At 72.6% G+C, this 57671-nt stretch carries 45 protein-coding genes (2 of these 45 running past the window's edge); 20 read left to right on the forward strand and 25 right to left on the reverse strand.

Annotation, left to right across the window (positions count from 1 at the left end; genetic code table 11):
• The 5 genes from ACIP9D_RS14320 to ACIP9D_RS14340 form a co-directional block, all read left to right on the forward strand.
• Nucleotides 1-608, forward strand: partial view of an ABC transporter substrate-binding protein gene (locus ACIP9D_RS14320; protein ID WP_350871930.1) — the end only. It extends 736 nt beyond the left edge of the window; only the last 608 of its 1344 coding nucleotides appear in the window; the start codon falls outside the window, past its left edge; it ends in the stop codon at nt 606-608.
• A 66-nt stretch (nt 609-674) separates the two neighbouring features.
• A complete protein-coding gene (locus tag ACIP9D_RS14325; protein ID WP_350871928.1) occupies nt 675-1721 on the forward strand; it encodes a sugar ABC transporter permease in 1047 nt (348 codons plus the stop codon).
• Nucleotide 1722: 1 nt separating this feature from the next.
• The gene (locus ACIP9D_RS14330) at nt 1723-2688 is read left to right on the forward strand and encodes a carbohydrate ABC transporter permease (protein ID WP_350871926.1); all 966 of its coding nucleotides are present in this window, start codon (nt 1723-1725) and stop codon (nt 2686-2688) included.
• Nucleotides 2689-2748: 60 nt separating this feature from the next.
• Nucleotides 2749-3819 carry a LacI family DNA-binding transcriptional regulator gene (locus ACIP9D_RS14335; RefSeq protein WP_350871924.1) on the forward strand — a complete coding sequence of 357 codons (1071 nt, stop codon included), beginning with the start codon at nt 2749-2751 and terminating at the stop codon, nt 3817-3819.
• Nucleotides 3820-3884: 65 nt separating this feature from the next.
• Nucleotides 3885-5558, forward strand: a complete 1674-nt coding sequence (locus ACIP9D_RS14340; protein WP_350872156.1) for a glycoside hydrolase family 13 protein — start codon at nt 3885-3887, stop codon at nt 5556-5558.
• A gap of 41 nt (nt 5559-5599) precedes the next feature.
• Here ACIP9D_RS14340 and ACIP9D_RS14345 read toward each other — a convergent pair whose 3' ends face one another.
• The 8 genes from ACIP9D_RS14345 to xylA form a co-directional block, all read right to left on the reverse strand.
• Entirely contained in the window at nt 5600-7030 is a 1431-nt protein-coding gene (locus ACIP9D_RS14345) for an MFS transporter (protein WP_350871923.1), read from the reverse strand.
• Between the two features lie 90 nt (nt 7031-7120).
• Nucleotides 7121-8314: an ABC transporter permease gene (locus ACIP9D_RS14350; RefSeq protein WP_350871922.1), complete on the reverse strand. Its 1194-nt coding sequence runs from the start codon at nt 8312-8314 to the stop codon at nt 7121-7123.
• Entirely contained in the window at nt 8307-8990 is a 684-nt protein-coding gene (locus tag ACIP9D_RS14355) for an ABC transporter ATP-binding protein (RefSeq protein WP_350871920.1), read from the reverse strand. Before ACIP9D_RS14355 ends, ACIP9D_RS14350 begins: the two co-directional genes overlap by 8 nt.
• Nucleotides 8987-10552 (reverse strand): peptidoglycan-binding domain-containing protein, encoded by a 1566-nt coding sequence (locus ACIP9D_RS14360; protein WP_350871918.1) that lies wholly within the window; start codon nt 10550-10552, stop codon nt 8987-8989. The genes ACIP9D_RS14355 and ACIP9D_RS14360 overlap by 4 nt, the downstream gene beginning before the upstream one ends.
• Complete coding sequence (locus tag ACIP9D_RS14365) at nt 10549-11430, reverse strand: hypothetical protein (RefSeq protein WP_350871916.1); 882 nt, start codon at nt 11428-11430, stop codon at nt 10549-10551. The genes ACIP9D_RS14360 and ACIP9D_RS14365 overlap by 4 nt, the downstream gene beginning before the upstream one ends.
• 66 nt (nt 11431-11496) lie before the next feature.
• Complete coding sequence (locus ACIP9D_RS14370; RefSeq protein ID WP_350871914.1) at nt 11497-11925, reverse strand: hypothetical protein; 429 nt, start codon at nt 11923-11925, stop codon at nt 11497-11499.
• Nucleotides 11926-12168: 243 nt separating this feature from the next.
• The gene (gene xylB / locus ACIP9D_RS14375) at nt 12169-13620 is read right to left on the reverse strand and encodes a xylulokinase (RefSeq protein WP_350871913.1); all 1452 of its coding nucleotides are present in this window, start codon (nt 13618-13620) and stop codon (nt 12169-12171) included.
• A 12-nt stretch (nt 13621-13632) separates the two neighbouring features.
• Nucleotides 13633-14820 (reverse strand): xylose isomerase, encoded by a 1188-nt coding sequence (xylA, locus tag ACIP9D_RS14380; RefSeq protein ID WP_350871911.1) that lies wholly within the window; start codon nt 14818-14820, stop codon nt 13633-13635.
• A gap of 74 nt (nt 14821-14894) precedes the next feature.
• Here xylA and ACIP9D_RS14385 point away from each other — a divergent pair, with 74 nt between their 5' ends.
• The gene (locus ACIP9D_RS14385) at nt 14895-16133 is read left to right on the forward strand and encodes an ROK family protein (protein ID WP_350871909.1); all 1239 of its coding nucleotides are present in this window, start codon (nt 14895-14897) and stop codon (nt 16131-16133) included.
• A 166-nt stretch (nt 16134-16299) separates the two neighbouring features.
• The gene (locus ACIP9D_RS14390; protein WP_350871907.1) at nt 16300-17976 is read left to right on the forward strand and encodes a PP2C family protein-serine/threonine phosphatase; all 1677 of its coding nucleotides are present in this window, start codon (nt 16300-16302) and stop codon (nt 17974-17976) included.
• Here the strand turns inward: ACIP9D_RS14390 and ACIP9D_RS14395 are convergent, their stop codons facing one another.
• Nucleotides 17977-18552 carry a MarR family transcriptional regulator gene (locus tag ACIP9D_RS14395; protein ID WP_350871905.1) on the reverse strand — a complete coding sequence of 192 codons (576 nt, stop codon included), beginning with the start codon at nt 18550-18552 and terminating at the stop codon, nt 17977-17979.
• A gap of 57 nt (nt 18553-18609) precedes the next feature.
• Here ACIP9D_RS14395 and ACIP9D_RS14400 point away from each other — a divergent pair, with 57 nt between their 5' ends.
• Nucleotides 18610-19740 (forward strand): PP2C family protein-serine/threonine phosphatase, encoded by a 1131-nt coding sequence (locus ACIP9D_RS14400; protein WP_350871903.1) that lies wholly within the window; start codon nt 18610-18612, stop codon nt 19738-19740.
• Between the two features lie 12 nt (nt 19741-19752).
• On the opposite strand, the gene ACIP9D_RS14405 is transcribed toward ACIP9D_RS14400, so the two are convergent.
• The 8 genes from ACIP9D_RS14405 to ACIP9D_RS14440 form a co-directional block, all read right to left on the reverse strand.
• Nucleotides 19753-21237, reverse strand: a complete 1485-nt coding sequence (locus ACIP9D_RS14405; protein WP_350871902.1) for a sugar transferase — start codon at nt 21235-21237, stop codon at nt 19753-19755.
• Nucleotides 21238-21453: 216 nt separating this feature from the next.
• Complete coding sequence (locus tag ACIP9D_RS14410; protein ID WP_350871901.1) at nt 21454-23211, reverse strand: substrate-binding domain-containing protein; 1758 nt, start codon at nt 23209-23211, stop codon at nt 21454-21456.
• Between the two features lie 154 nt (nt 23212-23365).
• Entirely contained in the window at nt 23366-24403 is a 1038-nt protein-coding gene (locus ACIP9D_RS14415; RefSeq protein ID WP_350871900.1) for a lactonase family protein, read from the reverse strand.
• 176 nt (nt 24404-24579) lie between these two features.
• Complete coding sequence (locus ACIP9D_RS14420) at nt 24580-25182, reverse strand: ATP/GTP-binding protein (protein WP_350871898.1); 603 nt, start codon at nt 25180-25182, stop codon at nt 24580-24582.
• On the reverse strand, nt 25163-25549 hold the full coding sequence (locus ACIP9D_RS14425; protein WP_350871897.1) for a DUF742 domain-containing protein: 387 nt from the start codon (nt 25547-25549) through the stop codon (nt 25163-25165). Before ACIP9D_RS14425 ends, ACIP9D_RS14420 begins: the two co-directional genes overlap by 20 nt.
• On the reverse strand, nt 25539-25961 hold the full coding sequence (locus ACIP9D_RS14430; RefSeq protein WP_350871895.1) for a roadblock/LC7 domain-containing protein: 423 nt from the start codon (nt 25959-25961) through the stop codon (nt 25539-25541). The genes ACIP9D_RS14425 and ACIP9D_RS14430 overlap by 11 nt, the downstream gene beginning before the upstream one ends.
• A complete protein-coding gene (locus ACIP9D_RS14435) occupies nt 25961-28372 on the reverse strand; it encodes a nitrate- and nitrite sensing domain-containing protein (protein ID WP_350871893.1) in 2412 nt (803 codons plus the stop codon). Before ACIP9D_RS14435 ends, ACIP9D_RS14430 begins: the two co-directional genes overlap by 1 nt.
• Nucleotides 28373-28610: 238 nt before the next feature.
• Complete coding sequence (locus ACIP9D_RS14440; RefSeq protein WP_350871891.1) at nt 28611-30101, reverse strand: catalase; 1491 nt, start codon at nt 30099-30101, stop codon at nt 28611-28613.
• Between the two features lie 255 nt (nt 30102-30356).
• Between ACIP9D_RS14440 and ACIP9D_RS14445 the strand changes: the two genes are divergently transcribed.
• The 5 genes from ACIP9D_RS14445 (at nt 30357) to ACIP9D_RS14465 (ending at nt 34743) form a co-directional block, all read left to right on the forward strand.
• On the forward strand, nt 30357-30956 hold the full coding sequence (locus ACIP9D_RS14445) for a hypothetical protein (RefSeq protein WP_350871889.1): 600 nt from the start codon (nt 30357-30359) through the stop codon (nt 30954-30956).
• Nucleotides 30957-30968: 12 nt separating this feature from the next.
• A complete protein-coding gene (locus ACIP9D_RS14450; RefSeq protein ID WP_400449972.1) occupies nt 30969-32015 on the forward strand; it encodes a hypothetical protein in 1047 nt (348 codons plus the stop codon).
• Nucleotides 32016-32224: 209 nt separating this feature from the next.
• Nucleotides 32225-33883, forward strand: coding sequence for a sodium:solute symporter family protein (locus ACIP9D_RS14455; RefSeq protein ID WP_350871887.1), 1659 nt, complete (start codon nt 32225-32227; stop codon nt 33881-33883).
• A gap of 16 nt (nt 33884-33899) precedes the next feature.
• Nucleotides 33900-34244 carry a hypothetical protein gene (locus ACIP9D_RS14460; protein ID WP_350871885.1) on the forward strand — a complete coding sequence of 115 codons (345 nt, stop codon included), beginning with the start codon at nt 33900-33902 and terminating at the stop codon, nt 34242-34244.
• A gap of 115 nt (nt 34245-34359) precedes the next feature.
• Nucleotides 34360-34743 carry a hypothetical protein gene (locus ACIP9D_RS14465; RefSeq protein WP_350871883.1) on the forward strand — a complete coding sequence of 128 codons (384 nt, stop codon included), beginning with the start codon at nt 34360-34362 and terminating at the stop codon, nt 34741-34743.
• Nucleotides 34744-34853: 110 nt separating this feature from the next.
• Here the strand turns inward: ACIP9D_RS14465 and ACIP9D_RS14470 are convergent, their stop codons facing one another.
• Nucleotides 34854-36596 carry a glycoside hydrolase family 6 protein gene (locus ACIP9D_RS14470; protein WP_350871882.1) on the reverse strand — a complete coding sequence of 581 codons (1743 nt, stop codon included), beginning with the start codon at nt 36594-36596 and terminating at the stop codon, nt 34854-34856.
• A 607-nt stretch (nt 36597-37203) separates the two neighbouring features.
• On the opposite strand from ACIP9D_RS14470, the gene ACIP9D_RS14475 reads away from it, so the two are divergent.
• Nucleotides 37204-38478 carry a hypothetical protein gene (locus ACIP9D_RS14475; protein WP_350871881.1) on the forward strand — a complete coding sequence of 425 codons (1275 nt, stop codon included), beginning with the start codon at nt 37204-37206 and terminating at the stop codon, nt 38476-38478.
• Nucleotides 38462-39160 (forward strand): class F sortase, encoded by a 699-nt coding sequence (locus ACIP9D_RS14480; protein WP_350871879.1) that lies wholly within the window; start codon nt 38462-38464, stop codon nt 39158-39160. Before ACIP9D_RS14475 ends, ACIP9D_RS14480 begins: the two co-directional genes overlap by 17 nt.
• 69 nt (nt 39161-39229) lie before the next feature.
• Here the strand turns inward: ACIP9D_RS14480 and ACIP9D_RS14485 are convergent, their stop codons facing one another.
• Nucleotides 39230-44290 carry an NAD-glutamate dehydrogenase gene (locus tag ACIP9D_RS14485; RefSeq protein ID WP_350871877.1) on the reverse strand — a complete coding sequence of 1687 codons (5061 nt, stop codon included), beginning with the start codon at nt 44288-44290 and terminating at the stop codon, nt 39230-39232.
• A 290-nt stretch (nt 44291-44580) separates the two neighbouring features.
• Between ACIP9D_RS14485 and ACIP9D_RS14490 the strand changes: the two genes are divergently transcribed.
• Nucleotides 44581-46545, forward strand: a complete 1965-nt coding sequence (locus ACIP9D_RS14490) for a penicillin-binding transpeptidase domain-containing protein (protein ID WP_350871875.1) — start codon at nt 44581-44583, stop codon at nt 46543-46545.
• 263 nt (nt 46546-46808) lie between these two features.
• Here ACIP9D_RS14490 and ACIP9D_RS14495 read toward each other — a convergent pair whose 3' ends face one another.
• The 6 genes from ACIP9D_RS14495 to ACIP9D_RS14520 all read right to left on the reverse strand — a co-directional run bounded on the left by ACIP9D_RS14495 (nt 46809) and on the right by ACIP9D_RS14520 (nt 53710).
• Nucleotides 46809-48143 carry an arginase family protein gene (locus ACIP9D_RS14495; RefSeq protein WP_350871873.1) on the reverse strand — a complete coding sequence of 445 codons (1335 nt, stop codon included), beginning with the start codon at nt 48141-48143 and terminating at the stop codon, nt 46809-46811.
• Nucleotides 48144-48227: 84 nt separating this feature from the next.
• Nucleotides 48228-49136, reverse strand: a complete 909-nt coding sequence (locus ACIP9D_RS14500) for a tetratricopeptide repeat protein (RefSeq protein ID WP_350871871.1) — start codon at nt 49134-49136, stop codon at nt 48228-48230.
• A gap of 102 nt (nt 49137-49238) precedes the next feature.
• Complete coding sequence (locus ACIP9D_RS14505) at nt 49239-50927, reverse strand: methylmalonyl-CoA mutase family protein (RefSeq protein WP_350871870.1); 1689 nt, start codon at nt 50925-50927, stop codon at nt 49239-49241.
• A 94-nt stretch (nt 50928-51021) separates the two neighbouring features.
• The gene (locus ACIP9D_RS14510; RefSeq protein ID WP_350871868.1) at nt 51022-51435 is read right to left on the reverse strand and encodes an Asp23/Gls24 family envelope stress response protein; all 414 of its coding nucleotides are present in this window, start codon (nt 51433-51435) and stop codon (nt 51022-51024) included.
• A gap of 83 nt (nt 51436-51518) precedes the next feature.
• Nucleotides 51519-52454 (reverse strand): methylmalonyl Co-A mutase-associated GTPase MeaB, encoded by a 936-nt coding sequence (gene meaB / locus ACIP9D_RS14515; protein ID WP_350872154.1) that lies wholly within the window; start codon nt 52452-52454, stop codon nt 51519-51521.
• A 65-nt stretch (nt 52455-52519) separates the two neighbouring features.
• The gene (locus ACIP9D_RS14520; RefSeq protein ID WP_350871866.1) at nt 52520-53710 is read right to left on the reverse strand and encodes an acetyl-CoA C-acetyltransferase; all 1191 of its coding nucleotides are present in this window, start codon (nt 53708-53710) and stop codon (nt 52520-52522) included.
• 62 nt (nt 53711-53772) lie between these two features.
• On the opposite strand from ACIP9D_RS14520, the gene mce reads away from it, so the two are divergent.
• The 4 genes from mce to ACIP9D_RS14540 all read left to right on the forward strand — a co-directional run.
• On the forward strand, nt 53773-54246 hold the full coding sequence (gene mce / locus ACIP9D_RS14525; RefSeq protein WP_350871864.1) for a methylmalonyl-CoA epimerase: 474 nt from the start codon (nt 53773-53775) through the stop codon (nt 54244-54246).
• Nucleotides 54247-54488: 242 nt separating this feature from the next.
• A complete protein-coding gene (gene ccrA, locus ACIP9D_RS14530; protein WP_350871862.1) occupies nt 54489-55844 on the forward strand; it encodes a crotonyl-CoA carboxylase/reductase in 1356 nt (451 codons plus the stop codon).
• Nucleotides 55845-56206: 362 nt separating this feature from the next.
• The gene (locus ACIP9D_RS14535) at nt 56207-57472 is read left to right on the forward strand and encodes a cell division protein DivIVA (RefSeq protein WP_350871860.1); all 1266 of its coding nucleotides are present in this window, start codon (nt 56207-56209) and stop codon (nt 57470-57472) included.
• A 176-nt stretch (nt 57473-57648) separates the two neighbouring features.
• Nucleotides 57649-57671, forward strand: the 5' portion of a protein-coding gene (locus tag ACIP9D_RS14540; protein ID WP_350871858.1) for a hypothetical protein. The gene runs 2254 nt beyond the window's last position; the window shows 23 of its 2277 coding nt (coding positions 1-23); its start codon is at nt 57649-57651; its stop codon lies beyond the right edge, outside the window.

Consider the following 57671-nt stretch of genomic DNA (forward strand, 5'->3'; position numbering starts at 1 on the left):
TCAACGACCCGCGGGTCGTCGAGGCGGTCGACAAGGCCGGCACCATCCTCAAGAGCGAGAAGTACATGAACGGCGGCTTCGGCGGCGTGAAGAGCATCGGCACCACCGCCTTCGGTGAGGCCGGCCTGCCGATCACCACGAACAAGTGCGCCATGCACCGGCAGGCGTCCTTCTACGCCAACCAGTTCCCCGACGGCACCAAGGTGGCCGAGGACGGCGACGCGTTCGCGTTCTACTTCCCGGCCATCGACTCGGCCAAGGGCAAGCCCGTGCTGGGTGCCGGCGAGTTCGTCGTCGCCTACGCGGACCGTCCCGAGGTCCAGGCGGTGCAGACCTACCTGGCCTCGGCCGAGTACGTGAACAGCCGCGCGAAGCTCGGCAACTGGGTCACGGCGAACAACAAGCTGGACATCGCCAACGTCGCCAGCCCGATCGACAAGCTCTCCGTCCAGATCCTGCAGGACAAGAGCGGTGTCTTCCGCTTCGACGGCTCGGACCTGATGCCGGCCGCGGTCGGCGCGGGCACGTTCTGGAAGGGCATGGTCGAGTGGATCAACGGTAAGGACACCGCGACGGTGCTCCAGGGCATCGAGAACAGCTGGAAGTGATCTGAGCGGTGGGCCGGTCCGCGCACGCGGACCGGCCCACCGGCGGATCCGGACCTGGGAGGGTCGATGGAGTTCGACTTCGCGGAGGAACAGCCGAAGTTCCTCATGCTGATGTACGGGCTGATCGCTTTCGTCGCGGTGGTGGGCGGTCTGCTCCTGCTACTCGACGTGGTGCCGGCCTGGTTCGCCCGGCGGCGGGAGGGGCAGCTCGTCGCCGCCTCCGCGAGCGGGGCCCCGCTGCCCCGCCGGCGCAAGCAGCGGGAGGGCGTCTTCGCGCTCTTCTTCCTGCTGCCGACGCTGCTGCTGCTCACCGTCGGCCTGGTCGTGCCGGCCATCCGTACCACGCTGCTCTCCTTCATGGACGGCGGCAGCACCAACTGGGTGGGCCTGCGCAACTACGGGTGGATGTTCTCCGACAACTCGATCGTCCGGGTCCTGATCAACACCCTGGTCTGGGTGCTCCTGGTTCCCCTGGTGGCGACCGCGTTCGGCCTGATCTACGCCGTGCTGGTGGACAAGGCCCGGTTCGAGGCCGTGGCCAAGTCACTGATCTTCCTGCCGATGGCCATCTCCTTCGTCGGCGCGAGCATCATCTGGAAGTTCGTCTACGCCTACCGGGGCGAGGGCGACCAGATCGGCCTGCTCAACCAGATCGTGGTCAGCCTCGGCGGCGAACCCAAGCAGTGGCTGCTCGAGTCACCCCTGAACACGCTGCTGTTGATCGTCATCATGGTCTGGATCCAGGCCGGCTTCGCGATGGTGGTGCTCTCCGCCGCCATCAAGGCCATCCCCGCGGACATCGTGGAGGCCGCCCGGCTCGACGGGGTCAGCCCGTGGCAGATGTTCTGGCAGATCACCATGCCGAGCATCCGGCCGGCGCTGATCGTGGTGGTGGTGACCCTCTCGATCGCCACGCTCAAGGTCTTCGACATCGTCCGGACCTCGACCAACGGCAACTACGACACCAGCGTGATCGCCAACGAGATGTACAACCAGGCGTTCCGGTACGGCCAGAACGGGCAGGGCTCCGCGCTCGCGGTCTTCCTCTTCATCCTGGTCATCCCGGTCGTGATCTACCAGATCCGCAACCTCCGTCAGCAGCGGGAGGGCTGAGATGACCACCGCCACGCCCACAATTGCCGCCGGCACCCAGCAGACCGACGCACCGAAGACCACCGCCGGGCGGGTCCGCAAGCGGCTGAACAGCCGCACCGCGACCCTCATCTCGATCGTCATCGCGGTGGTGTGGACAATCCCGACCTTCGGTCTCTTCCTCTCCTCGCTGCGGCCCGAGGACGAGATCAAGACCACCGGCTGGTGGACGGCCTTCAGCAACCCGCAGTTCACCCTGGAGAACTACCAGGAGGTCCTGTTCGGGCGCTCGGCATCGTCCGGGCAGCTCGCCAGCTACTTCATCAACTCGCTGGCGATCACCATTCCCTCGGTGCTCTTCCCGCTCGCCTTCGCGGCCCTGGCCGCGTACGCGCTGGCGTGGATCAACTTCCGCGGCCGGGACTGGGTCTACATCGCGATCTTCGCGCTGCAGATCGTGCCCCTGCAGATGGCGCTGGTGCCGCTGCTGAAGTTCTTCTCCACCGGCGTCACCGTCGCCGGCGTCACCCTGATGCCGGCCTGGGACCTGGTCGACGAACAGAAGTTCGCCCAGGTGTGGTTCGCGCACACCTGCTTCGCGCTGCCGTTCGCCGTCTTCCTGCTGCACAACTTCATCTCGCAGCTGCCCGGAGACCTGATGGAGGCGGCCCGGGTGGACGGAGCCAGCCACCCGAAGATCTTCCGCACCATCGTGCTGCCGCTGATCACCCCGGCGCTGGCCGCGTTCGGCATCTTCCAGTTCCTCTGGGTCTGGAACGACCTACTGGTCGCGCTGATCTTCGCCGGCGGCGGCAACGAGACAGCTCCGCTCACCGTCCGGCTGGCCGAGATGGCCGGCACCCGGGGCAACGAGTGGCAACGGCTGACCGCCGGCGCGTTCGTCTCGATCGTCGTACCGCTGATCGTGTTCCTGTCCCTGCAGCGCTTCTTCGTGCGAGGTCTGCTCGCCGGCAGCGTCAAGGGCTGACCCGCGCCGCCGCCGCCCAGCACCAGGCGGCGGCGGACGCGGACGCGGAGCGGGGGAACCGTGACCAGGATTGATGATGTCGCCCGGTTGGCCGGGGTCTCCACGGCCACCGTCTCGCGGGCGCTGCGCGGGCTCCCGACGGTCTCGGCGGCGACCCGGCACCGGGTGCTCGCCGCCGCCGAGCAGTTGGACTACGCCGTCTCGCCGAGCGCCTCGCGGCTCGCCGGAGGCCGGACCGGCACGGTCGCCGTGGTGGTCCCCCGGATCACCCGGTGGTTCTTCAGCACGGTCGTCGAGGCGGTCGAGGACTTCCTTCACCAGTCCGGCTACGACCTGCTGCTGCACAATCTCGGCGGGCGGGAGCAGATCCGGCAGCGGGTGCTGCGCACGGCGAACCTGCACAAGCGGGTGGACGCCATCATCCTGGTGGCCACCCCGTTGCGGGCGGCCGACCTGACCGCCCTCGCCGCGCTGGACCTGCCCGGGGTGACGATCAGCTCGGGCACCGTCGTACCGGGCTGGCCGTGCGTCCGGATCGACGACGTGGCCGCCGCGCGGACCGCCACCCGGCACCTGCTCGACCTCGGCCACCGGCGGATCGCGCACATCTCCGGCGACCCGGACGACGAGCTGGCCTACACCACCCACCTGGACCGGCGGCGCGGCTACCAGGCGGAGCTGCGGGCGGCCGGCATCCGGCCGGATCCGAGTCTCGACATCGAGTCCCAGTTCACCATCGACGGCGGCAACCGGGCCGCCGCGGAGCTGCTGGCCCGGGGCGAACCGCCGACGGCGATCGTGGCGGCCTGCGACGAGATGGCGATGGGCGCGATGACCGCGCTGCGCGACGCCGGACTGCGGGTCCCGCAGGACGTCAGCGTGATCGGCATCGACGACCACGACCTGGCCGGGGTGCTCGGACTGAGCACCATCGCCCAGCCGGCGGCGGAGCAGGGCCGGCTGGCCGCCCGGCTGCTGCTCGACCCGCTCGGCGGCTCCATGGTCGACCCGGTCCCCGGCCGGACGCCCGGGCCGGCCGGCGACCGCCGGCCGGACGCGCCGACACCGCCGGTGATCCTGCCCACTCGGCTGGTCGTGCGCGAATCGACCGCACCACCCCGGGCAAACTGAACGGACTGCCCGTCACCGCCGCCGGGAATCCACCCGCACCCACGCACGACACTCGGGAGAAGACCCTGAACACCAACCTGACGCAGCAGAGTCCGACCGGTGACCCGATCACCGGCTGGTGGACCGAGGCGGTCATCTACCAGATCTACCCACGATCGTTCGCCGACTCGAACGGGGACGGGATCGGGGATCTGCCGGGCATCACCGCCCGGCTCGATCACCTGGTCGAGTTGGGCATCGACGCGGTCTGGCTCTCGCCGTTCTATCCGTCGCCGCAGGCCGACGCCGGCTACGACGTCGCCGACTACCGGGATGTCGACCCGCTCTTCGGCCAGCTGCCGGACGCGGACAAGCTGATCGGCGAGGCCCACTCACGCGGTCTGCGGGTGATCGTCGACCTGGTGCCCAACCACACCTCGTCCGCGCACCGCTGGTTCACCGAGGCGCTCGCCGCCGAGCCGGGCAGCCCGGCGCGGGCCCGGTACATCTTCCGGGACGGAAGTGGCCCGGACGGCGAGCAGCCGCCGAACGACTGGCAGAGCGTGTTCGGCGGGCCGGCCTGGACCCGCACCGTCGACCCGGACGGCCGGCCGGGCCAGTGGTACCTGCACCTCTTTGACACCGGCCAGCCGGACCTGAACTGGGACAACCCCGAGGTGCGCGCGGAGTTCCTGGACGTCCTCCGGTTCTGGCTGGACCGCGGCGTGGACGGCTTCCGGGTGGACGTCGCGCACGGGCTGATCAAGCAGGCCGACCTGGCCGACTGGCAGGAGCCGCAGGAGATTCTCTCCGGCAACGAGGGCGACCGGCCCCGCCCGCCGATGTGGGACCAGGACGGCGTGCACGAGATCTACCGGGAGTGGCGCCGGGTGCTGGACAGCTACCCCGGTGAGCGGGTGCTGGTCGCCGAGGCCTGGGTGGAGCCGGCCGAGCGGCTGGCCCGCTACGTGCGCCCGGACGAGATGCACCAGGCGTTCAACTTCGAGTACCTGCTCGCCGCCTGGTCCGCGCCCGCCCAGTACGCGGTGATCACCCGCTCGCTCGAGGCGACCGACGCGGTCGGCGCCCCGACCACCTGGGTGCTCTCCAACCACGACGTGGTGCGGCACGCGTCCCGGCTCGGCCTGCCGGTCGGCACCCCCCGGCCGAACGGCATCGGCATCGGCGACCCGCAGCCGGACGCGGCGCTCGGCCTGCGCCGGGCCCGGGCAGCCACCCTGCTGATGCTGGGCCTGCCCGGCTCGGCCTACCTCTACCAGGGTGAGGAGCTGGGTCTGCCCGAGCACACCACGATGCCGGACGAGGCTCGCCAGGACCCGACCTGGTTCCGCAGCGGGCACACCCACCGCGGCCGGGACGGCTGTCGGGTGCCGATCCCGTGGGAGGCCGACTCGCCGTCGTACGGCTTCGGGCCGACCGACGCGAGCTGGCTGCCGCAGCCGACGCTCTGGGCCGAGTACGCCCTGGACCGCCAGCGGGAGACGCCGGGGTCGACCTACGAGATGTACCGGACCGCGCTGCGGCTGCGCCGCGAGCACGAGCTGGGCCGGGGCACGCTGCGTTGGCGTGAGTCCGGCGATGAGGTGCTCACCTTCGACAACGGCGGGCTGACCGTGCTGACCAACTTCGGCCCGGCGCCGGTGCCGCTGCCCGCCGGCGCGGAGCTGCTGCACAGCAGCGCCCCGCTGACCGACGACGGCGCGGTCCCCACCGACGTGACGGTCTGGTTCCGCGGCTGACGTGCGACCGGGGCCCCGGGGGCGACTCCCCCGGGGCCCCGTCACTCCTCCAGGCGCTCCGCACGGCTGTGCAGCAGGTCGTGCACGGCGGTGATGTCCCGTGGCGAGGTACGCGAGGCCAGCCAGTACATGATGCCGGTGGGGATGAAGAAGAGCTGGAACGCGGCCAGCCCGACGGCGTAGTTCAGCGGTGGTGGGAACGCCGCCCGCAGCCCGTTGAAGGCCACCGTGACCAGGCCGTTGCCGGCCGCCCGACCGACACCGTTGACCAGGTTGCCGAGGCTGTAGACGGTGCCCCGGTGCTCGGGCGGGTTCACGTCGGCGATCAGCGCGAACCAGTTCGGCGAGTTGGCCGAGGTCAGGGCCAGCGCGACGAGCGCGGTCAGCAGACTGAGCCCGACCGTCGGCTCGGTGAAGACGCTGGACAGCACCGCACGGACCACCGCCCCGGTGCTGCCGCCGTCGGGCACGTCGATGCGGATCGGCACCAGGAAGAGCACCAGGTAGAACGGCACCGCGGCGAGGATGCCGATCGACGCGACCAGACCGCGCCCGCGCGGCGTACGCCGCTGGACCTTGTCGCCGACCAGCCCGCCCACGATGGAGAAGACCCCTCCGAGCTGGAACAGGGTGGCGAAGACACTGCCCACCACCACCGCGGTCGGCTCCGAGTAGCCCTGGTCCTCGGCTCGCTGGCCGAAGAGCACCGGCAGCCAGACCAGCGAGCCGAAGGCGGCCTGCGCGGTCAGCCCCTGCAGGATGAGCCAGACGTTGGTCCGCCGGTCCAGGATCCGGCGCAGATCGGCGCGGCGGATCCGGTAGTCGTAGTCGGCGCCGCCGGCGAGCGCGCCGGCCAGCTCCGGCTCGCTCTGCCCGCGCCGGATGTCGTAGGTGAACAGGTACGCCAGCGTGGCGACCAGGCCGACCACGGTCAGCACCAGGAACGGCCGGCGCCAGTCGGTGCTGCCGAGCAGGCCACCGACCAGGGTCCCGGCCAGGGTGCCGACGCCCTGGGAGAGCCCCCAGAAGCTCATCACCAGCCCGCGGCGGCGGGGCGAGATCAGGTCGGTGACCACCGAGAAGCCGACCGAGCCGACGGCGCCGAGGCCGATCGCCGCGATCAGCTGGGTGGCGAGGAAGGTCAGGTAGCTGCCGGCCAGCGCGCTGCCGCCGGTCCCGGCCGCCCAGATCAGGGTGCCGACCATCAGCAGCGGCTTGCGGTGGCCCCGGTCCCCGACGTACGCCCAACCGACCGCGGCCACCGCGCTGACCAGGAAGCTCACCGCGGTGACCAGCCCGAGCAGCCGCTCCGGCACGGTGAACGCGTCGGCGATCGACCCGTACAGCGGCGGGACCAGCCCGATCGCCACGTTGTCCAGCGAGGCGAGCAGCACGAACACCACCACGCTGTACAGCCGGTGCGCCCGGCTGCCGCCCCCGGCCCGCGCCAACCCACCCCGGGTCAAGGTCATACCGGCAGCAAACCAGAACCGGACGCCGGTGTCCTACTCGGGTGACACTCCGCGGGCGGCCACCGGCGCGGCGACGGGTGAGTCGTGGGGTCAGCCGTCCGCCCGCAGCGCGGCGACCGGCTCGACCCGGGACGCCCGCCAGGCGGGATAGATCCCCGCCAGCAACCCCACGACGGCGCCCAGCAGCGCGCCGCCCGGGGTCAGCCACGGCTCCATGACGGGCGTCCACTGCCGCAGGTAGCCCACCCCGACCACGGCCAGGACGCCCAGCGCCGCGCCCAGGACGCCACCGAAGAGCCCGACCAGCGCCGATTCGAGCATGAACAGCAGAGCGATGGAGCCACGGGTGGCACCCAGACTCCGCCGCAGCCCGATCTCCCCGACCCTTTGCAGCACCGAGACCAGCATGGTGTTGGCGATGCCGACGGCGCCGATGGCGAGCGTGACCGCGGCGAGGGCCAGGAACAGCGCCTGGGTGTCGGCAGCGACCTTCGCCCGGGTGGCCTCCGGCTCCGCAGGGCGCTGCGCCACCAGGGCATCCGGCTGCTGCGGTGCCAGCGCGAGCGGGGCCTGGCCGGCGACCAGCGCCGCCGCCCCGACATCGGTCTCCACCACCACGGAGAGCGGCGCGGCCAGCCCGAACCGGGTACGGGCCGTGCCGTCGGGCAGGATCACCGCGTCGAGCAGGCTGGGTACGCGTTCCACGGTGCCCAGCACGCCGATCACGGTGAACGCACGGTCCCCGACGAAGACGGCGGGCGACTGGCTCACGTCGGCCAGGTGCAGCCGGGCCGCCAGCCGGCCGCCGAGCACCACGACCCCGTCCCGACGGTCACTGTGCCCCTGGTCGTACCAGCGCCCGGCGAGCAGCGACCCGCGTACCGCGCCGAGGAGTTCCGGCGAGGCCGCCACCAGCGGCGGCTGGGTGACGTCGCTGGCCAGCGGGTCCACCACCGCGGTCGCCCGGACGGGTGTGCCCGGCAGATCCAGAGTGCTCATCGTCCCGGCCGCCACCACCCCGTTCAGCCGCTCGACACGTTCCGGGGCGTCCCACGGGATGGCGCTCTGCGCTCGCTCCGGACCGCCGTCGTTGGCCGGCAGCACAGTCACCGAGGTGGCCGCGAGCTCGTCGAAGTGCGACACGATGCGGGCACCGGCGGTGGTGGCGAGACCGAGGGTCGCCACCAGGGCGGCGATGCCCACCACCACACCCAGCGCGGTCAGCAGCGTGCGGTGCACCCGGGCCCGTATGCCGGCCAACGCCTCCCCGATGAGGTCACGCATCGACCGTCACCTCGCGAACGGTCCCGTCGGTGATCTCGACGCGACGCCGGGCCCGCGCCGCGACCTGCCCGTCGTGGGTGACCATGAGCACCGTCTGCCCCTCGTCGTTGAGCCGGACGAAGAGCGACAGCACCTCCTCCGCCGTCGCCGAGTCGAGGTTTCCGGTCGGCTCGTCGGCGAGGAGGAGCTGGGGATGGATGGAGAGCGCGCGGGCCACCGCCACCCGCTGCCGTTCGCCGCCGGACATCGTCGTCGGCATGGCGCCGGCCCGGTCGGCGAGCCCGACCCGGTCCAACGCCTCGGCCGCCCGCGCGACCCGCTGCCGCCGGGGGCAGCCGTGGTACAGCAGCGCGACCGTGACGTTCTCCAGCGCCGACCGGTGGGCCATCAGGTGGAAGCTCTGGAACACGAAACCGATGCGGGAGGAGCGCAGCCGGGTGCGTGCCCGGTCGGAGAGGCCCGACACGTCCTCTCCGTCGAGCCGGTACGACCCCGACGTCGGACGGTCGAGCAGACCGAGGATCTGCAACAGCGTCGACTTGCCCGAGCCGGAGCGACCGGTGATGGCGACCCACTCGCCGGCCCGGATCGTCAGGTCCGTGGGGCGTAGCGCGGTCACCGGCCGGACGGCGGGAAAGACCCGGCTGACGCCACGCAGCTCGACCAGGGGTGTCACGACCGCTCGCCGACGACGACCAGGTCACCCTCGGCGAGCGCCCCGCCCGTGGCCCGCACCTCGGCGAACCCACCCGAGGAGAGGCCCACGGTCACCGGCACGTCGCGCCCGCCCGATCCGTCGGAGACCCGTACCCGGGCCGCGCCGGAGGCGTCGGTGATCAGGGCGGCCAGCGGCACGGCGAGCACCGTGCCGTCGGTGCTGGAGATGGGGATGCGGATCCGCACGTCCCGACCGTGCAGCTCCGCCGGAACGGCGCCGACCGGCCTGATCCGCAGCTCGTACTGCCCGTCGGGGGTGTCGCCCGTGCCCGGCTTGTCCGCGACGTGCGACACCTCGCCGGCGAAGGTGGCGACTCCCTCGCCCTCGTCGAGCTGCGCGCGCTGCCCCACCTTGAGCAGCCCTCGCTCCTCCGCCGAGATGCCGCTGACCACCTCAAGCGCCGCCGCCGTCAGGCTCATCACCGTGCCGCTCGCCTCGCGCCCCAGGGCCGTCTCCACCTTGTCCACCCGCCGGGGCAGCGCCGGAACGAAGGCCACCTCGCCGCGAGGGAGGCGAACCCCCACGGCGGCCTGGAGCCGGCTCAGCGCAGCGCGCGCCTCGGCCTGCCGCCGGACGGCGGCGGTCACCGCGGCCTGCGCGGCGGACACGTCGGCGGAGCCGGTCAGCTCGGCCAGGTCGGCCCGGGCCAGCTCCAGCTCCACCCGAGCCGCTTCCACGTCAGCCGTGAGCCGGCCGATGGTGGCCTCCGGCGCGCCGTCGGCGATCGCCGCGTCCCGCGTCCGGACCGCGGCCTCGACGTCGGCCTCGGCGCTGCGCACCCGGGCCCGGGCCACGGTGAGCTCCGACGCCGGCGGCCCCCGCTCGGCGCTGCGCAGCGCCGCCCGGGCGGTGTCGAGGGCGCCGTCGGCCGCGGCGATCCGATCGCGTGCCGCGGCCACCTGCTGCTCCTGTTCCGCGGACGGCCCGACCGGCTCGTATCCGGCGGCCCGGTAGAGCCGTTCCACGGCGGCCGAGGTCCGGGCGTCGTACCTGTCGTCCGGAAGCCCGGTGAAGTGGCCCAGCCGGGCCAGGGCCCGCTCCAGCTGGCGGACGTCCGGGCCGGTACTGCCGGGCGCCAGCGTGCGGTACATCGGGATGGCCCCGTCCATCAGGATCACCGGCCGGCCGGATATCTGCAGCGCCACGTCCCCCTCGTCGAGGCTGCTGCCCGGCTTCGGCACCCGACCGGTGACCACGAGCTTGCCGAGCCGGCCGTCGCCGAGGTCGGCGTCCACGGTCAGCGCCTGCGGCTCGGCGAACCCGAGCGCGCCACGGACCACGACCGAGGTGGCGATCACCCGGCGCTCCACCGGCACCGTGATCGCGCCCGCCTCAGGCGGCGCGGCGTGCTGGGCGGCCTCCATCGGAGACTGGATGGCTCGGCCCGCCCACCAGCCGACCGCCGCCGCCAGCACCGCCACCGCGACCAGTGTCGACAGCGCACCGGGGCGCCGCGCGGACGCGGAGCGACCCAGCGCCGCCAGCCGGGCCAGCACCGGGTGCCGAGCCGTTCGAGTCACAGCTCACCGGCCAGTGCCTTGTCCAGGTACTCCCGGTAGACCTGCTTGTAGAGGTCGTCGTAGGGCCACTGGCAGGGCTCGGTCTGCCGCGCCTCGGCGATCTCCCGCTCCTGCAGCCGCTTGAGCTCGGCGAGTTCCGTGGCGGTGAAGACGTCCGCGAGGCGCAGCGCCGCGCTGTCCCGTCCGGCCTCCTCGGCCTCGGCGACGGCCCGCTCGAAGCCGTCGCGGAACTTCTCAGCCGCCTTCGCCAGCCGCAGCGACCGGGCGTCCCCGCTGTCGAAGCCCTTCTCCTCCAGGCAGGTGCTCCGCGCCTCGCCGGCCCGGACGACCCGGGCATCGGCGTCGACCGCACCGTAGATCCGGTCACTGCGAGCCGACTGCTCGGGGCTGAGTCGGAGGTTCGCGACGTTCGGCGCCGGCCCGAACCGTCCGTCCGTCTCCTTGCGGCAGCGCTCCAGCCGACCACGCCAGCCGCCGACCTGCTCCGAGGTCATCCCGGCCAGCGCCTTACGGTTCGGGTCGACCCGCCGGGTGCCGGGCGGCAGGTAGTCGATCAGCGTGGTCAGCCCGTACCCGTACTGCCGGACGAACTGCTCGCGGGTGAGCCCCAGCGCGATCCGGCGGTCGACCGCCCACTGGTCGATGAAGGGCTGGTAGTCGTAGCCCTCCGCCTTCATGCACCCGACCAGCGCGCTGTTCACCTGGTCCCAGTAGGCGAGCGTCTCGTCCCGGTTGTCGTCGCCCCGGTCGAGCGCCTCGGCCATCACCTTCTCCACCGGCTTCGCCGGCGCGGTGTCGGCGGCCGGCCCGGCGGAGGAGCAGCCGGCGGCGGCGAGGGCGACCACGAGGCCCACGGAGGCGAGCCTGGACGTTCTCATGTCACATCCCGTCAACTCGCTGGTTGCGGGCCGGTCCGCTCGGCGAACCGGCCCACAAGCATCCGGTCAGTAGGCGCCGTTGTAGTAGTTGGTGCTCAGCGCCCCGGTGGCGGTGAGCTGGCCGCGGAAGTCGGCCCAGACGTTGCCGTTCTGGTCCCAGAAGGTGTAGTTGTAGCCGGCCGAGTCGCAGCTGGTGCCCTGCGTCCCGACGTAGGCAGGGTCGTAGTAGCGGACGGCCAGGCAGGAGCCGTCGGTGTAGGTGTCGCTGATCTTGCCGTAGTAGACGCCGTTGCGGTTGCAGGTCTCCGGCGAGCGCAGTTGCTCCACACCGCGCTTGACTCCGCCGACGTAGACCTGCACCGGCGAGCCGTAGTTGCTCTCGTAGCAGCCGGCCTGGGCGGGCGCGGCAATGGCTTGGACGGCGACGATCCCGCCGGCCGTCAGCGCGAGCGCCGCGACGGATGCCCGCAGTTTGGTTCCCGGTACACGCTGCACATCGACTCCTCCCGTTGGGTGACCGAACGGTAATCAGCCGAACGCGCTGCGCGCTGCCCCGTCCGACCGTCCAACGTGGTGGGACGGCGGGCAGCGTCGCACGCAGTCACCCTCCTCAATGCCAGGCCGCCTGATCCCGCCCGCCGATCCGGACGGCGAGCTGCGCCTACGGACGAGCCCCCGGTCGGGACGACCGGGGGCTCATGACCAAAAGTTATCGTTGCAGATCGATAACGGAACGCTTCAGCGGTCGATCACATGATCCCGGGCCTCGGCGTACCGGGCCCGGACGGCGGGTACCGGCTCGGCGTCGTACTCCTCGGTGCCGGCCGGGCTCCACTCCGGCGCCGCCGCGCCGCCCAGGGCGACCCAGGCGGCCTGGCGAGCCGCCCCGTCGGCGACGTACTCGCCGGGCGGTGGGACCACCACGGGGCAACCGAAGACCTGCGGAGCGATCCGGCGCACCGCGGCCGACCGCGCCCCGCCACCGACCAGGATCACCCGGCGGACCGCCACGCCCTGGGCGATCACGGCGTCCAACCCGTCGGCGAGCGCGCAGAGCATGCCCTCGACGGCCGCCCGGGCGAGATGCGCCGGGGTGGACGTCCGCAGGGTCAGCCCGTGCACCGCGCCGGTGGCCGACGGCCGGTTCGGGGTCCGCTCGCCCTCCAGGTAGGGGACCATCACCAGCCCTTGCGCGCCGGCCGGCGCGGAGAGGGCCAGCTCGGCCAACTCGTCCAGGCTCACCCCGAGCATCGACGCGGCGGCGTTGAGCACCCGGGCCGCGTTGAGCGTGGCGACCAGCGGCAGGAACCGGCCGGTGGCGTCGGCGAAGCCGGCCACGGTGCCGGTCGGGTCGGCGGACGGACCCTCGGCGACGCTGAACACCGTCCCGGAGGTGCCGATCGAGATCACCACGTCGCCGGGGCCGGCGCCGACGCCGAGCGCGGCGGCGGCGTTGTCGCCGGTGCCCGGGCCGAGCAGCGCGCCACCGCCGGTGGCGCCGCCCGGCACGCCGTCGGCGGCCAGGGCGCCGACATGCAGCTCCCCGGCCGGGTCGGCCGGGCCGAGCACGGTCGGCACCCGCAGACGGCGGCCGAAGGCCTGCTCAAGCAGGTCGAATCGGTATTCCCCGGTCGTCGGCGACCAGTAGCCGGTGCCGCTGGCGTCACCTCGGTCGGTGCGGATCCCGGCCAGGTCGACCGCCCCGGCCAGCCGCCAGGTGAGCCAGTCGTGCGGCAGGCAGACCGCGGCCACCCGGTCGGCGTTCTCCGGCTCGTGCCGGGCCAGCCAGCGCAGCTTGGTGGCGGTGAAGCTGGCCACCGGCACGCTGCCCACCGCCTCGGCCCAGAACCGCCGCCCCGCCTCGCCGCCGCCGGCCTCCTCGATCAGGTCCGCGGCGGCACCGGCGGAGCGGGTGTCGTTCCAGAGCAGGGCGGGCCGGACCACGCTGCCGTCCTCGTCCAGCGCGACCATGCCGTGCTGCTGACCGCCGACCGAGACGGCCGCCACGTCGGCCAGGCCGCCGGCGGCGTCGACCGCCGACCGCAGGGCCGTCCACCAGGCTGCCGGATCAACCTCGGTGCCGTCCGGGTGCGGCGCCCGGCCCTCGCGGACCAGGGCGCCGGTCTCCGCGTCCCGGATCACCACCTTGCTGGACTGGGTGGACGAGTCCACCCCCGCGACGAGCGGCATGGTGACCCCGCCTCAGCGCGCGCCGAGCAGGTGCTCGACGGCGAGCTGGTTGAGCCGGACGAAGCCGAAGCCCCGGGCCGCGACCGCGTCCACGTCGAACTCCTCGAAGGCGGACCGGTCGGCCAGCAGCTCGGTGTAGCTCTCCCCGTCGCCGAGCGTCGGCACGGCCAGCTCGCCGACCTTGCTGGCGGCGAGCGCCTCGATCACCTCGGGGTCGGCGCGGAACGCCGCGGCCCGCTCCTTGAGCAGCAGGTAGGTTGCCATGTTCGCCTCGGCCGACGCCCACACGCCCGCGATGTCCTCGGTCCGGGACGGCTTGTAGTCGAAGTGCCGCGGCCCGTCGTACGCCGGCCCGCCCGCCGGGCCGCCGTTCTCCAGCAGGTCGACCAGGGCGAACGCGTTCATCAGGTCGCCGTGGCCGAAGACCAGGTCCTGGTCGTACTTGATGCCGCGCTGGCCGTTGAGGTCGAGGTGGAACAGCTTGCCCTGCCAGAGCGCCTGGGCGATGCCGTGGGCGTAGTTCAGCCCGGCCATCTGCTCGTGGCCCACCTCGGGGTTGAGGCCGACAAGCTCGGGGTGCGCCAGGGTGGAGATGAAGGCCAGCGCGTGCCCGACGGTGGGCAGCAGGATGTCGCCGCGCGGCTCGTTCGGCTTGGGCTCGAGCGCGAAGCGCAGGTCGTAGCCGCGGTCGATGACGTACTGGGTGAGCAGGTCGACGGACTCGCGGTAGCGCTCCAGCGCGGCACGCACGTCCTTGGCCACGTCGTACTCGGAGCCCTCCCGGCCGCCCCACATCACGAAGGTCTTGGCACCCAGCTCGGCGGCCAGGTCGACGTTGCGCAGCACCTTGCGCAGCGCGTAGCGGCGAACCTCGCGGTCGTTGCTGGTGAAGCCGCCGTCCTTGAAGACCGGGTGGGTGAAGAGGTTGGTGGTGACCATCGGCACCACCAGGCCGGTCTCGTCGAGGGCCTTGCGGAACCGGGCGATGTGCTGGTCGCGGGTGGCGGCGTCGACGCCGAACGGGATCAGGTCGTCGTCGTGGAAGGTGACGCCGTACGCGCCGAGCTCGGCGAGCCGGTGCACCGCCTCGACCGGGTCCAGCTCCGGGCGGGTGGCGTCACCGAACGGATCGCGCGCCTGCCAGCCCACGGTCCAGAGCCCGAAGGAGAACTTGTCGGCGGGGGTGGGACGGGGTGCCATGGCAGCCTCCGGGGTGCGGTCAACTATTTGTTCAGCGATTGAATTATTTGCTTGACCTGTGGCAGTGTCAAGGGGTGACGTCTACCTCCGCCCCGGCCGGCGCGGTCCGGCAGGGCAGCCTGCGCGAGCTGAACCTCGCCGTGGTGCTCGGCCGGATCGCGGCCGCCGAACGCCCGCCGTCCCGGGCCGACCTGGCCGCCGAGACCGGTCTCACCCGGGCCACCGTCTCCGCGGTGGTCGAGGACCTGATCACCGGTCGGCTGGTCACCGAGGCCGAACCGGCCCCCCGCGCCGGGGCCGGTCGCCCCGCCCGTGGCCTGGTGCTGGCCGGCGACGGCCCGGCCGGGCTCGGCCTGGAGGTCAACGTCGACTACCTGGCCGTCTGCGTGGTGGACCTGGCCGGCCAGCTCCGGCACCACACCGTGCACCGCGCCGACCTGCGTCCGGTCTCCCCCGCCGACGCGCTCGCCCGCCTGGTCGAGCTGGCCGGCCGGGCGCGCGCCGACGCCGCGGCGCAGGGCCTCACCCTGGCCGGCGCGGCGCTCGCCGTGCCCGGCCTGGTCGACGACGCGGGCGTGGTGCGGCTGGCGCCGAACCTGGGCTGGCGGGACGTGCCCGTACCCGCCGTGCTCGCCGGGCACCCGCCGTTGACCGAGCAGGTCGACGGCGTACCGCCGCTGGTGGTCGACAACGAGGCCAATCTGGCCGCGCTCGGCGAGCTGCACGCCGGCCCCGCCGGGCCCGCCAGCTTCCTGCACATCTCCGGTGAGGTCGGCATCGGCGCCGGGATCGTGCTCGACGGCGCCCTGTTCCGGGGCGCCCGGGGCTGGAGCGGCGAGATCGGGCACATCCCGATCCGTCCCGAGGGGCGGCCGTGCCGATGCGGCGGGCGGGGCTGCCTGGAGCAGTACGCCGGCCAGGAGGCCATCCTGGCCGCCGCCGGCCTGGCCGGGGCCGACCTGCCGGCGGACACCGCCGCGACCCGGCTCGCCGAGCTGGCCGGCGCCGGCGCCGAGCACGCACTGCGCGCGCTGGACGAGGCGGGCGTCGCGCTCGGCGTCGCGGTCGCCAGCGTGGTGAACCTGCTCGACCTGGACACCGTGGTCCTCGGCGGTGGTTACGCCCCGCTCACCCCGTGGCTGCAGTCGCCGGTGCTCGCCGAGATCTCCCGTCGGGTGCTGACCGCGGCCTGGTCGCCGGTCACCGTCCGGCCGGCGACGCTCGGTGCGGACGCCGCCGTGCTGGGCGCCGCCGGTTCGGTGGTCCGCCGGATCATCGCGCGGCCCGCCGGCTGGCTGGCCCGGGTCGGCTGACCCACCCCTCGTTGACCTGCGGTCGATCCGCCGGGCGGACGGGCCGCGCGCCTGCGCGTTCGGGTGCCGTCCTCGGTACGCTTGCTGGCAGGCAACGATCCCCAGCCGAGGAGTGCAGGACCAGCATGCGGACAGGTCGACAGACCGGGGCGCCCGGCGACCCGCGGTGACCGCGACCCGCCAGGACGGCGTCAGCGGTCCGGTCGGCGACGGTGCCGGGAGGGCCTGCCCACCGGCCCCGCGGTCCCCGCGTGCCGCGCCGCCGGCCGACCCGGGGCTGGCCCGGGAGTTGCTGGACGGGCTGGCCGAGGCGGTGCTCACCACCGACGGCGCGGGCGTGGTCACCCTGGTCAACGCGATGGCGGCCGAACTGCTCCCGGAGATCGTGCCGGGTGACGCGCTGGCCGGGTGCCCGGTGCCCGGCCTGGCCCGGGCGGTCCGCGACCGCGCCGCCGAGTTCGACACCGAACACCGTGGCCGCCGGTTGCGCGGCGCCCGGCGAGAGCTGGCGGGTGGCCGGTACGCCTGGTACGTCCGGGACGTCACCGAGGAGCACGCGCGCGACGAGGCCCTGCGGGCCGAGCGGTCCCGCACCGCGTTCCTCGCCCAGGCCGGCAGCCGGCTCGGGCTCTCCCTGGACCGGGATCAGGTCCTGCGGGCCGCCGTCACACTCGCCATCCCCTACTTGGCCGATGCCGCCGTGGCGCTGCACCATCCGCCCCCGCCCGGCGATGCCCGCCCGCACTGGCACCGGCACGCCGACGGTGAGCCGGGCCCGGTCGCCGGCGTGGGCCCGCCGGAGCTGACCGGCGGGCTCCCGGGAGTCGCCGAGGCGCTGGCCGGCGAGCCCGTCGAACCGGATGGGTGGCCGGCGGCCGCGCGCGCCGCGCTGGCCCCGCTGCTGCCCGCCGACTTCGACACCCTCGGCACGGTGCTGGTCAGCCCGATGCCCGGGCCCGCGGGCGCCGCCGGCGCCCTGCTGCTGCTCCGCCGGGCCGGCCGGACGGGCTTCGACCGGCGCGACGTCGAGCTGGGCCGCGAGTTCGCGGCCCGGGCCGGAGCCGCCCTGTCCACCGCCGAGCTCTACGGCGCGCAGGCACATCTGGCCCGGGTACTGCACGACAGCCTGCTCCCGCCGGCGCTGCCGGCCCTCGCGGGGCTCACCCTCGCCGGCGGCTACCGCGCCGCGGGTGACAGCCTGCGCATCGGCGGCGGCTTCTACGACGTCTTCCCCACCGGGCAGGGGGCGATGTTCGCCATCGGCGACGTCAGCGGCAAGGGCGTCGGGGCGGCAGTGCTCACCGGCCGGGTGCGCCAGTCGTTGCAGACCCTGCGCCTGGTCGAACAGCGCCCGCTGGAGCTGATCGGGCTGCTCAACCGGGCGCTGCTGGACGCGCCCGACGCCGCCCGGCGCAGCCAGTTCACCAGCTTGCTGCTCGGCGCCCTGGACCGGCTGCCCACGGGGGGCCTGCACGTCCGGGTGGCCGGCGGCGGGCACCCGGCGCCACTGCTGCGGCGCGCCGACGGGACGGTGACCCCGGTCGCCGTCGGCGGGATGGCGGTCGGCGCGCTGCCCACCACCCGGTTCGTCGCGACGCAGGTGCGGCTCGCCCCGGGTGAGCTGCTGCTGACCTACACCGACGGGGTCACCGGGGCGCGCGGGGGCCCCGACGGCGGGGAGCCGCTCGGGGAGGCGCGGCTGCGGGCGATGCTCGCCGCGGCGGCCGGGCTGTCCCCGGCCGCGCTGGTCGACCGGCTGCTCCGCTCGGTGGACGAGTGGCAGGCCGGGCAGGGCGACGACGACGTGGCGATGCTCGCCGTGCGCCCGGACGAGCCGGCCTGATCAGGCCGTACGGGCCACCGGCGGCTCGTCCGCCGGCCATTCGCGGGGTGCCGGGAGCGAGTGACCCCGGCCGTCGAGCCGCTCCGGCCGGACCGGCACCGGTTCCGCCGGCGCGGACCGCGCCTCCTGCCGGCGGGCCGTCTCGTCGAACTCCCGCATCCCGTGCAGCAGCGCCGTCCGGCCCTCCGGCGTCATCCCGTCGATGATCCGGGCCAGCTGCTCCCGCCGGTCGTCACGCAGTTCGGCGAGGAGCCGTCGAGCCTCCGGGGTGAGGTGCAGCGAGATCTCCCGGCGGTCGAGCCGGCCGGGCTCGCGCTCCAGCATTCCCGCGGCCACCAGCCGGTCGCAGAGCCGGCTGGCCGAGCTGAGCAGCATGTCGAGGCGGCTGGCGAGCCGGCGGAGGTTGATCCCGTCGTGCTGCTCGACCACCATCACCGCCCGCAACTGGGCGCCGGAGACCCGGCTGGTCGTCCGCTCCCGCGCCGCCTCCCACACGGTCAGCAGGGCGCCCGCCGCCACGTCCAACGCGGCGGCCATACTCGTTTCGGGGTCCGGAGGACCATGCAGTTCGGCCATGGTGGCCCGAGACTACTCCGAAGATGGTGTGGTTGAGCTTGCGATCAAGGAGCGGGCATGAGCGAACCGGTCAACCGGGCACGAGGCGCGCTAACTGACTCGCCCGCCGATCTGCTCGTGGAGCGGATCGGCGAGGTCGTCGCCCGGTCGTACCGGGTCACCGAGTGCGAGCTGCTCCAGGTCGACTACCGGCTCGCGCTGCTGATGCCGCTCGGCGAGGGCGAGCCGGTCAGCGGTCCCGGCCATCCGGCGTGGCGCTGCTTCGACCACCAGGAGCCGGTGCTCAGCGAGGACGTCGGCTACTTCCCGGTGAGCATGCGCGGCGAGCGTCGCGGCGTCCTGCGGCTGTCGCCGGTGCCGGAGGAGCCGACCGTGCTCGGTGAGCTGGCCGAGATCGCCACCGCGCTCGCCCACGAGATCACCGCCGTCTCGGCCGGCACCGACGTCTACCGGGCGGCCCAGCGCAGCCAACGGCTGACCCTCGCCGCCGAGATGCAGTGGGAGCTGCTCCCCGGGCGCAGCCGGAGCCGGCCGGCGTTCAGCCTGGCCGGGCAGCTGGAGCCGGCGTACGCGGTGCGCGGCGACAGCTTCGACTGGTCCGACGACGGGCATCGGCTGTGGCTCTCCACCATCAACGGCATGGGCGAGGGGGTGGCCGCGTCGATGCTCACCGCGCTGGTCACCAGCGCCCTGCGCAACGCCCGTCGGGGCGGGCTCTCCCTGGCCGACCAGGCCGCCCTCGCCGACCAGGCGATCTACGACCTGCACCGGGGCAGCCAGTACCTCTCCGTCCTGCTGATGGAGCTGGACCTTGCCGGCGGGGAGATGACCGTCGTCGACGCCGGTTCCCCCCGGCTGATCCGGCTGCGCGACGGCGAGGTCACCGAGCAGCCGCTGGAGGCGCAGTTCCCGCTCGGCATGTTCGAGGCGACCGACTACCGGGAGCAGCGGTTCACCCTGCGCCGCGGGGATCGACTCTTCGTGGTCAGCGACGGGGTCGTCGACGCCACCGGGCACCACAAGCGGTACGGCGAGACGGCACTGGACCGGTTCCTGCGCCGGACGGGGCCGATGGAGCCGCTGGACGCCGTGCGGTCGCTCCTCGGCGACCTGCGCGCGTTCGTGGCCGGCGACCTGGTCGACGACGCCGTGGTGGTCTGCCTGGACTGGACCGGCCCGCAGCCCTGACCGGCGTCGAGGTCAGTAGGCGCCGCGGCTGTTGAGCACCGCGCCGAAGGTCTTCCAGAGGATGGTGAGGTCGGCGGCGAGAGACCAGTTCTCCACGTAGTAGAGGTCGAGCCGGATGCCGTCCTCCCAGCTGAGGTCGGAGCGGCCGCTGACCTGCCAGAGCCCGGTCATGCCCGGCTTCACCAGCAGCCGCCGGGCCACGTCGCCGTCGTAGCGGGCCACCTCGGACGGCAGCGGCGGGCGGGGGCCGACCAGGCTCATCTGGCCGAGCAGGACATTGACCAGCTGCGGCAACTCGTCCAGCGACCACTTGCGCAGCAGCCGGCCGACCCGGGTGACCCGCGGGTCGTCGCGCATCTTGAACATCAGGCCGTCGGTCTCGTTGCGGGCGACCAGCTCGGCCAGCAGCTCGTCCGCGTTGACCACCATGGTGCGGAACTTCCAGACGCCGAACTCGCGCCCACCCTGGCCGACCCGGGTCTGGCGGAAGATCACCGGCCCCCGGCTGCCCAGCCGGATGGCCAACGCGACGGCCGCGAGCAGCGGCAGCAGCAGCGTCAGCGCCACCGTGGCGGCGGCGCGGTCGACGAACCCCTTGACGAGCTTGCGGACGCCCCGGAACTCGGGGGCCTCGACGTGGATCAGCGGCAGCCCGGCGACCGGCCGGGTGTGGATCCGGGGCCCCGCGACGTCGGTCAGCGCGGGCGCCACCACCAGGTCGATGCCGGTCCCCTCGAGCTGCCAGCCGAGCCGGCGCAGCCGGGTGCCGGTCAGCTCGCCGGACGCGGTGACCGCGACGGTGTCCGCGCCGATCGCGGTGGCCGCCTCCGGGATGCCCCGGAACGACCCGACCACCGGCACGTCGCCCAGGCGCTGCGCCACCGGCGCCAGCAGCGCGTCCGGGATGCATGCCCCGACCACCTGGTAGCCGGCGTACGGCTCGCGGCGCAGGGTGTGCACCAGCTCCAGCACGTGTGCGGTGTCGCCGACCACCAGCACCTTGCGCGACCAGCCGCTGCCCTTGGACCGGGCCCGGTGCAGCCGCTTACGCGCGGCGAACCGGGCCACCTCGAGACCGACCGTGCCGAGCGCGAAGGAGATGCCCAGGAAGCCCCGGGAGACGCCCACGTCGGCGATGTAACCGACGATGGCGATCCCGCCGGCGAGGCGCAGGCTCGCCATGCTGACCCGGCGGTACTCGTCGGCGCCGTAACCGATCACCCGGTCGTCGTAGCAGCCGAGCGCCTTGAGCGAGACCAGCCAGGCGAGCACCAGCCCCGGGGCGACCAGCACGTACGGGATCTTCGACCCGCTCGGTTCCTCGTTGCCGAAGCGGGCCAGGTAGCCCACCAGCAGCGCGACGGTCAGGACGGTGGTGTCCAGCACCACGAGGACTCGGACGTAGGCCCGCTCGTCGGCGCGCGCCACGAGGCCAGACGGGGTGCCGTCCAGCTTCGACGGCGTCCTGGCGGGGGTCAGCAGCGTAGCCGAGGTCACCAGCCCTCCCACTTCGCTCAGGACGGCCCAGGTCGACGATCGGACCCGAGGTGGGCCGAGGACGCCGGGGATACGTCGACATCCTGCACCGACAACTATGGTCGCCGATTGCTTCCGACGTATTGCCGTCACTTTTCCCGAGCCCGGCGCTCACGAAAAGGGCCCGCCGTACCGGATCCAGCGGTACGACGGGCCCCTCTTCGACTGTTCGACCAGTCAGCGCGGCGCCGGTGGCCGCAACGCGATGGCCTTGAGGAAGATGCCGCCGATCTCGGTCGGGTTCTTGGTGACGAAGCTGCCACCGCCGGTGACGTTCGTGATCGAGTCCAGCTCCGCCTTGCTGACGCCCTCACCGATACCGATGATGATGACCTGCACCGGCCGTTCCGGGTCGGCGACCCGCTTCAACTCGGAGAGCAGCTTCTGCTGGCTGATGCCGTTGTCGTCCTCGTTCTTGCCGTCGGTGAAGAGGACCACCGAGTTCACCCGGCCGGCCTGCCAGTCCCGCTGCACCTCCTGGTAGGCGGCGAGCATGGTGTCGTAGAGGCCGGTGTTGCCGTCCGAGGGCCGGATGGTGCTGAGCGCCGACTCGAGCTTGTCGCGCTGGCCGGAGAGCGGTGCGATTGGGACGAGTTGCTTGTAGTCCCGGTTGCCGACCAGCTTGGTGGAGAACGTCCAGAGCCCGATCGACCAGGAGTCGTCGAAGAGACTGAGGCCGCGCCGGGCCGCCTCGACGGTGACCTCCTCGCGGGTGCGGTTGTTGGCGGTCGGCACCTCGTCCTTCATCGAGCCGGAGACGTCGATGACGGCGAGCATCCGGCCGGTCTGGGTGGCGATCGACCAGCTGGAGACGACCCGGTCGATCGCGACCGGGTCGAGCCCACCCGCTGCGGCGCCGCCGTTGGCCGGCGCGCTGGACGGGCCGCCGGCCGGGCTCGGCGCACCCTGCGGCGCCTTGAACCCGTCGCCCCAGTTGCCGTCCGGGGCGCGCAGCGACTGGGCGGCGAGCCGGTCCCGGAAGCCGCTCGTGGTGAGCACCTCGTAGAGCACCCGAGCCGCCGAGGCCTTGGCCGGCTCGATTCCGGGCAGCACCGCGTACGGGTAGTCCAGCGGCGCCGGCGCCGGCTCGAGGTAGAGCGCGGCCAGCGCGACCGGCGGCTTCTTGCTGTTGTACGCGATGACGTCCTCTTCGGAGAGCGCCGCCGCGCCCAACCCGTTCGCGATCGCCGTCGGGTCGGCGGCGGTCGGGAACCGGGCCAGCAGGTCGTTGCGCAGCGCCGAGCGCCCGGTCGCCAACGCGCGCAGCGCGCCGATGGTGGACCGCTGGGAGTCGCCACCGGCCGCGCTGGCCGCCGCGGTCAGCGACATCAGGCCGGAGAGGCCGGCCGCGTCACGGGTGGGTTCGACGATCCCGGTACGCAAGGGCTTGCTGCTGTTGACCTGCTTGAGCAGATCGCTCCAGCCCAGCTTCGCGTCCGGCCAGCCGATCCGGTCGGCGATCGGCTCGGGCATCGCGACGACCACCGGGCTGCGCGCGATCGAGGCGCCGTTGGTCGGCGCGAACGCGGTCGCTTCCTTCTTCAGCCGCAGCAGCCAGGTCGAGGAGTCCGGGATCCAGACGTCGGGGGTGACCGCGGTGCCGCTGGCCTGACCCACGCCGGCCAGGATGGCGCCGTGCTTGGCGGCGACCACGGCGGCGACGTCGACCGGGTCCGAGGCCGAGACATTGACCTTGATGCAGGTGCCGCCGACCGCGGCGCCGTCCTCGGCCCACCGCCCCGCGGCGGCGTCCACCGCGGGCGCGAGTTCGGAGGCCACTGCGACGGAGAGCTGGATCTCGCCGGAACAGGAGGGTTGAACGAGCTCCCGATATCCGAACCAGGCTCCCGCCGTCACGGCGACGAGCGCCGTCGCCGAAGCGGCGGCGGCGAGTCCACGGAGCTTTGAACGCATGCGATGGCGGCCTGCTGACACGGTGACCATCTTGCGTATCAAGTCGCGTAACTGCCACAACCGTTCGGGTTAAAGTTACGGAGGAGATACAGTTGATCGCTATTTGGCTACGGCAAGTGACGGCTTGGCCTCATCGCGTGGCGACGAAGATCCATCAGCCGTGTGGCGCGGCGACTCAGGGCAGGACACAGGTCGGGCTCGGCACCGGCACCGGCTCGCCGACCGCCGCGGGCACGCCACTGTCGGGATCGACGCGGAACACCCGGATCATGTCGGCCCGCTCGTCGGCGACGTAGAGGTGCTCGCCGATCAGCGCGAAGTGCCGCGGCCACTCGCCGTCGGTGTCCACTTCGGCCGTCAGCTCCGGCTGCTCCCCGCGCAGGTCGAAGACCGCGATCGTGCCGACCCCCCGATTGGCGACGTAGAGGAAGCGGCCGTCCGGCCGCACCGTGACCTCCGACGGCTGCACGTGCCCCGGCCGCCCGCTCGCGTCGACCCGGCCGCGCTGGTGCAGCGACCCGTCGGCGGTCAGCTCGTACTCGGTGACCGTCGCGTCCAGCTCGCCGACCAGATAGCAGCGCCGGCCGTCGGGATGCCGGGCCAGGTGCCGCGGCCCCGCGCCGGCTGCCGTCCGCACCCGTGGGGCGCGGGGCACCAGCCGGCCGGTCGCCGCGTCCAGGTCGTACCGGTAGACCGAGTCGGTGCCCAGGTCGACCGCGAGCAGCGGCCCGCCGGCCGGGTCCGGGCTGACCATGTGCGCGTGGGCCCGTTCCTGGCGGTCCGGGTCGGGCCCGTGCCCCTCGTGCACCACCAGGTCGCTGCGCTCGCCGGGTACGCCCTGCCGGTCCAGCGGAAAGACCGCCACGCTGCCCCCGGCGTAGTTGGCCGCGACGAGATGACCGCCGGTCGGCACGACGGCGAGGTGGCAGGGCTCGGCACCACCGGTCGGCCGGCTGCCCAGCGGCGTCAGCTCACCGTCGGGTCCGACCCGCCAGGCGCTCACCTCGCCGTCGGGCAGTTCGTTCACCGCGTACAGCACGGGCAGGGTGGGGTGGCGGGCGAGGAACGACGGCGACGCGGTCAGCGCGACGGTGCCCAGCGGGGTCAGCGCGCCGGACGCCGGGTCGCGCCGGGCGGCCAGCACACCGGTCCCCCGCCCACCGCTCTGCGCTGTGTAGCACCCGATGTGGACGACCTCGCTCCGACCGCTCACCACTACCGCCCTCCGCCGACTCCTGCGTCAGATCCAACCAGAGGGTTGCCCACGAACCCGCCCGGTTAGCCCTCCCGGTACGGCTGACTTCGGCCTCGCCCCGGTGCGGCCCGCGCGGCCCGCCCTCGGGGCGAGCCGCGACCCGTGTCGCGCGGGCGAGGCGTGCGGTGGGCCGGTCAGGCCGCCGGCACCGGCTCGCCCCGCTGCCGGGCCACATGCTCGACCAGCGAGATCAGCACCAGCTTGCCGGACTGCCGCTCCCGTGCGTCGCAGAGCACCAGTGGCACGTGCGGGTCGAGGTCCAGCGCCTGGCGTACGGTCTCCAGGTCGAACCGGCGGGCGTCGTCGAAGCAGTTCACCCCCACCACGAACGGGATGCCCCGCTGCTCGAAGTAGTCGATCGAGGGGAAGCAGTCGGCCAGCCGGCGGGTGTCGGCGAGCACCACCGCACCGAGCGCGCCGAAGGCCAACTCGTCCCAGAGGAACCAGAACCGATCCTGCCCCGGGGTGCCGAAGAGGTAGAGCTGGAGGTCGTCGTTGATGGTGATCCGGCCGAAGTCCATCGCCACCGTGGTGGTGGACTTCCCCTCCACCCCGGAGAGATCGTCGGTGCCGACCCCGGCGCCGGTCAGGATCTCCTCGGTCTGCAACGGCCGGACCTCGCTCAACGCGCTCACCAGCGTCGTCTTGCCGGCGCCGAAGCCGCCGGCGACGAGGATCTTCAGAGCCAGCGGAATCCGGGGGCCGGCACCCGTCCGGTCATAGCGCACGGAGTCCACTGACCACCGCCTTGAGGATGTCGTCGTGCGGAAGGTGAGCTGCGGTCGGTGGCTCGTGCACCGCGACCAGCCCACGAGCCAGCAGGTCGCCGAGGAGCACCCGGACCACGCCGACCGCGAGGTCCAGCTCGGCCGCCAGCTCCGCCACCGGAACCGGCCGGTGGGCGAGCTCGACCAGGCGCCGGTGCTCGGGCGGCAGCTGCGGGTCGGCGGCGTCCGTGGGCGACCCGGCCAGCACGAACGCGACCAGGTCGAAGCCGTCGGCGGCGGAGCGGACCCGGCCGCCGGTGAGGGTGTAGGGGCGGACGACCGGGCCGGCGGCGTCGTCCAGCCACTCGTGCTGCGGCCCGGGCGGCTCAGTCCGCATCGACGGCACCCGCCGTCGACCGGGCCGGCGCACTGAGGTTCTCGCCCACCCGGATGACCAGCATCGCCATCTCGTACGCCACCAGGCCGATGTCCGCGTCGGCGTCGCTCACCACGGCCAGGCAGGCGCCCTGCCCGGCGGCCGTGACGAAGAGGTACGCCGACTCCATCTCCACCACCGTCTGCCGCACCGGACCGCCGTCCACGTGCCGGCTCGCGCCCCGGGCCAGGCTGGCGAAGCCGGAGGCCAGGGCGCAGAGGTGCTCGGCGTCGGCGCGGTCCAGCTCGGCGGAGGCACCGAGCAGCAGACCGTCGCCGGAGAGCACCACCGCCTCGCGGGCGGCCGGTACCCGTTGCACCAGGTCGTCGAGCAGCCAGTCGAGATCGGCGCTCTGCTTCGTCGATTGCCGCACTAGGCGTCCCTCTCTGTCTCGGTCGGGGGTTCGGGTGCCGCCGCGGCGTCGGACGGCGGAGGCGGGGCGTCCTCGGGTGGCACCGGGCCGGCCCCGTCGGGCACGGGACCCGGGCGGGCCGCCTCGGCGGCCTGACGCCCCCGGATGGTGCCGGACTGCAACGCCGACATCATCCGGCGCACCTCCTCCGGCGGCCGTGGGGTCGGCGTGTCGCTGGCGGGATGTCGGGGGCGGGCGGCCGGCGGGCGCCGGCGGACCCGACGCGGCAGGCCGTCGATCTCGCCCGCGGTCTCCGGGGTGGGCGGGGCGGGCTCCTCCGCCGGATCGTCCGGGGCCAGCGCACCCGTCGGCCCGGCAGAGCCACCGCGCGGCGGCACCGGCGCGGACCGGCCGATGGCCGGCGGGCCGTCGGCCGCACCGCGGCGCGCCGTGCGGGGCCGGGGCACGGTGCCGCGCCGCGCGCCGCGGGTCAACCGCCGGTCCGGTCGTCCCGGTCCGCGACCGGGGGCGTCCAGGCCGGCCAGCGCCGGCTCCTCGGTGATCAGGTCGGTGGGCAGCAGCACCACCGCGATCACCCCACCCGCCTCGGACCGGCGCAGGCTCACCCGCACCGCGTGCCGGGCCGCCAACCGGGCCACCACGAACAGACCGAGCCGGGCGCTCTCGGCGGGGTCGAACTCGGGCGAGCGGGTCAGCCGGCGGTTGGCGTCGGCCAGCGCCGCGTCCGACATGCCCAGGCCGCGATCGGTGATCTCCAGCGCGTAGCCGTTGGCCACCCGCTCGCCGGAGACGACGACCCGGGTGCCCGGCGGGGAGAACGCGGTGGCGTTCTCGATCAGCTCGGCGAGCAGGTGGATCAGGTCGCCGACCGCGCGCCCGAGCACGCCCGCGGGCTGCGCGGCGGTGATGTCCACCCGGTCGTACGCCTCGACCTCCGAGATCGCCCCGCGCACCAGGTCGACCATCGCGACCGGATTGCGCCACCCCCGGCCGGGCGCGGCACCGGCCAGGATGACCAGGTCCTCGGCGTGCCGGCGGAGCCGCGTGGCCAGGTGGTCCACCTGGAACAGCTCGGCCAGCTCGTCCGGGTCCTCGGTGCCCCGCTCCATCCGGTCCAGCAGGGCGAGCTGCCGGTGCACCAGGCCCTGGCTGCGCCGGGCGATGTTGAGGAAGACCTCGTTGAGTCCCCGTCGCAGGGTGACCTCGTCCACCGCCGCCCGGACCGCGGTCCGCTGCACCTCGGTGAACGCCCGGCCCACCTGGCCGATCTCGTCGTCGCCGTACTCCAGCGCGGGCGCCTCCCGGGCCACGTCGACGTGCTCGCCCCGGCGCAGCCGGGTCACCACGTCGGGCAGCCGGTGCTCGGCCAGCTCCAGAGCGGCGCTGCGTACCCCGGTGAGCCGGCGGGCCAGCGAGCGGCCGACCTTCACCGCGACCAGCACCGACACCACGACGGCGACCAGCCCGAGCACCCCCGCGGCGGCGAGCCGGACGAGGATGCGGACCGCGGTCGGCACCGAGCGGTCGGTCAGCCCGTCGGCCGCGGCCAGCTCGAACTCGCGCAGCTGTTGCTGGACCGCGTCGTAGCTGGCCTGCCAGCCGGCCGGGTCGACCGGTGGCGAGGCCGAGCGGTCGGCGGCGACCAGGCTGTCCTGCATCGACTGGAGCCGGACGAAGGCCTCCCCCTCGGTCAGCCGCTGGTACGCCGCCCGGTCCGCCGCCGGCAGGTCGGCCACCGCGTCCCCGGCGAGGAACCGCTGGTTGCCGATGATCTGCACCAGTTGGGCATGCTCGCCCGCGGCGAACCGGCCGGCGGTCAACGCGCCGGCCAGCAGGGCGTCGGCCTGCCCGAGCAGTTCCCGGGAGCGACCGAGCGCGGTCACCGCCAGGGCCTCCCGGTTGAGGTCCGGCTCGGGCAGCGCCGCCATCCCGGCGAACGTCTGGAACGCCGAGGAGATCATTCCGGTGTAGAGGCCGAAGGCGCCGGCGCGGTCCAGTTTCCGCTGGTCGATGAAGTCGCGACCGGAGGGCAGCGCGTCCAGGCCGGTCACCAGCCGCTCGATCCGGGCCTCCAGCGGCCCGTCGGCGGCCTCCCGCAACGCCTCACCCGCCGCCCGGCGACGCAGCTCGTCGATCGCCTGGTCGGTACGCTGCCGCTGCTCGGCCAGGGCGGGCAGCGGCCCGTCGCCGGCGAGCTGCACGACGGTGAGCCGCCGTTCGCGTTGCAGCTCGGCGACGACCGCCTCGCCGGGACGGCCCAGGTCGTAGAGGAAGGTCCGCGCGGCGAGCAGGTCGAGGGCCGGCCCGAAGGTGAGGGTTGTGGCGAAGATCCAGAGCGCCAGCAGCGCGGTGACCGGCACCACGACCAACGCCGTCAGCTTCGAGCGGATCGGCCAGTCGCGCGTTTTCATCGGACCTCGCCCGGACGTGTGGCAGGAGGGGCTCCGGCGACGGCCGGGCAGCGCTCCCACCGGGGCAGTCTCCCGGCATCGGGCGCCGGGCACCGGCACGGGCGCCTTGGGAAGGATACGTAATCCCGGGCGGATGCACTACCGCCCGTTGCGACTACCACGACGCTCCGGTGTGGACCCCCCGCCAAGCCGGGCGCCCCACCGGTGGTGACCGACGGGACGCCCGAGGCTGGGTCGATCAGGCGTTGACAGGGATGCCGAGCCCGTCGGCGATCCGCCGGCCGTACTGCTCGTCGCACTGGCTGAGGTGCCAGACCATCTTCTCCTGGATGTGCTTGTCACACTGACCCAGCAGGTTGATCAGGTTCTGCACCAGGTCGTTCCGCTCCCACGCGGGCATGGTGCGGAACCGCTCGCCCGCCTGGGCGTAGTTGTTCTGTCGCTCGAGCGGCGCGCGCATGACCTGCCCGGAGACGAACGGGCGGTACTCCCGGTACGACTCGTCGGCCTGCTCCAGGCCGGCCACCGACGACGGCTCGAAGTTGATGTGCGGGTTACCGCCCCGGTTGTCCACCCGGTACGACATCTGGCCACCGTCCTGGTTCGTGTTGACCTGGACGTCCTCGCGCGGCGCGTTGATCGGCAGCTGAAGGTAGTTCGGGCCGACCCGGTAGCGCTGCGTATCCGAGTAGGAGAAGGTCCGCCCGACCAGCATCTTGTCGTCGGAGAAGTCGAGGCCGTCGACCAGCACGCCGGTGCCGAACGCGAGCTGCTCGTTCTCGTTGTGGAAGTTGGTGACGTTGCGGTTGAGCGTCATCACGCCGACCGGGCGGAGCGGGAACGCGTCCTCGGGCCAGGTCTTGGTGTCGTCGAGCGGGTCGAAGTCCAGCTCCGGGTGCTCGTCGTCGCTCATGATCTGCACGTTGAGATCCCACTGCGGGTAATCGCCGCGCTCGATCGCCTCGTAGAGGTCCTTCGAGGCGTGGCCCAGCTCGGTGGCCTGGATCGCCGCGGCCTGCTCCTCGGTCAACGACTCGACGCCCTGCCGCGACTTCCAGTGGTACTTGACCAGGACGCCCACGCCGGCGGCGTCGACCAGCCGGTAGGTGTTCACCCCGAAGCCGTCCTGGGTGCGGTAGTTCGCCGGGATGCCGCGCGGGCTGAACAGCCAGGTCAGCATGTGCATCGACTCGGGCGTGTTCGACATGAAGTCGAAGATCCGGTTCGGCTCCTGGCGGAAGGTGACCGGGTCCGGCTTCAGCGCGTGGATCACGTCCGGGAACTTGATCGCGTCGCGGATGAAGAAGACCGGCAGGTTGTTGCCGACCAGGTCCCAGTTGCCGTCCTCGGTGCGGAACTTCACCGCGAAGCCACGCGGGTCACGGGTGGCCTCGGAGGAGTCCCGCCCGCCGATGACCGTGGAGAACCGGACGGTCACCGGGGTCTTCCCGCCCTTGGTCTGGAAGAGCTTGGCCCGGGTGTACGCCGAGGCCGGCTCGTCACCGATCGTCCCGTACGCCTCGAACTCGCCGTGCGCCACGAAGCCGCGGGCATGCACCACCCGCTCCGGGATGCGCTCCCGGTCGAAGTGGCTGATCTTTTCGAGGAAGTGGTAGTTCTCCAGCGTCGCCGGACCACGCGAGCCGACCGTCCGCTGCTGCTGGTTGTTGTGCACCGGGTGACCCTGACGGGTCGTGAGGACCGGCTTGCTGCCCTGCGGGTCGCGCATCGCTCTCCTCCTGATGGGGTTTCGCCTGCTGAGGCCCGGGTCGTGGTGGGTGTCGACAGATCGCCCCGGGGCGGGCCCGGCCGGCACCGTCCCAGCCAAGCGCGTTTTCTGGAATGAGTCAAGTTTTGGCGGTCGATGATGCGGTCCGCCGAGGCACCCACTCGGACCGCTCCCGGCCGGATCGCGCAGGAAAGTGCCCCGGATCGGGATTGGCGATCAGTGACCCGAGGGAATACCGGTGGCGAAGGAGGAGCCATGTCGCCCACGCAGATAATCGTCATCGTCATCGTCGTACTGGTGATCGCCGCGTTGGCCGCCGCCGGGTGGACGCTGGCCCGGCGCAGGTCGCTGCGCAGCCGGTTCGGTCCGGAGTACGACCGGGTGGTCGCCGAGCAGGACAGCCGCGGCGCCGCCGAGCGCGAGCTGCGGGACCGGGAGCGTCGGCACGCCGAGCTCACGCTCACCCCGCTCGACCCGGAGTCCCGGGCCCGCTACGCCGCCGCCTGGGAGGAACTCCAGGTCCGCTTCATCGACTCCCCGGCCGAAACCGTGGGCGACGCGGACGAACTGGTCACCCGGCTGATCGCGGAGCGGGGTTACCCCACCGGTGACTTCTCGGACCAGATCGCTCATCTCTCCGTCGAGCACGCCCGCACGCTGACCCACTACCGGGACGCACACGAGATCCACCTGCGCAACACCCGCGGCGAGGCGAGCACCGAGGAGTTGCGGCAGGCCGTGGTGCACTACCGGGCCCTCTTCGCGGACCTGCTCGGCGAGGAGCCGGTGGGGCACCAGCCGCCGGAGCAGCGCCACCCGGACACGGACACGCCGCACGACGTCACGAGCCGCTGAGGAGGCCACCGCATGCGCCAGGAGAAGCAGCAGGTGAACGACCACCCCGAGGCCGTCCGATCCCATCCGGTGCCGGTGCCGGGCGCCGACGACCGGAGCGGGCCGGCGGAGGTGCCGGAGGACGCGCTGGACGACCGCGGCACCTTCGACGACCCGGCGGTCGCCGGTGACGCCGACCGGACCGAGTACGCCGAACGCGCCGACGAGTCCGGCCGGCGGCCAGGCCCGGACGACGACGAACGGGTCGTCCGGGCGGCCGAGCGGGACGCCGACGAGGGCGGCTTCCACGACCCCGGCCCGGTGCCGACCACCTTCGGCGCCCCCACCGTGGGCGGGGCGGTCGCCGCGTCCGCCCTGGCCAGCCCCCGCCCCGAGGACGAACCGGATCCCCGGGACGAGCGCACCGCCTGGCCGGGCGACGGCGCCGAGGAGGGCGAGCGGGAAGGGTTGCGCGCCGACCCGACCGCGGAGCTGCACCGGCGCGACGGCGAGCCGGAGGTCGGGTCCCGCGACAGTGCGGACCTCAACGAGTCGCCGGATCGTGCCGCCCCGGCGCCCGGCGTCGGTGACGGCGACGCCGAGCGCCGGGGCGATCTGACCCCGCTGGGCGGCGACCCGGGCGCGGGTGCCGCCGGCGCGGCCGGCTACGGCAGCGCGGCGCCCCGGATGGTCGACCCGGACGCGGTCTCCCCGGACGCCGATCCGGCCGCCGCCGGGGCGAGCACCACCGCGACCGGCGACCTCGCGGCCGCCGGAACCTCCCGCCCGGCCGGTTCGACCGTGGCAGCCGAGCCGGCGACCCTCTTCGACGCGGAGATCGCGCAGGGCTTCCGGGACCGCTGGCGGGACGTCCAACTCCGTTTCGTCGACGACCCGCGGGCGGCAGCCGGCGAGGCCCAGGCGCTGGTCGAGGAGGCCATCCAGGCCCTCTCCTCGGCGTTGGCGGCGCAGCGGACCAGCCTCGGCGGATGGCAGCAGGCTGGCTCCGCGGACACCGAGGAACTGCGGATGGCGGTCCGCGGCTACCGGGACTTCCTGGACCGGGTACTCGGCCGCTGACCGATCACGACGGGCGCCCCGGCCATCTGGCCGGGGCGCCCACGTGTGTCCGCGTCACCCGATCGGGTGACGCCATCCGGGGCGTGCCGAGCCGTCCGCGGCGGAGCCGCGGGCCGACCGGTGCGCACGGTCGGGCGTGGAATTTCGCGTCCGGGGTAATAGGGCGCGCGCGGCACATACAGCGGACGTCCGGGCGAAGGGTGACGGGAATGGACGGCGGCGGACTTCGACTCGAGATGAACGCGCTGGACTACCTCCTGCTGGGGCTCTACTTCGTGACCGTCCTCGGCGTCGGCTTCGCCGCCCGCCGCGCGATCCGCACCAGCGTCGACTTCTTCCTCTCCGGCCGCTCGCTGCCGGCCTGGGTGACCGGGCTGGCGTTCGTGTCGGCCAACCTGGGCGCGCTGGAGATCATCGGCATGGCCGCCAACGGCGCCCAGTACGGCGTGATGACGCTGCACTACTACTGGATCGGCGCCGTGCCGGCGATGGTCTTCCTCGGCATCGTGATGATGCCCTTCTACTACGGCTCGAAGGTCCGCAGCGTCCCCGAGTACCTGCGGCTGCGGTTCAACCGGCCGACGCACCTGCTCAACGCGATCAGCTTCGCGGTCGCCCAGGTGCTGATCGCCGGGGTCAACCTGTACGCGCTGGCGCTGGTGATGCAGGCGCTGCTCGGCTGGCCGCTCTGGGTCGCGATCGTGATCGGCGCGGCGATCGTGCTGGCGTACATCACCATCGGCGGTCTCTCCGGCGCGATCTACAACGAGGTGCTCCAGTTCTTCGTGATCCTGGCCGGCCTGATCCCGGTCACCGTGATCGGCCTGGTCAAGGTCGGCGGCGTCTCCGGGCTGATGGACGCGGTCCGCGAGTCGAAGCTCGGCGAGGCGGGACTGCACGCCTGGCAGGACACGAACACCACCGCCAACCCGCTCGGCGCGCACTGGATCGGCATCGTCTTCGGTCTCGGCTTCGTGCTCTCGTTCGGCTACTGGACGACCAACTTCGCCGAGGTGCAGCGGGCGCTGTCCGCGAAGAACATGAGCGCGGCCCGGCGTACGCCGATCATCGCCGCGTACCCGAAGCTGTTCATCCCCCTGGTCACCGTGATCCCCGGCCTGGTTGCCCTGGTCACCGTGCAGGGCCTCGGCGCGGAGAGCGGCGACCTGCAGTACAACAACGCGATCCCGCTGCTGATGCGCGACCTGCTCCCGAACGGTGTGCTCGGCGTCGCGGTCACCGGCCTGCTCGCCTCGTTCATGGCCGGCATGGCGGCAAACGTCAGCGGCTTCAACACCGTGTTCACCTACGACATCTGGCAGGCGTACGTCCGCCGTGACCGGCCCGACGACTACTACCTGCGGATCGGCCGGTACGCCACCATCGCCGCGGTGGTGATCGGCATCGGCACCGCCTTCATCGCGGCCGGGTTCAGCAACATCATGAACTACATCCAGGCCCTCTTCTCCCTCTTCAACGCGCCGCTCTTCGCCACCTTCATCATCGGCATGTTCTGGAAGCGGATGACCGCGCTGGCCGGCTTCTGGTCCCTGCTGCTGGGCACCCTCGCGGCGCTCGCCACCTACCTGCTCTACAAGGGCGGAGTGATCCACTTCAACTCCGACCTGGAGGAGAGCTTCTGGGGCGCCGGCATCGCGTTCGTCACGGTGGCCGTGGTCGCCGCGATCATCACCCCGCTGACCGCCCCGAAGCCCGACGCGGACCTGCGTGGGCTGGTCTACGGCACGGGCGGTATCGACCTGAAGAGCGACGTGCTGGCCGGGGACACCGCCTGGTACCGCTCCCCGGTCCTGCTGGGCGTGATCGCCGTCGCGCTCGCCATCGTGTTCTACATCCCGGTCTTCTAGAAAGGGTGATCGCCAGATGGACAACCGCAGCGAGCCGGCCCGCGATCCACAGATCACCGGAGCCGAGGAGGAGCAGCGACGGTCGGCGGCCGCGCGACTGTTCGACATCCGCCGGGTGATCGGCGGCCTGTTCGTGGCGTACGGGGTCATCGTCGCCCTGATGGGGGTGTTCGACAGCCCGGCCGAGATCGACAAGGCGCAGGGCGTACGGATCAACCTCTGGGCCGGGCTGGCGATGCTCGGTTTCGGCCTGCTGATGCTGCTCTGGCAGTGGCTCCGCCCGGCCGAGCCGCCGGCCGCCCCCGAGGAGCGCGGCGTGATCGGCCCTCCGGACCGCCCGAACGGCGCCGACGGGCACTGAACCCGGGCCGGCCGGGCCGCCCCGGGTGGGAGTCGAACCCGCCGGGGCATGACGAGCACCGGACGGGGTAGGCGAGGGGGATCAGGGACCGCGCTGGGGACAGGAGGGCAGCAGCATGAGCGATCGCGACCGCCAACCGCCGCTGGAGGAGAGCCCGGAGATGGCCGCCGCGGTGGACGACGACAGCACCGTCCCGCAGCTGATCACCGGGGGCGGCGCCGACCGGGACAATCCGTCCTTCGGCGAACCGGGGGCCCGTGTCGACCGGGACGCCCCGACGGACGACATCCTCGGTGACCCGTACGCGGCTGGTACCGGCGCCACCGGGACCGGGACCGGCGCCGGCGGCGACAACATCCGCACCGGCGCCGAGCAGCCCTGGGATCCGGAGGACCTGGTCATGGCGCGGGGTCAGGACCTCACGCCGGAGAACATCGAGCGGGCCCGCCAGGACCTGGCCGAGCTGGGTCGGGCGGCGGTGGAGCGGACGGTGCCCTGACCGGTACCGCGAGAGGCCCCTGACCCGACCGGGTGACGGTCGGGTCAGGGGCCTGGGAGCCTGCCGCCGGCAGTGCCTCACCTACTGCCGGCGGCAGGCGGGCGGCACCCTCACAGTGCCGGGTAGGCGTTCCGCATCAGCTCCTGGAACTGGGCGGAGAACCACGCGCCGGAGATCGGCGCGTTCGGCAGGGCACCGGTCGGGTTGTTCCCGTTGCGGGGGTTGCCGGTGTACGTCGGGTCGCACATCCGGTCGAAGCCCTTGCCCTCGTCGTTCTCGATCAGCGTGCTGGAACCGTCCGACTCACCCGGGGGCTTCACCCAGACGTACGCGTCGATGCCCGCCTCCGGGGCGGCCTTCGGCCGCTCCCCCAGGCCCGCGCCGGACTGGTTGCACCAGTTGCCGGCGTGGATCCGGCGGTCGATCCGACCACCGTTGACGTAGGTGTCCACGCTGGTCGTCGCGCCCGGGCCGGTGGGCCGGGCGGTGCCGCCCCAGCCGTTGCGGGAGGTGTCGATCAGCATGCCGATGCCGGACTCGAAGCCGACCGAGACCAGCTTCTGCCGGAACGCCTGGGCGAACGAGAGCTCGTCGACGTACTGGTTCCAGTCGATCCACTTGGACTGCCGGACGGTCTGGCCGTTCACCGAGTCGGTGACCTTGACGTACGGCTCGCGCAGCGCCGAGTAGTTGGCCGTGTTGACGATGAAGCCGTGCACGTTGCGCACCGTGCTGCCGGAGGCGACGGCGGCGGACTTCAGCATGTCGGCGGTCGGGCCGAAGTTGCTGTCCCAGCCGATCCACCCGTGGTGCGCGGCGTCGATGTAGTTGTAGACGTTGCCGATCGCGCCGAGCTTGGCCAGGGCGTAGCCGACGCCGTTGACGTAGGCGCCGTTCGCCTTGACCGTGTCGCACATCGTCGTGCCGCCCGGCTGGCCGGAGGTGTTGGTGACCAGGTTCGGCAACGAGTCGATCTCGATGATGTTGATGATCCGCAGGCCGGCGTACTTCGGGTCGGCCTGGATAGCGGCGATCGGGTCGATGTACTGGGCCTTGTACTTCGGCAGCTCGTCGGGGCCGAGCTCACCGTTGCTGGCGAGCGCGGCGCAGTCCCGGCCCGGCAGGTTGTAGATCACGAACTGGATGTAGCCGGCACCCTGTCGCAGCGCCTCGTCCAGGTGGTCGCGGACTCCGAACGCTCCGTTGGAGCTGCTGTCCGGGGTGCCGTTGATGGCGGCGATCCGGTCCAGCCAGACCGCGGTCGGGTTGCTGGAGATCCGGCTGCCGCCCGGCTCCGCGTCCGCCTTGGCCTTCCACTCCGGGTTCACGTAGCCCCGCGCCCCGGCGTACGGGTTGTCGACCTTGGTGCCCGGCGGCGGGTTGGTGGGGGGCGGGTCGGTGGGCGGCGGATCGGTGGGCGTCGTGCCGCCGCTGCACGTCACCCCGTTGAGCGTGAACGAGGTGGGCTTCGGGTTGCTGCCGCTCCAGGCGCCGTTGAATCCGAGGCTGGTCGAGGCGCCGGTGGCCAGGCTGCCGTTGTAGGACAGGCTGCGGGCGGTGACCTGGCTGCCGGTCTGGGTGAACTCGGCGGACCAGCCCTGCTGCACCCGCTGGCCGGAGTTCGGGAACGTCCAGCCCAGCGTCCAGCCGTTGATCGGGTCGCCGATGTTCTTGATGGTGATGCTCGCGGTGAAGCCACCCGGCCAGTCGTTCGTCGAGTAGGCGACGTCGCACTGGGTCGCCGCGTGCGCCACGGTGACCGGAATGGTCACCAACCCGCCGGCGACCAGGGCGCCCGCGCCGGCGAGCGCGAGTGCCCGGCGGGGGCCGGACAGTCTTCTCCACACATTCATGCCACTGATCTCCTTGGGCGAGACCGGGCCCGCGAACGGCCCGGCGGGTGGCCCGGTGGACGCCCTGGGGGCGGCCGCCGGTGCCAACGGGGATGTTTCGGGGGTGCCCGACCCGGACGGGCTGTGGTGGTGGTGCGAGCGACCACCGGCGGCCAGCGCCGGTCGGTCGGTGGCGGGATGTCGTCCGGCGGACCGGATGCCCTCGACGCCTGCCTGCGCGGTGTGGCTCCCCGAACCGCGTGCAGCGATTCTCGCATGGGAGCGCTTCCATGGCAATGCCTCGATGCCTTGCGGTCGTCCGGCCGCCCTGGGCCGCGGGTTCACTGGGGCGGTGCGGGACTCCGGTGACCGCTGAGACGGCCGCTACCCGGACGATGCCGGCCGACCGATCCGAGTGCGGCAGCGACCCACCGAGCCGGCGGCAAACCGGCGTCCGGGCGGGAACGCCACGGCCGGCAGTGAAAGCCGCGTACCAGGCCTAACGGGCTTAACACCGATGAACGTAGAAACACGAATCTTTCCCTGCATAGGTCGTGAAACGGTCTAACGTCGGCCTTAGCTCGGGTGTCGCCGAGTAGAGGACAACAGGGATGGAGTGACGCAGGTCATGGCTAAGAAGATGCTCGGAAAGGTTGTCGCGGGCGCCGCCCTCGGTGGCGCGTCCCTCCTGGTGTTCGCGCCGGGGATCGCGTTCGCGGACGGCCACCACGACGGCAAGGACCGCGACGGCAAGGTCCTGGCCAAGCCGCACGTCGTGAAGGCCGGCGAGAAGGTCAAGTTCCTGGAGATCTGCTCCGAGGAGCAGGAGCACGCCTTCGTCTGGTCGAAGGTCACCGGCAAGGTCAAGCTCAAGCCGGTGGACGACCGCGGCGACGACCGCAAGGACTGGCAGGGCGAGGAAGACTCCTACGACCGTGACGGCAAGGACGAGCACGGCAAGGACGACAAGGGCAAGGACGAGCACGGCAAGGACGACAAGGGCCGTGACCACGAGGGCAAGGACGAGAACGGCAAGGACGACAAGGGCAAGGACGAGCACGGCAAGGACGACAAGGGCCGCGACCACGAGGGCAAGGACGAGAACGGCAAGGACGAGAACGGCAAGGACGAGAACGGCAAGGACGAGAACGGCGAGAACGGCGAGAACGGGCAGCCCCCGGCCTACGAGGGACAGCCGAACGGCCAGGGCGGCGGCCTGCTCGCCGACGGCGGCAAGGACGAGGACCGCAAGGACGAGGACCGCAAGGACTGGAAGGGCGAGGAGCACGACCAGGCCGGCGACCGTGGCGACAAGGGCCACAAGGACGACAAGAAGGGCCACGAGGAGAACGGCTCGTGGGACTCCAAGGACCACGAGAACGGCTACGAGGACGAGAACGGCTCCGACGAGTACGGCTCGGACTCGAAGAAGGACGAGAAGGGCCACGAGTACGGCTCGGACGAGAACGGCTCGTGGGACTCGAAGGACGGCGAGAACGGCCACGAGGACGAGAACGGGTACGGCTCGGACTCGAAGGACGAGTACGGCTCGGACGAGAACGGCTCGTGGGACTCCAAGGACCGCGAGAACGGCCGTGAGGACGAGAAGTCCCGCGACCACGGCAAGGACGAGGACCGCTGGGAGCACAAGCGTGACTTCGTCTACCTGGGCGAGGCCAAGGTCGACAAGGACGCCAAGCCGGGCCGCTACGAGCTCAAGGGCTCGTGCGGCGAGGGCGAACTGGTCGTCCTGCCCCGGGGCGGGGTCGACGGTGGTGACGGTGGCGCCAGCACCGGCGCCGACCGGAACCTGGCCGCCGGTGGGGCCAGCCTGCTGGGCGCTGCGGCGCTGGGCGGGATCGTGCTGATGCGTCGCCGGCGGACCAATGAGTCCCTCGTCTGACGAGACGGCGACACGGGCCGGCGGCCGTCACGGGAAACCGTGGCGCGCCGCCGGCGCCGCCGTCGTCGTCCTCCTCGCCCTGGCCGGCGCCGGGATGATCGGCATCTCCCTGCAGACCGACCCCGCCCCCCGCCCCCCGCAACCCCTGGCCCAGGCGGGCCCCGAGGGCACCGGGCCCGCCGAGGCGGACCAGCCGGCCGAGAGCGGGCCGGCCCCGGCCGCGCTTCCCCGGTCCGCACCCAGCACCATCACGATCCCCCGGATCGGGGTCGACGCGAAGATCATGTCGCTCGGCACCAACCCGGACGGCACGGTCCAGGTGCCCCCGCTGGACCAGGCCCAGCTGGCCGGCTGGTACGAACCGGGACCCAGCCCCGGCGAGGTCGGCAACGCCGTCATCGTCGGGCACGTGGACTCGGCCAAGCTCGGCCCGGCGGTCTTCTTCGACCTCGGGGCGATGCAACCGGGAGACACCGTGACGGTGAACCGGGCGGACGGCCGGGCGGCGACCTTCCGGGTCGACTCGGTGAAGTCGTACCCGAAGGACTCGTTCCCCACCGAGCTGGTGTACGGCCCGAGTGACCGGCCGAGCCTGCGGGTGGTGACCTGCGGGGGCCAGTTCGACGAGGCGGCGCGCAGCTACCTGAACAACGTCATCGTCTTCGCCAGCCTGGTCGGCTGAGCAGACCGACGCGGTCCGGCCGATCGGGGGTCTCCCCCCGACCGGCCGGACCGCGTTCGGCGTCGTCGATCAGGCCGCGGCGGAGGTCCGCACCAGGGTGCGGATCTGGCGCAGCAGCACCGACAGGGCGGCGAGGTCCGCCCGGGACTCGTCGAACTCGCCCATCGCCCGTTGCGCGCGGTGGATCGAGGTCTCGTTCGACTGCTCCCACTGCTGCACCCGCTCCTGCGGCCGCAGGCTGTCCGGCGTGGAGCCCAGCACCTCGGCGGTGAGCGCGGCCAGCGCGGCGTACAGGTCGTACCGCAGCGCCATCCGGGCCAGCGTCTGCCACCGGTCCTCGCGGGGCAGCAGGGAGATCTTCGACAGCAGCGAGTCCACCCGGAACAGGTCGGAGAGCACGAAGTAGACCGAAGCCACCTCGCCGACGTCCCGACCGGTGCTCGTCGCGGTCTCCACCACGTCCATCAGACCGAAGCTGTACATCAGCCGGGTCGCCTGCTCGGCCAGCTCGCGCGGCAGCCCTCGCTCGGTCATCGAGTCGATGTGCGCCGTGATGGACTCCCGTTCGCTGCCGTAGAAGAGGCTCTCCAGCCCCGGCAGCAGCCGCGCCACCCCGTCGCGCAGTCGGGTGATCTCCGCCGGCACGTCGATCGGCGAGCGGCGGTTCGTCACCAGCCACCGCACGGCCCGGTCGAGCAGCCGGCGAGTGTCCAGGTAGACAGTGGTCTGCAGCTCCGGCGAGACCTTGTTGTCCAGGGCCTCCACCGCGTCCCACAGCTCGCGCAGCCCGAACACCTCGCGGACCACCACGTACGCCCGGATCACGTCCGCCGCGGAGGCGGCCGTCTCCTCCATCACCCGGAACACGAACGAGATGCCGCCCCGGTTGATCGCCTCGTTCACCAGCACCGTGGTGACGATGTCCCGGCGCAGCCGGTGCCGCGACATCCGGTCGGCGAAGCGCTCGCGCATCGGCGTCGGGAAGTAGTTGACCAGCACGTCGCTGGTCCACTCCTCGTCGGCCAGCCCCTCGGCGAGGATGTCCCGCTCCAGGACGATCTTGACGTACGCGAGCAGCACCGCGAACTCCGGCGCGGTCAGGCCGGACTCGATCCGGACCGCCAATTCCTCGTCCGGCGGCAACGCCTCCAGCGACCGGTCCAGCGCGCCCGACCGCTCCAGGTCGTTGATCATCCGTCGGTGCACCGGGAGCAACGAGGCGGCCTGCGCCTGGGCGTTGTTGATCGCCCGGGCCTGGTCGTAGTTGTCCCGCAGCACCAGCTCGGCGACCTCGTCGGTCATCTCGGCCAGCAGCTCGTCCCGCGCCTCGGTGGTCAGCTCCCCGTCGCCGACCGCGGTGTTCAGCAGGATCTTGATGTTCACCTCGTGGTCGGAGGTGTCCACCCCGGCCGCGTTGTCGATGAAGTCGGTGTAGATCCGGCCGCCGGTCAGCGCGTACTCGATCCGGCCCAGCTGGGTGAAGCCCAGGTTGCCGCCCTCGCCGACCACCCGGCACCGCAGGCTCTTGCCGTCCACCCGGATCGCGTCGTTGGACTTGTCGCCCACCTCCGCGTTGGTCTGGCTGGACGCCTTGACGTAGGTGCCGATGCCGCCGTTCCAGAACAGGTCCACCGGCGCGGTCAGGATCGCCCGCATCAGCTCCTGCGGAGAGAGCTGGATGGCGTCGTCGTCCAGGCCGAGCGCCGCCCGGACCTGCGGCGTGATCGGGATGGACTTGGCGGTACGCGGGAACACGCCGCCGCCGGCCGAGATCAGCTCGGTGTTGTAGTCCTCCCACGACGAGCGCGGCAGGTCGAAGAGCCGCTTGCGCTCGGCGTACGAGGTCGCCGCGTCCGGGTCCGGGTCGAGGATGATGTGCCGGTGGTCGAAGGCGGCCACCAGCCGGATGTGCTCGGAGAGCAGCATGCCGTTACCGAAGACGTCGCCGGACATGTCGCCGACGCCGACCACGGTGAAGTCCTCGCTCTGGGTGTCGTGCCCCAGCTCGCGGAAGTGCCGCTTGACCGACTCCCAGGCGCCCCGGGCGGTGATCCCCATCTTCTTGTGGTCGTAGCCGGCCGAGCCGCCGGAGGCGAACGCGTCGCCGAGCCAGAAGCCGTGCGCCGTGGAGATCTCGTTGGCGATGTCGGAGAAGGTGGCGGTGCCCTTGTCCGCCGCGACCACCATGTACGGGTCGTCGGTGTCGTGCCGGACCACGTCGTCGGGCGGCACGATCTGGCCACTGACGATGTTGTCCGTGACGTCGAGCAGCGCCGAGACGAACTCCTTGTAGCAGGCGACCGCCTCGTCCCGGTCCCCCGGCTTCTGCTTGAGCACGAAGCCGCCCTTGGCGCCGACCGGCACGATGACGGTGTTCTTCACCATCTGCGCCTTGACCAGGCCGAGCACCTCGGTACGGAAGTCCTCCCGCCGGTCGGACCAGCGCAGCCCGCCACGGGCCACCGGCCCGAAACGCAGGTGCACACCCTCGAATCGCGGTGAGTAGACGAAGATCTCGAACTTCGGCCGCGGCGCCGGCAGGTCCGGAATGGCCTGCGGGTCGAGCTTGAACGCCACGTACGACTTGGGCCGCCCGTCGGAGCGCCGCTGGTAGAAGCTGGTCCGCAGGGTGGCCTGCATCAGCGTCAGGTACGAGCGCAGGATCCGGTCCTGGTCGAGGCTGGCCACGTCGTCCAACTGCTCGCGGATAATCTCCACCAGCTCGGCGCTGCGCCGCTGCCGCTGCTCGGCGTCGGCCGAGCCCGGCGCGAACCGGGTCTCGAAGAGCTGCACCAGCAGCTCGGCGATCCGCGGGTAGGCGATGAAGGTCTGCTCCATGTAGTCCTGCGAGAAGACCGTGCCGGCCTGCCGCAGGTACTTCGCGTAGGCGCGGAGCACCACCACCTGCCGCCACGTCAGCCCGGCGCGCAGCACCAGCTCGTTGAAGCCGTCCACCTCGGCCTCGCCCCGCCACGCCGCCGCGAAGGCGTTCTCCACGTGCGGGCGCACCTCGGCCAGCTCCTGGTGCGCCTCGGGCAGTCGCAGCCCGAAGTCGTAGAGGAAGACCCGACCGTCGATCCGGTCCACCTCGTACGGGTGCTCGTCGACCACGCGGACGCCGAGCGAGTGCAGCACCGGCAGCACCGCCGAGAGCATCATCGGCTCGCCGTACCGGTAGACCTTGAACCGGACGTCCATCGTCTCGTCCAGGTCGGCGCCCGGCATCCGCGCCCCGGCCCGGGGGGCGAGCTGCTTGCGGAACAGGTGCATCTCCAGCTGGCCGGGCTCCTCGAGCAGCTCCAGCTTGGCCAGGTCCTTCATCGCCTCGTACGGCGTGTGCCCGTCCTTGTAGCCCTCCGGGAACGCGTCGGCGTACCGGGCGAAGAGGTGCTTGGCCTGCTCGTCGCCGAGCTTGCGCTCCAGCACGAGCCGGTAGTCGTCGTCCCAGAGCCGGGTCGCGTCGGCCAACTCCTCGGCGAGCAGGTCGGCGTCGATGTCACCCGGCGGCTTGGTCGGGTCGGTCCGGACGATGAAGTGCACCCGGGCGAGCATGGACTCGGTGACCCGGGTGGTGTAGTCCACCCCGACCCCGTTCAGCTCGCGCAGCAGGATGTCCTGCATGCGTAGCCGGTTCTGGGTGGTGAACCGGTCCCGGGGCAGGTAGATCAGGCAGGAGATGAACCGCCCGTACGCGTCCTTGCGCAGGAAGACCCGCAGCTGCCGGCGGCCCGCCATGCGCAGCACGCCGATCACCGCGTGGTAGAGGTCGTCCGTCTTGATCTGGAAGAGCTCGTCGCGCGGGTAGGTCTCCAGGATCTGCAGCAGGTCCTTGCCGGAGTGGCTGCGCTGGCTCAGCCCCGAGCGGTCCAGCACCTCGGCGACCTTGCGGCGGACCACCGGCAGTTCCCGCACACTGGTGCGGTACGCGGCGGTCGAGAAGAGGCCCAGGAAGCGGCGCTCACCGATCACCTCGCCGGCCTCGTTGAAGATCTTGAACCCGATGTAGTCGAGGTAGGCCGAGCGGTGCACGGTGGCCCGCGAGTTGGCCTTGGTGATGATCAGCAGGCGCTTCTCCAGCACCTTCTCGTGCGCCTCGGGGGGCATCGACGACAGGGCCCGCGCCTCCGGCGCGTCCTGCCGCAGGATGCCCAGCCCGGTGCCGAGCACCGCCTCCAGCGCCTGGCCGCCCTCGGGCGCCCCGACCAGCCGGTACTCCCGGTAGCCGAGGAAGGTGAAGTGGTCGTGGGCGAGCCAGCGCAGCAGCTCGACGGAGTCGGTGATGTCCTTCTCCGGCACCGGCGGGCGGTTGTCGCTGGTCCGGGCGGCGGCCAGCTCGTCGGCGAGCGACAGGGCGCGCTGGCGCATCTTCGGCCAGTCCTCCACCGCCTCCCGCACGTCGGTGAGGACCCGCTGGAGTTCGCGGCGCAGGCGGTCCCGTTCGGCGGCGTCGCGGACCGGATCGATCTCGATCCGCATCCAACTCTCCACCAGGTCACCGGAGATCGCGTCGTCCGGCTCCACATCGGCGGCCACCTCGGTCAGCCGCCCCAGCGGCTCCCGCCGGACCACTACCAGCGGGTGCACCAGCAGGTGCACGTCGAGGTGGTGCGAGTTGAGCAACGCGGTCACCGAGTCCACCAGGAAGGGCATGTCGTCGACGACGATCTCGATCACGCTGTGGTGCTGCTCGGCGTCCGGCTCGTGGATGCGCAGCTTCAGCTCGCCCGGCACCCGTTGTTGGGCCAGATCCCGGTGCGCCCGGGCCGCCTCGATCATCTCCTCGGCGGTGAAGCCGATCAGCTCCTCGTCCGGAGCGAACCGCCAGAAGCGGCTGACCAGGGTCGCCGCGTCGTGGTCCTCCCCGGCGAGCGCGACCGCCTGAGCCACCAGACGCTCCGCGTTGGGTACCGGCTCGTCGAGCTCGGCGTCCTCCGCGTCGTCGGCCAACGCCTCGGTCGGAAGACCGAGATCGTAGATGGTGTCGATACTCGACCCGGTCAACCCGGTGACCCCGGTGTCGAGTCGGCCGTAGCCGTCACCGTCGGTCACCGAATCGAAGCTGTCATCGTCCCGGCCGGTGTCATCCTGCCGGAGGTCGGGTTCCGGTTTGATCGCCGGACGCCGGTCCATCGGTGCCACTCCCCTCGACCCACCGCGTTGTGGGTCACTCTGCCGCCCAGCCTAGGCCTGCCGCCCTGCGCCGTTCTCGGCGGACCACCGGCCGGACGTCCGGATCGGGACTCTGTCCTTTCACCCGTTGCGGGTCCGAGGTTGGCCGCTTGCCGAGTACCCCGCCGCGCGATGTTCATCACACTGTCGCGGGTCCGTCTTTACGCACGTCGGCTCCCGTTCGGGGACGATAGGGACGGCGTTCGCGTACTACCGTGCAGGGCAGCCCGAAATCGGAGGGAACTCGCTCCATGCACCTGTCGTACCCACCGCGCCGCCACCGCTACTCATTCCGGCGTCCGCTCGCCGCCCTCGCCGCCACCGTGCTCGCCGCCGGCGCGCTCACCGGCTGCTCGGGCGAGGACGGCCCGGAGCGCAGCGTCGACACCTTCCTGGCCGGCTGGCGGACGGGAGACCTCCAAGCCGTGGGCTTCGTCGACGCGACCGGCGCCAAGATCCCGGCCGCCGACGTGACCCAGCAGCTCAAGGAGCTCTCCGGCGAGCTGGCGGCCACCCCGCCCAAGCTGACCCGGCAGGGCGACCCGAAGATCACCGCCAACACCGCCACCGCAGGCATCCGGGTGGAGTGGGCCCTGCCCGGCGACACCCGCTGGGCGTACGACCGGCAGGTGCGGCTGAGCCGGGGCGGCGACGACCAGTGGCAGGTGATCTGGGAGCCGCAGCTGGTGCAGGAGAACCTCACCAAGGGTGACCGGCTGGGTCTGCGCCGGGATGCCGGCCCCCGGGCGGCGGTGCTCGACGGCGCCGGCCAGCCGATCGTGGCGCCCCGGCCGGTGGTCCGGGTGGGCATCCAGCCCAACCAGGTGCCGGATGTCAAGGGGCTGGTCGAAAAGCTCGACACGGCGTTCCGGGCGATCCGCCCGGCGCTGGTGCCCGCCGTCGACCTCGCCGACCTGCCCAAGCGGCTCGCCGAGGCCGACCCGGGCGCGTTCGTCGAGGTGGTGACGCTGCGCGAGGAGGCATACCTGCAGATCAAGCCGCGCATCTACGACCTGCCGGGCACGAAGTTCCACTCCGAGAAGCTGGACCTGGCGCCCACCCGCGAGTTCGCCCGGGCGCTGCTCGGCTCGGTCGACCCCGCGCAGGCCGACGACCTGGCCGCGCATCCGGACCGGTACGCCGCCGGCGACCTGGTCGGCCACGGCGGCCTGCAGGGCCGCTACGACGACCGGCTACGCGGAAAGCCCGGGCTGACCGTGCTCATCGAGCGGCCGGGCGAGGACGGCAAGCTGGTGCCGACCGGCACCGAGGTGTTCCACCACGCCCCCGAGCCCGGGCAGGCGGTGAAGACCACCCTCGACGTGGCCGTCCAGAACGCGGCCGACTCGGCGCTGCGTGCCGAGAAGCGGCGGGCCGCCCTGGTGGCGGTGCGGATCAGCGACGGCGCCGTGCTCGCCACCGCGAACGGTCCCGGTCCGGCCGGCGAGAATCTGGCCTTCACCGCCCAGGTCCCGCCCGGCTCGACGTTCAAGATGGTGAGCGCGCTCGGCCTGCTCGACAAGGGCGCGGTGACGCCGGACGCGACCGTCGACTGCCCGAAGACCTTCACCGTGGAGGGTCGGTCTTTCAAGAACTCCGACAACTTCGCGCTCGGTCGGGTGCCGTTCCGCACCGACTTCGCCAAGTCCTGCAACACCGCCTTCGCCGCCCTGGCGCCGAAGCTGGGCGGCGACGGGCTAGCCGTCGCCGGCCGCTCGCTGGGCCTGGAGGCGAAGTGGGACGTCGGCGTCGACGCGTTCAGCGGCAAGGTCTCGGTGAACGGGTCCGGAGCCGAACAGGCCGCCGCGGCGTTCGGGCAGGGCACCACCCTGGTCAGCCCGTTGGCCATGGCCGGCGCCACCGCGGCCGTCGCCCGAGGGCGCTTCGAGCAGCCGAAGCTGCTGCTGGACCCGGCCCCGGCCGCGCCGGCCGCCGCCGGAGCGGACCTCAAGCCGGAGTCGGTCGAGGCGGTACGGGCGATGATGCGCGAGGTGGTCACGGCCGGCACCGGCAGCGCGTTGAAGGACGTCCCCGGCGACCCCGTCCACGGCAAGACCGGCACCGCCGAGTACGACAACAACCCGGCGCACACCCACGCGTGGTTCGTCGGCTGGCGGGGCGACGTGGCGTTCGCCGTCTTCGTGGAGCAGGGCGGCTCCAGCACTGCCTCCGCCGTCCCGATCAGCGAGCGCTTCCTGCGCGCCCTGCCCCGCTGAAGGCTTCAGAGCTGAGTCGCTGGTGACATCAGCTCCAGACGGATGACGATCCGCCGCAGGGCGGCCGACCACGACTCGACGCACTGTCGAACTGCCCCATTTATGGGACACGCCGCAGCCCGGAAAACCGAACGGCACGGCGCTACGGCTCCGCCGTCCAGCGGTGGTCTCAGATGTGGAGCAGTCCGACAGGGGCTCACGGCACCGAACGGTGCGGGCGGCCAGCCCCGGGCGGCCAGCCCCGGGCGGCCAGCCCCGGGCGGTCAGGCGATGCCGGCGGCGCTGCGGGGAGTGTCGTCGTCGTCATCGGCCGGCGGGAGCGGGACTTCCGGTCCGCTCCCCTGCGCGGGGACCGGACCGGGGGCGGGAGCCGCAGCGGCAGCTGCGGCGGCGGCCGGAGCCCGGCGCAACAGGCCCGGGCCGGCCGCGGCGGGCGGACCGACCGGCTCCAGCCCGACCGGCTCCAGCCCGACGGGCTCCCCGGTCAGCACGCCGAGGGCACCGCGCGGACCCGCCGGCGCCATGGCATCGGGGCCGTCCGCGTCCCGCTCGTCCGTCTCAACGGTGGGGCGCACGGTGGCCGGAACCGGCGGGATCGCGGCCGGAACGGCCGGGCGGCCGTTGCCACGACGCGGTCCGGGCGCGGCCGACGGGCCCGGGAGCAGGCGGGGCGGCACCGCCTCCGGGGCGGTCACCGGGGCCAGCCCGGCCACCACGGTGTTGACGATCTCGGCGGCGTAGGTGCCGTCGGGGTCGTAGTCAGGGTCGAAGACGGTCAGCTCCACGCCGAGGCAGTGTGGGGTGTCCACCAGCCCGGCGAGCAGGATCTCCAGCTCGGCGAAGGCGATCCCGCCCGGGTCGGGGGCGTCCACCGCCGGCATCACCGCCGGGTCCAGCACGTCCACGTCGATGTGCACCCAGTAGCCGGCGCAGTCGGCGAGCTGCTCGTGCGCCCACTGGGCGGTGCGCGCGGCGCCCTCGGCGCGCAGCGCCGGCACCGGCCGGGTGGTGATCCCGGCGGCCTGCAGGTCGAGGCGGTACTCGTCCTGTGCGCGGATGCCGAGCACCACCACGTCGATGTCCCGGAAGTACGGCCGGCGTCCCTCGATCGCGGCCAGGTCGGCCTGCCCCCGGCCGGTGACCAGAGCGAGGTCCTCGCCGGCGGCCGCACCCACGTACGAGGCGTTGCCCGGGTGCCGGAAGTCGGAGTGTCCGTCGACGAAGACCAGCCCGATCCGGCCGCCGACCGCTTCACCGAGTCGGTGCATGGCCAGCGCCGAACCGATCAGGACGGAGCAGTCGCCACCGAGCACCAGCGGAAACTCGCCACGGTCGATGATCGATCCGATCCGCTCGGCGAGCGCCGCGGAGTAGTCCGCGATCTCCCGGGCGTGGCAGACGCCGTCGCCGGGTCGCCAGTCGCCCGGGTCGTACCGTGGCGCGGTGACGCAGCCCGCGTCGCGGGCCCGTAACCGGGCCAGCAGGTCCTGATCGCGCAGCGCGCCGGGTGCCTTGGCGCAGCCGGGCACGGAGCTGGGCGTGGGTGGGCGCAGACCCAGGTTTGTCGGCGCGTCGAGGACGGCGATCCGGCGCATCATGGGCTCCCGTCCTCGGTGGTCGGGCGGGCCGGCCGGAACGCCGGCCCGCGCTGGCGTGCTACGTGCTCGGAACCGTGTCGTTGCTCAGAACAGGGCGCTGGCGAGGGCCCGCCGGGCCGAGGCGACCGCCGGGTCGTCCGGACCGGCCATGGTGAAGAGGCCCACCAGGTGCTGGCGTACCTTCTCGCGCTCGTCTCCGGCGGTGCGGCGGACCACGCCGACCAGGCGCTTGTAGGCCTGCTCGGCGAGGCCGCTGAGCACCTCGATGTCGGCGGCCAGCAGCTGGGCGTCGACGTCGTCGGGGTTGGCCTCGGCGGCGGCCAGCGCCGCCCGCGGGTCGGCGCCGGCGACCCGGCGGGCCAGGCCGACCTGGGCCAGGCCGGCCTCGGCCGCGGCGTCCGCCGGGGCGTCGGCCAGGATCTTCCGGTACGCCCGCTCGGCGGCGTCCAGGTCGCCACTCATCAGGGCGTCGTCGGCCTCGTCGAGGCGCGGGTCGACCGCCTCGGCGACGCTGACGCCGCCGGCCTTCAGCACCGCCTGGATCCACTGCCGCAGCTGCGCCTCGGGTACCACCCCGGAGAAGGCGTCGACCGGCTGGCCGCCGACCACCGCGTAGACCATCGGGATGCCCTGTACCCGGAACATCTGGGCGATTCGCGGGTTGGCGTCCACGTCGATCTTGGCGAGCACCCAGGCCCCGCCGCCCTCGACCGCCAGCCGCTCCAGCACCGGGGAGAGCTGCTTGCACGGCTCGCACCACTCGGCCCAGAAGTCGATCACGACCGGTGTCGTCAGCGACCGTTCCAGCACCTCGGACTGGAAGGTCGCCTCGGTCACGTCGATGACCGTGGCGCCGCCCCCGACGGCGCCCCCCGGCGCGCCGGCGGGCGGACCGGCCTGGGCCGGGGTGGAGGACGGGGCAGGGGTGCGCAGCGCGCTGAGGTCGACCGCGCCGCGGGTGAAGATCGACGAGGTGATCCGTGGGTCGCTCATGGTTACCTAGTCTCGCACGGACCCCGCCGAACTCAGATCAACCGCGACGGCGACAGTTGCAGTTCTCACCCTGCTCACCGGCCCCCTCCGGCCCCGCCCCGATCAGAAGCGGGCGGGCTCGCGGTAGGTGCCCCACTCGGCACGCAGCGCGTCGCAGATCTCGCCCAGGGTCGCCTCGGCCCGGACGGCGTCGAGCATCGCCGGGATCATGTTCCCCTCGGTGCGGCTCACCTCGACCATCCGGGCGACGGCGGCCCGGACCGCGGCGTCGTCCCGGCCGGCCTTCCGCTCGGCCAGCACCCGCCGCTGCTCCAGCTCCACCTCGTGCGAGATGCGCAGGATCTCCAGGTCCTTGGCGACCGTGCCGGTGTGACAGTTCACCCCGACGATCTTCTTGTCGCCCTTCTCCAGCGCCTGCTGGTAGACGAACGCGGACTCGGCGATGTGGCCGGTGAACCAGCCGTCCTCGATGCCGCGCAGGATGCCGGAGGTCATCGGGCCGATCTGGTGCGGGCCCTCGCCGCCGAGCTGGCGGATCCGGGCGAAGATCTCCTCGGCCTCGGCCTCGATCTTGTCGGTGAGCGCCTCGACGTACCAGGAGCCGCCGAGCGGGTCGGCCACGTTGACCACCCCGGTCTCCTCCATCAGCACCTGCTGGGTACGCAGGGCGATCTCGGCGGACTCGTCGGTCGGCAGCGCGAGGGTCTCGTCCAGCGCGTTGGTGTGCAGCGAGTTGGTGCCGCCGAGCACCGCGGCGAGTGCCTCGACGGCGGTGCGGACCACGTTGTTCACCGGCTGCTGGGCGGTCAACGACACCCCGGCGGTCTGGGTGTGGAACCGCAGCCAGAGCGCCTTCTCGCTGGTGGCGCCGTAGACCTCGCGAAGCCAGCGGGCCCAGATCCGGCGGGCGGCCCGGAACTTGGCGATCTCCTCGAAGAAGTCGACGTGCGAGTCGAAGAAGAAGCTCAGCCCGGGGGCGAAGACGTTGACGTCCAGCCCTCGGCTCAGCCCCAGCTCCACGTAGCCGAACCCGTCGGCCAGCGTGTACGCCAACTCCTGCGCGGCGGTCGAGCCGGCCTCGCGGATGTGGTAGCCGGAGACCGAGAGCGGCTTGTAGCGCGGGATCTCCCCGGCGCAGTACTCCATCAGGTCGCCGATCAGGCGCAGGTGCGGCTCCGGGTCGAAGAGCCACTCCTTCTGCGCGATGTACTCCTTGAAGATGTCGGTCTGCAGCGTCCCGTCCAGGGTGGACAGGTCGGCGCCCTGCCGCTCGGCGGCGACGAGGTACATGCAGAAGACCGGCACCGCCGGGCCGGAGATGGTCATGGAGGTGGTGACACCGGCCAGGTCGATGCCGGCGAAGAGCGCCTCCATGTCGGCGGCGGTGTCGATGGCGACGCCGCAGTGCCCCACCTCGCCGAGCGCCTGCGGGTCGTCCGAGTCGCGGCCCATCAGGGTCGGCATGTCGAACGCCACCGAGAGTCCGCCACCGCCGGCGCCCAGGATCATCTTGTAGCGCTCGTTGGTCTGCTCGGCGTTGCCGAAGCCGGCGAACTGCCGGATGGTCCAGGTCCGGCCCCGGTAGCCGGTCGGGTACAACCCCCGGGTGTACGGGTACTCGCCCGGCCAGCCGATCCGCTCGAAGCCCGGGTAGGCGACCCCCTCGGGCGGCCCGTAGACCGGGTCCACGCTCATCCCCGAGAGGGTGGTGAAGTCCGCGTCCCGCTTGCGCGCGGCGTCGTACCGGGCCTGCCAGCGGGCCCGTCCGGCGGCGATCTCGTCGGCGTTCATAGCGGGGCTCCTCCTCGAGTCCTCGACTGCACGTCGAGTGTAGAGCCCCTGCCTGAACGATCGCTAAGTAAGCTGGTACCGACGGGTAACCTGATCAGGCCGTCGGCGCGGCCGGGCCACCCAGCGCCACGTCGTCGACCCGCAGGTTGACCTCGTCCACCCGCAGCCCGTACGCCTCGACCGCCGCGGTCACCGCCACCCGGACCGCCTCGGTCACCTCGGGCACCGTCCGACCTGCCTCGATCACGATGACCAGGTTGATCACTGCGGCGCCGTTGGTGACGTGTGCCGAGCAGCCGCGCCGGGCGTCGCCGACCTGGTCCAGACCGACCTTGTCGAGGACCGCGTTGAAGAACCGGGCCACGTCGCCACCCAGCTCGGTCACCCCGGGCACCGACCGGGCGGCAGCGACCGCGATCTTCTCCACCACCTCGTCGGAGACGGACGTCGTGCCGCCCGCCACCGCCTGCGGCGTCACCGACAGCTCCTGCGTCGCCTCGTCAGCCATGGTCTCCCCAAAACCGTCGCACCGCCCCACGGGTCCGTGGCGCGGTGCGAGCGTACTAGGCGGGCGGGTCCGCAGTGGACCGGTCAGGCGCCGAGCTGGGCGAGCAACTCGTCGGCCGCCGCGTACGGGTCGATCGCCCCCTCCGCCACCTTGGCGGCGAGCGACGGCAGCTCCGTACCGTCGCGTAGCGAGCCGATCCGGTCGCGGAGCACGCCGAGCGCGATCGCCTCGATCTCGGCGGCGGCCCGTGCCTCCTGGCGGCGGCGCAGCTCGCCGTGCTCGACCAGCCAACCGCGGTGCTTGTCGATGGCCGCGGCGATGTCGTCGATCCCCTCGCCGCGGGCGGCGACCGACCGCACCACCTGCGGCCGCCACTGCCCCGGGGCGCGCTCGCCCAGGGCGATCATGCCCTGGATGTCGCGGACGGTGGCGTCGGCGCCGTCCCGGTCGGCCTTGTTGATCACGAAGACGTCCGCGATCTCCAGGATGCCGGCCTTGACCGCCTGGATGGCGTCGCCCATGCCCGGGGCGAGCAGCACCAGCGTGGTGTCGGCCAGCGAGGCCACCTCGACCTCGGCCTGCCCGACGCCGACGGTCTCCACCAGCACCACGTCGCAGCCGGCGCCCTCCAGCACCCGCACCGCCTGCGGGGTGGTCGCGGCCAGCCCGCCGAGGTGGCCCCGGCTGGACATCGAGCGGATGTAGACGCCCGGGTCGGTGGCGTGGTCCTGCATCCGTACCCGGTCGCCGAGGATCGCGCCGCCGGTGAACGGGCTGGACGGGTCGACCGCCAGCACGCCGACCCGGTGCCCGCGCGCCCGCAGCGCCCGGACCAGCTCGTTGGTGGTCGTGGACTTGCCCACTCCGGGTGAGCCGGTCAGCCCGACCACCTGGGCCTGACCGGCGTACGGCGCCAGCGCCGCGGCGACGTCGCGCAGCACCTCGTCGCCGTTCTCCACCAGGGTGATCAGCCGGGCCACCGCGCGGGGATCCCCCGCGCGCGCCCGCTCGACCAGCATGGGTACGTCCCGGCTACGCCGCACCGAGCCGGTGGCCGCAACCGGGGCGTTCGCCACGACTTCGCTCACTCGCCGGCTGCCGGAACGTGGATGACCAGCGCGTCGCCCTGCCCGCCGCCGCCGCAGAGCGCGGCCGCGCCGGTGCCGCCGCCGCGGCGCTTGAGCTCCAGCGCGAGGGTGAGCACCAGCCGCGCGCCCGACATGCCGATCGGGTGGCCCAGCGCGATGGCCCCACCGTTGACGTTGACCTTCTCCGGGCTGATCCCCAGCTCCCGGGTGGACTGGATGCCGACCTGGGCGAACGCCTCGTTGATCTCGATGAGGTCGAGGTCGGCGACGCCCAGCCCGGCCTTGCGCAGGGCGTGCAGGATCGCGTTCGACGGCTGCGAGTGCAGGGAGTTGTCGGGGCCCGCGACGTTGCCGTGCGCGCCGACCTCGGCCAGCCAGGTCAGCCCCAACTCCTTCGCCTTGGCCTTGCTCATCACCACCACGGCGGCGGCGCCGTCCGAGATCGGCGAGGAGCTGCCGGCGGTGATGGTGCCGTCCTTGGTGAAAGCCGGACGAAGCTTGGCCAGCGACTCGGCGGTGGTGTCCGGCCGGATCCCCTCGTCCTCGCTGATCACCAGCGGGTCGCCCTTGCGCTGCGGGATGACCACCGGAGTGATCTCGTCGGCGAAGTGGCCGTTCTTCTGCGCGGCGGCGGCGCGCTGGTGGCTGGCCGCGGCGAAGGCGTCCTGCTCCTCGCGGCTGATGCCGTGCTTCGCGCCGAGCCGCTCGGTGGACTCGCCCATCGAGCAGCAGTCCCAGGCGTCGGTGAGCCCGTCCAGCGCCATGTGGTCCTTGATCACCACGTCGCCGTACTTGTAGCCGGCGCGCTGGCCGAGCAGCAGGTGCGGAGCGTTGGTCATCGACTCCATGCCGCCGGCCACGACGATGTCGAACTCGCCGGCCCGGATCAACTGGTCGGCGAGGGCGATCGCGTCCAGGCCGGAGAGGCAGACCTTGTTGATGGTCAACGCCGGCACGGACATCGGCACGCCCGCCTCGACGGCCGCCTGGCGGGCCGGGATCTGGCCGGCGCCGGCCTGCAGCACCTGTCCCATGATCACGTACTGCACCTGGTCGGGGCTGACACCGGCCCGCTCCAGCGCCGCCTTGATGGCGATGCCGCCGAGCTTCGTGGCCGGGAGGTCCTTGAGGTTGCCCAGCAGCCGCCCCATCGGGGTCCGTGCGCCGCTGACGATCACCGAAGCCATACCTGCCTCCGAGGGGGGTGCCGACCTGTACGCCTTAACGATTGTTCGGCCAGACTAACGCCATGACCGAGAACTCCCCCGCCGAGCCCGCTGCGGAACACGTCACAGACATCGGGTTGCGCCGAATCGACCACGTCGGCATCGCCGTGGCCGACCTGGACGCCGCGATCGACTTCTACCAGCGGACGTTCGGCATGCGCTGCGTGCACACCGAGACGAACACCGAACAGGGCGTCCGGGAGGCGATGCTGGCCGTCGGCCCGAGCACCGACGGCGGTTGCCTGCAACTGCTCGCCCCGCTCACCCCGGAGAGCACCATCGCGAAGTTCCTGGACCGCAACGGCCCCGGCGTGCAGCAGGTCGCGTACACCGTCGTGGACATCGACGCGGCCTGCGCGGCGTTGCGCGAGCGCGGGATGCGGCTGCTCTACGAGACGCCACGGCGCGGCACCGCGAACTCCCGGATCAACTTCGTGCACCCGAAGGACGCCGGCGGTGTCCTGGTCGAGTTGGTCGAGCCGGCCGCCGGGCACTGAGACATCGGCCGGTGCGCACGTCGGTGCGCGGTTCAACGTTCACCCGGGCACCTTCACGCATCGGCCGATGCAGTTTTTCACAGAGGGCTTCCCGCCCTAGCTACCGTTCAGTAACGTCCGCGCCACAGGAGCCCGACCGGCGCCCGATGTGTCGGTTGCCGACATGGCGGCCGGTCGCACCGGCGCCGACGATGGCAGCACCCAGACCCGTATGCGCGGGTGCCGACGAACGGGAGGTCACCGTGCAGGACATCCTCGAAGCGATCATGGCGGCGGACGATTCGAGCGACCCCGACCGCGAACTCGCCCGGCTCGCCGACCTGCCGGTGCCGGAGAGCTACCGGGGCGTGGTCGTGCGCGCCGAGGAGGCCCGGATGTTCGACGGGATGGCGACCCGGGACAAGGACCCGCGCAAGGCGCTGCACGTCCAGGAGGTCCCGACGCCGGAACTCGGCCCGGGCGAGGCGCTGGTCGCGGTGATGGCCAGCGCGATCAACTACAACACCGTCTGGACCAGCATCTTCGAGCCGCTGCCCACCTTCAAGTTCCTCCAGCGTTACGGCCGGGTCTCCGAGCTGACCCGCCGGCACGACCTGCCGTACCACGTGGTCGGCTCGGACGCGGCCGGCGTGGTGCTGCGTACCGGCCCCGGGGTTACCCGATGGCAGGCCGGCGACGAGGTCGTCGCGCACTGCCTCTCGGTGGAGCTGGAGGACGCGGCCGGGCACGACGACACGATGCTCGACCCGCAGCAGCGGATCTGGGGCTTCGAGACCAACTTCGGCGGCCTCGCCGAACTGGCCGTGGTCAAGGCCAACCAGCTGATGCCGAAGCCGCGGCACCTCAGCTGGGAGGAAGCGGCCAGTCCCGGGTTGGTCAACTCGACCGCGTACCGGCAGCTCGTGTCGCACCACGGGGCGAACATGAAGCAGGGCGACGTGGTGCTGATCTGGGGCGCCTCCGGTGGGCTGGGCGGCTACGCCACCCAGATGGCCCTGAACGGCGGGGCCATCCCGGTCTGTGTGGTCTCCTCGCCGGAGAAGGCCGAGCTGTGCCGGCAGATGGGCGCCGAGCTGGTCATCGACCGGGCGGCCGAGGGGTTCCGCTTCTGGTCCGACGAGCAGACCCAGGATCAGGACGAGTGGCGACGCTTCGGTGAACGGATCCGCGAGCTGACCGGCGGCGAGGACCCGGACATCGTCTTCGAGCACCCCGGGCGGGAGACCTTCGGCGCGAGCGTCTACGTCGCCCGGCGCGGCGGCACCATCGTCACCTGCGCCTCCACCAGCGGCTACCAGCACCAGTACGACAACCGCTACCTCTGGATGCACCTGAAGCGGATCGTCGGCAGCCACTTCGCCAACTACCACGAGGCGTGGCAGGCCAACCGGCTGGTGGCGCTGGGCAAGGTGCACCCGACGGTGTCCCGGACGTATCCGCTGGAGCAGACCGGTCAGGCCGCGTACGAGGTGCACCGCAACGCCCACCAGGGCAAGGTGGGCGTCCGCTGCCTCGCGCCGCGCGACGGCCTGGGGGTACGCGACCCGGAGCTGCGGGCCCGGCACGAGACGGCGATCAACCGGTTCCGCGGTCACTGACCGCCGACCGTCCCGGCGGCGACGAACGTCCGGGCTGGACAGCCGGGCGTGGTCACGCGGCCGGTGCCGGACGGGCCGTCCGGAGGAGCGCCGGATGACCAATCCGGTGAACCCGATTGCCTTTCGCACCGGTCGGCGAAGACCCATTCGAGTGATCTCCACCGGAGCCGGACAAAGGGCCGCGAGCTGCTCTCGCGGCCCTTTTTCGTGCCGCACTCGGCACGATCCGGCCTGCGCCGGGAGCTGCCAAGATCGGCGTTTGGTCCGGCGAACCGACCCGACGAAGTTGACCATGTAAAGAGGACCCGAAAGCTGCGCACCGCTCTTGCGAAGCACCCTGGGGCGTCTGCCAGTATGTCCCAATGCCCCAGCAGCAGTCCTCCCCTCTCGCGTTCTTCGATAACGCGAACTCGCAACCCGACTTCACCGTTGGCCTGCGCGGCTACAACGTCGGGCAGGTCGATGACTTCATCGGTCGGCTGACCGCCGCGCTGACCCAGTCCGAGCAGGCCCGTGCCGAGGCCGAACAGCGGATGAACGACGCACAGCGTCGGCTCCGCCAGGCCGAGCAGCGCATGAGCGCGCTGGAGCAGAAGCTCGCCGAGACCAACAAGCAGCTCGAGGAGAACAGCCGGCCGACCCTCTCCGGCCTCGGCACCCGCGTCGAGCAGATCCTCCGGCTGGCCGAGGAGCAGGCCAACGACCACCGCAACGAGGCGAAGCGCGAGTCGGAGGGCATCCTCTCCGCCGCCCGCCTCGAGGCGCGTGAGATCACCGACAAGGCCCGCGCCGAGGCCGCCGCGATGAAGGCCACCGCCGAGCGGGAGGCGGGCAACCTGCGCACCGCCGCCGAGCGGGAGGCGGCCGAGGTCCGGGTCCAGGCCCGACGGGAGGCCGACACGCTGCGCGCCGACGCCGACCGTGAGACCAAGCAGCTACGTACGGTCACCGCGCACGAGGTGGCCGAGCTGAAGTCCACCGTCGAGCGGGAGGTGGCCACCCTCCGGGCCACCGCCGAGCGTGAGATCACCCAGCAGCGGGCCAAGGCCGCTCGCGAGGCCGAGGAGAAGCGCGCCGAGGCGACGAAGCTGCTCACCGACGCCCGCGACAAGCGCGACAAGGACCTCCAGGCCCTGGAGCTGCAGCTCGCCGAGCGCCGCGAGAAGGCCGAGCGCGAGGAGTCCGAGCGGCACGCCGCGCAGGTGGCGCAGACCCAGAAGCTGGTCAGCGAGGCCGAGCAGCGGGCCCGGGCCGCCCAGGAGCGGGCGAAGGAGATCGAGCAGCGCGCCGAGGCCCGCCGGGTCGAGTCGGAGCGCACCGCCGCCGAGACGGTGGAGAAGGCCAAGGCACTGTCGGAGAAGACCCTCAATGAGGCGAAGAGCGAGTCGCAGCGCCTGCTCAACGAGGCGCGCACCGAGGCGGAGCTGACCACGCAGGCGGCCCGCCGCGAGGTCGAGGACCTCACCCGGCAGAAGGATGCGGTCACCTCGCAGCTCGGTCAGATGCTCTCCGGGCTCGCCGGCATCGTCCCGGGCGTGCCGCCCGCGCAGGCCGCCACCGCCGCGGCCGCCAAGCCGGAGGGCGACAAGGCCGACGGCGGCAAGGTGGCTGCGGAGACGGCCAGCTGACCCATCGCCAGGCCGGGGCATGACACGGCGCGGGGCGGCACCGGGCGACCGGTGCCGCCCCGCGCTGTACGCGTTTCCCGACCGTCCGTAGCCGTCGGCGCGACCGGAGTGAAGTAGCTCCCAAGAGGGGCGTCCGTATCGCCCCAGCAGAGGGCGATGCGTGTGAGGATGGGGGCATGTCGCACGGCGAGGAACTGTT

Source organism: Micromonospora sp. NPDC093243 (assembly GCF_044753725.1).
In the GTDB taxonomy this organism is placed as follows: domain Bacteria; phylum Actinomycetota; class Actinomycetes; order Mycobacteriales; family Micromonosporaceae; genus Micromonospora.

Excerpts from the sequence above, each read along its gene's own strand:
- ACIP9D_RS14450 (WP_400449972.1), top strand. The coding sequence starts at position 30,969 with ATGCGCCAGGAGAAGCAGCAGGTGAACGACCACCCCGAGGCCGTCCGA.
- ACIP9D_RS14455 (WP_350871887.1), top strand. The coding sequence starts at position 32,225 with ATGGACGGCGGCGGACTTCGACTCGAGATGAACGCGCTGGACTACCTC.
- ACIP9D_RS14535 (WP_350871860.1), top strand. The coding sequence starts at position 56,207 with ATGCCCCAGCAGCAGTCCTCCCCTCTCGCGTTCTTCGATAACGCGAAC.
- ACIP9D_RS14475 (WP_350871881.1), top strand. The coding sequence starts at position 37,204 with ATGGCTAAGAAGATGCTCGGAAAGGTTGTCGCGGGCGCCGCCCTCGGT.
- ACIP9D_RS14470 (WP_350871882.1), bottom strand. The coding sequence starts at position 36,596 with ATGAATGTGTGGAGAAGACTGTCCGGCCCCCGCCGGGCACTCGCGCTC.
- ACIP9D_RS14365 (WP_350871916.1), bottom strand. The coding sequence starts at position 11,430 with ATGAGAACGTCCAGGCTCGCCTCCGTGGGCCTCGTGGTCGCCCTCGCC.
- mce (WP_350871864.1), top strand. The coding sequence starts at position 53,773 with ATGACCGAGAACTCCCCCGCCGAGCCCGCTGCGGAACACGTCACAGAC.
- ACIP9D_RS14440 (WP_350871891.1), bottom strand. The coding sequence starts at position 30,101 with ATGCGCGACCCGCAGGGCAGCAAGCCGGTCCTCACGACCCGTCAGGGT.
- ACIP9D_RS14480 (WP_350871879.1), top strand. The coding sequence starts at position 38,462 with ATGAGTCCCTCGTCTGACGAGACGGCGACACGGGCCGGCGGCCGTCAC.
- ACIP9D_RS14505 (WP_350871870.1), bottom strand. The coding sequence starts at position 50,927 with ATGAACGCCGACGAGATCGCCGCCGGACGGGCCCGCTGGCAGGCCCGG.
- ACIP9D_RS14400 (WP_350871903.1), top strand. The coding sequence starts at position 18,610 with ATGAGCGAACCGGTCAACCGGGCACGAGGCGCGCTAACTGACTCGCCC.
- ACIP9D_RS14435 (WP_350871893.1), bottom strand. The coding sequence starts at position 28,372 with ATGAAAACGCGCGACTGGCCGATCCGCTCGAAGCTGACGGCGTTGGTC.
- ACIP9D_RS14500 (WP_350871871.1), bottom strand. The coding sequence starts at position 49,136 with ATGAGCGACCCACGGATCACCTCGTCGATCTTCACCCGCGGCGCGGTC.
- ACIP9D_RS14490 (WP_350871875.1), top strand. The coding sequence starts at position 44,581 with ATGCACCTGTCGTACCCACCGCGCCGCCACCGCTACTCATTCCGGCGT.
- xylA (WP_350871911.1), bottom strand. The coding sequence starts at position 14,820 with ATGGCACCCCGTCCCACCCCCGCCGACAAGTTCTCCTTCGGGCTCTGG.
- ACIP9D_RS14520 (WP_350871866.1), bottom strand. The coding sequence starts at position 53,710 with ATGGCTTCGGTGATCGTCAGCGGCGCACGGACCCCGATGGGGCGGCTG.
- meaB (WP_350872154.1), bottom strand. The coding sequence starts at position 52,454 with ATGCTGGTCGAGCGGGCGCGCGCGGGGGATCCCCGCGCGGTGGCCCGG.
- ACIP9D_RS14495 (WP_350871873.1), bottom strand. The coding sequence starts at position 48,143 with ATGATGCGCCGGATCGCCGTCCTCGACGCGCCGACAAACCTGGGTCTG.
- ACIP9D_RS14445 (WP_350871889.1), top strand. The coding sequence starts at position 30,357 with ATGTCGCCCACGCAGATAATCGTCATCGTCATCGTCGTACTGGTGATC.
- ACIP9D_RS14485 (WP_350871877.1), bottom strand. The coding sequence starts at position 44,290 with ATGGACCGGCGTCCGGCGATCAAACCGGAACCCGACCTCCGGCAGGAT.
- ACIP9D_RS14465 (WP_350871883.1), top strand. The coding sequence starts at position 34,360 with ATGAGCGATCGCGACCGCCAACCGCCGCTGGAGGAGAGCCCGGAGATG.
- ACIP9D_RS14395 (WP_350871905.1), bottom strand. The coding sequence starts at position 18,552 with ATGGCCGAACTGCATGGTCCTCCGGACCCCGAAACGAGTATGGCCGCC.
- xylB (WP_350871913.1), bottom strand. The coding sequence starts at position 13,620 with ATGCCGCTCGTCGCGGGGGTGGACTCGTCCACCCAGTCCAGCAAGGTG.
- ACIP9D_RS14425 (WP_350871897.1), bottom strand. The coding sequence starts at position 25,549 with ATGCGGACTGAGCCGCCCGGGCCGCAGCACGAGTGGCTGGACGACGCC.
- ACIP9D_RS14345 (WP_350871923.1), bottom strand. The coding sequence starts at position 7,030 with ATGACCTTGACCCGGGGTGGGTTGGCGCGGGCCGGGGGCGGCAGCCGG.
- ACIP9D_RS14460 (WP_350871885.1), top strand. The coding sequence starts at position 33,900 with ATGGACAACCGCAGCGAGCCGGCCCGCGATCCACAGATCACCGGAGCC.
- ACIP9D_RS14325 (WP_350871928.1), top strand. The coding sequence starts at position 675 with ATGGAGTTCGACTTCGCGGAGGAACAGCCGAAGTTCCTCATGCTGATG.
- ACIP9D_RS14350 (WP_350871922.1), bottom strand. The coding sequence starts at position 8,314 with ATGCGTGACCTCATCGGGGAGGCGTTGGCCGGCATACGGGCCCGGGTG.
- ACIP9D_RS14330 (WP_350871926.1), top strand. The coding sequence starts at position 1,723 with ATGACCACCGCCACGCCCACAATTGCCGCCGGCACCCAGCAGACCGAC.
- ACIP9D_RS14510 (WP_350871868.1), bottom strand. The coding sequence starts at position 51,435 with ATGGCTGACGAGGCGACGCAGGAGCTGTCGGTGACGCCGCAGGCGGTG.